Raw genomic sequence first — 57,671 nt, forward strand, 5'->3', positions numbered from 1 at the left:
CCCGTCCTGAATGATTAAATTCCTCCTTTCCACACCGGGAGGCCTGCCCGTTTCCCGGCAAACCCTAACGGCCTAAGAACCGTGAATACTTTAGGTTGGTAGGCTCGGAGCATTATTTAGTTGTTTATGCATTATAATATAATTCTCCGGAAACATAAATATTCCTCTTTAGGGAAAATATTTCATGGTGAATAATGGTATCTCATACTATTGACAGGGGATAGGGATATTCGTATGATAATAGTCAGACCTTTTATCGCGAATAGCATCATTTAAGATAGAAGGAATGGTCAAGTTCGTTTTATGGACGGAGATAAATGGAAGGTATATTGGATTTTTTTTCAAATTACGGTAGTTTAGGTCTTGGTATTCTATCCTTTATAGAATCCTTCTTTTTCCCCATACCACCGGATGTTTTGTTGATTCCGATGGCCCTTGCCAATCCGGAGCAAGCACTCTGGTTTGCTGCTATCGTATCAGTGGCTTCGGTTCTTGGTGGTATGCTTGGTTATTTAATTGGCGTATTTGCAGGTAGACCTTTATTGAAAAGATGGGTTTCACCAGAGAGTATGCTGAAGATACAAGATCTTTTTCAGCGCTACGGTGGTTGGGCCGTAGCCATAGCAGGCTTTTCACCCATTCCCTATAAAATATTTACCATTTCGGCCGGAGTTTTCCGTATTAACAAAATTACCTTTATCTTAGCCTCAATCATCAGTAGAAGTGCAAGGTTTTTTCTAGAAGCACTGTTGATTATAGCAATAGGAGAAAAGGCTATAGCCTTGCTGGAAAACTATTTTGGTTTGATTACGGTTAGTATTTGCTTTGTGCTTGTGCTTGTCGTCTGGTTATTTAAAAGAATAAGTAGATGAGATACTTACACCAATCAATCTCTGCATGATAATTGCAGAGATTTTTATATTATTTAGAGCGTTTTTTAATATTATCGGGTGGTTTTATTTGTAAAGTCATGAACTTTTTGGTATGATTAATGGTATTTGGCCCCAAAGGCTAAGTCTTGCATATTAAAGTTCCTCTTTGATCATTTTATATAAAAATAGTTTTTAAAGAAAAGGAGTGTCATTATTGTCTAGTTTTTATGATTTTAATTTAAGCAAACCTGTTAGTGAATCACTAAGGATTATGGGGTTTGAGGAAGCTACCCCCATTCAGGAAAAAGCCATTCCCTTTGCTTTACAGGGTAAGGATCTTATTGGACAGGCCCACACTGGTACAGGAAAGACCGCAGCCTTTGGCATACCAATGATTGAAAGAGTAGCACAGGAGTTTGAAAAAATTCAGGGGCTTGTCATTACTCCTACCCGGGAGTTGGCTGTTCAGGTGGCAGAGGAATTAAATCGAATAGGCCAGGTCAAGGGAATACGAACACTACCCATCTATGGCGGTCAGGATATTAACCGCCAGATTAGAGCACTTAAGAAAAAACCTCAAATCATTGTTGGAACACCTGGTCGCCTCATGGATCACATGCAGAGGAAAACGATTCGTTTGCAAGAAATTGAGATCGTGGTTTTAGATGAAGCAGATGAAATGCTGAACATGGGATTCATTGAAGATATTGAAGAAATAATGCAGCATATTCCCGCGGAACGCCAAAGTTTGCTTTTCTCTGCCACCATGTCAAAATCGATTCAAAACCTGGCCCAGCGTTTTTTAAAGAATCCTGAGTTAATTACCATCAAGGCTAAGGAAGTTACAGTTCCTAGTATTGATCAAAGTTATATTGAGGTACAGGAAAGGCAAAAATTTGAACTGTTCTGTACACTATTGGATATACAATCTCCCGAATTGGCCATTGTCTTTGGACGAACCAAGCGCCGGGTGGATGAACTTTATGAAGCCTTAAATAAGCGAGGTTATGCGGCGGAAGGTATCCATGGTGATCTTACACAGTCTAAGCGTGAGAGTGTACTGCGTCAATTTAAGGGCGGGGTTATAGACATTCTGGTGGCGACAGATGTTGCTGCCAGGGGCTTAGATATCAGCGGCGTAACCCATGTATATAACTTTGATCTTCCTCAAGACCCGGAAAGCTACGTTCACCGCATAGGGCGTACGGGTCGTGCCGGTAAAAGTGGCGAAGCCATAAGTTTTGTAACGCCCAGGGAAATAAATCTTTTAAAATTTATTGAGAATATAACCAAACACAAAATCAGCCGTAGGCCAATTCCTTCTATTAAAGAAGCCATCGAGGGGCAGCAAAGGATGGCTGTGGAAAAATTAATGCAAATTGCCGAAGAGGGCGGCTTTGAATCTTACCGAATGCTGGCCGAGGATTTGTTGACCGAACAAGATTCAGTGACCCTTGTGGCTGCCGCTCTGAAAATGATCACGAAGGAACCGGATCGAACTCCTGTGGAATTAACAGAGGAAAGGCCTATAAGATCGAAGAATGTAAAACCATTTAATCCCCGGGCAAAGAACTTTCATAAAGACACCCGGGCCAAAACGGATAATAAAAAAAGATTGGATAACCATGGCAATAGAAGGACTAGGAAAAGGTCAACCGTCTAAATTAACATCCCCTCCTTAATCTACAACTACCATTGGGGAATTTTATAAAGTATAATTGTAAAAAGTTGGACTAAGCGGCAATTAATATAGAAGGAATATAAGGGGGGTGTCATTTTGGCAAAGGATATAGAATTACAAGTAATTCCCCTAGGGGGACTAGGGGAAATTGGGAAGAACATGACAGCGATTAAATATGGTGACCATATCTTACTTATTGACTGTGGCATGGCCTTTCCGGAAGAGGAAATGATGGGCATAGACCTCGTACTGCCTGACTATACCTATCTGGTCGAAAATCAAGATAAGGTACAGGCGGTATTGCTTACCCATGGTCACGAAGATCACATTGGGGGGTTACCCTATTTTCTTAAACAAATAAAAGTGCCAGTCTATGGTTCTCCACTGGCTTTAGGCTTGGTAGAGCGCAAGTTAAAGGAACACCATCTGGAAAGGGATGCTGATCTACGGTCGGTGAGGCCTCGGGATGTGGTGGAGATTGGACCCTTTAGGGTTGAGTTTATTCGGGTCACCCACAGTATTCCTGATGCAATGGCGATTGCCATCCACACCCCCCTGGGGGTAGTGGTGCATACTGGGGATTTTAAGATCGACCATACCCCGGTGGATGATGATGTGATTGACTTGCACAAATTTGCTTCTCTGGGGGAAAAGGGTGTATTGGTACTGATGTCAGATAGTACCAATGTGGAACGAGAGGGTTATACCTTGTCAGAGCGTTTGGTTGGAAAATCCTTTGATGAGTACTTCTTGGCAGCAGAAGAGAGAATTATTATTGCTACCTTTGCTTCCAACATTCATCGATTGCAGCAGGCCATTTTATCAGCTCACAAATATGGGCGTCGGGTAGCTGTGGCCGGGCGCAGTATGGTAAATGTGTTGTCAGTGGCCGGTGAATTGGGTTATTTAAACATTCCTGAAGGAATGTTGATCGAGTTGGATCAGGTGGACAGTCTGCCAAAAAACCAGGTGGTTATCCTTACCACTGGCAGCCAGGGTGAACCAATGTCTGCCTTAAGCCGGATGGCCTTTGGTGATCATCGTCAGGTGGAAGTACTCCCAGGGGATACGGTGATTATTTCCGCAACGCCTATCCCTGGCAATGAAAAGTTAGTATCCCGGATCATCGATCATCTCTTTAAACTAAAGGCTAAGGTGATTTATGAAGGCAGCTCGGATATCCATGTATCCGGTCACCCCAGCCAAGAGGAATTAAAGCTGATGATAAACCTCCTGCGACCCAAGTATTTCATTCCGGTGCATGGAGAATATCGGATGTTAAAGAAACATGCTGAACTGGCTCAATTGCTGGGAATCCCCGAGGAAAATATTTTTGTAGGGGAAATTGGTCAGGTCTTTTCCTTTACCAGGAAGCATGGTCGATTAACGGGACGTGTTCCGGCGGGCAGGGTGCTGGTGGATGGTTTGGGAGTCGGTGACGTGGGTAATATCGTACTAAGAGATCGCCGGGATATGGCTAAGGAGGGTATACTCATTGTCGTGTTGACGATGGATAAGCATACCCACCAAGTATTGACCGGGCCGGATATCGTTTCCCGGGGCTTTGTTTATGTTAGAGAGGCGGAGGTCTTAATGGAAGAGGCTCGCTTAAAAGTGGTTGCTTCCTTAGAAAAATGCATCGCCAAGGGAAACTGCGGTTGGTCTTACATTAAACAAGAGATCAAATCTAATTTAGGCAAGTTTCTATACGAAAAAACCAGGCGTCGGCCGATGATTCTTCCCATTATTATGGAAGTGGATAAATCAAATGACTGTATAAGCAAATAAATTAGCCGCTGTTGCCGATTTCGGCCTTGAAACCACCTTTTAGCGGAGGTGGTTTTTTGTGTTATCTTTCGTAAAGTTAACTATTTATAAATCCCACCAGGAATTATAATAGGATTAATCCATCATAATGGAAGCGGGGGACAAAGCAATGAACTATCTTTATGTGGGAATGGGAGGTATCCTTGGGGCGTTGGCTAGGTTTTGTTTAGGAACTGCCATCCAGCGCATAACAGTAACAGCTTTTCCCTATGGGACCTTAACGGTTAATCTACTGGGGAGTTTTCTGCTTGGTTTTATCACCTATGGTAGTTTACTTAAGTGGCAACTGCCTCGTCCGTATGTTTTGGCCATAAATACAGGTATCATTGGTTCTTTTACCACCTTCTCAACCTTTTCCGTTGATACCATTAGCCTGCTGGAAAAGGCTCACTATACGGCGGCATGGAGCTATGTCCTGGTCAGTATCACTGGCGGGTTGGCTTTGGCCTGGCTAGGCATCGGCTTAGCCCACCGCTTGTTTATCAACGTAAAAATTAGGGGTGATAACCAATGAAATTGCCTTTGCTGGTAGCTGCCGGAGGATTCCTGGGGGCCATCTGCCGCTTTGGCCTTAACAATTTTATCCAGGCTAGACATCATAAATCCTTTCCCTTTGGTACCTTTATAATCAATGTCACTGGTTCTTTTCTTTTAGGGCTACTTTTTGCCTGCCGTCATTTGTCATCGGAAGTTTTATTCTTTTTGGGAACTGGTTTTTTAGGGGCATATACTACCTTTTCCACCTATGAATTGGAGGCGGTGGAGTTAATTCGCCGGGGGAGGACAATTATCTCGCTGATTTATTTAGTTATCAGTGTCGTTATCGGTATTATTTTTGCTTATATTGGTTATTCACTGGGTAATTATTTCTATTAAATGTTACAATACCGTTAAAATATTCTGAAATATTCGTGCAATTTGTCCCTACAATTAGTTTATTTGATATAATTAGGAAAAATTTAGGAGGGATTTTATGAAGACAAAAAAAATAAATCCTGACCTAATCGATTCGCTACTTATCATTATTGGTTTCTCACGCTTAATTCGGAAAAAAGTAATTTCTGAATTTAGTAAGGATTTGACAGCAGATATAACAATGGAGATAGAAAAACATGCCTATACGGTTCTTAGATCGCTAGAAACCGAAGAGTACAAGAAGTCAAACTTGATGTAGGGGTATTGGTTTCCTTGTTGCCAAGGGGAAGTTCAACAGTAGAATGAAAGGAATGTTCTAAGGAGAATTGGGCAAAATAATTACGCCCTAGCGGCAAAAAATATACTTTCCGTTAGAGACCCGGTAACCTATGTGCCGGGTCTTTGGCTTTTCCAAACCTTGTTAAACAAAAAACCTCGCATTTTGCGAGGTTTTAAGGTTGTTGCATATATTGGTGCCGAAGGCGGGAGTCGAACCCGCACGGTTGTTACACCGCTGGATTTTGAGTCCAGTGCGTCTGCCAGTTCCGCCACTTCGGCATAAAATTGACTGCTTTCTAATTATACGAGAACGAATCGAAACTTTCAAGTGCAAATTTATTTTTTTTAATATTATGGTGTTAATATTATATTTCTTTGTTACAAAAGGCGCACGAAGGCAGTCATATTTAGGAGTAAAGTGTTTTCTTTTTTAAAACCTGTTTAAGTAAAAGATATTATGTTCCAAGGTTGGTTTTTTTTAGCTAAAGGATTACACTGTTTAACGTAGAAGATAATTGCATATAAGCTTTTAAACCAAGTTGGTTAGTTAACTGGAAACTTTTTGTATGTTCATAAATATTCTGGAAGAGACCGACAAACCTTTCAAAAGGAGGGGGACCCTTGCCCCTGGAAGATCAATTACTTGTGGAGCGCAGCAAAAAAGGTGATAGAGAGGCCTTTGAACACCTTGTTCGTTTATATGAAAATAAGGTTTATACAATTGCTTACAGATTGATGGGGAACTATGCGGATGCCTCAGACTTGGCGCAAGATGCCTTTATTAAAATATATCAGGCACTGCCGAATTTTAGAGGCGATTCTAGTTTCAGTACCTGGATCTATCACATTACCGTAAATGTCTGTCGTGATGAATTGCGCAAAAGACAACGAAGGCCAACGGTTTCATTGGATGATAACTCGAGTGAAAACAACAATAATACATATGAGATTCGCAGTAATGACCCAGGCCCTGAAGAAATGCTGGATCGTAGTGAGACACAGGCAATGATTCAAAGCTGCTTAGATACCCTATCCGATGATTACCGTGAAATAATCGTTATGCGTGAAATTCAAGAGTTAGCCTACGAAGAAATAGCGGAAATACTTGGTTGTTCCCTTGGAACGGTCAAATCGCGCTTAAGCCGTGCCCGACAGGCATTAAAGGAAAAAATCAGTAAGAAAATGGAACTAATATCCCAACCTAAACGTCTAGCTAAGTAAAGGAGGGATGTTCCGTGCAATGTAAGGATATCTCGAGTATGCTGTCTCCTTACTTGGATGGTGTGCTTAATTCGGATGAGTGTGCTGAAGTCCGGGTTCATTTGGCTTGCTGTCCCAAATGTAAGGCAGAGTTAGAAGAACTCCAGGCTGTCATGCTTTTACTGCAGGAACTTCCCGAAATGACTCCACCAGTTGATTTTCGGGAAAAACTGCTGGCGAAAATCGATGATATAGAGGTTACAAAACAAAAAGAACAACAAAAGAGCTGGCTAACTCGGGTTACAGCTATCACCAGGAGTACCTGGTATCGTTCTGTTGCAGTAGCAGCGGTAATGATGATGACACTGGGAATTACTTCCTTATGGCAACAGGAGGATAATTCGCTTTTGCCTGTTCCAACCAAGGAAAAACAAATAATAAACACAGCCCAACAGCCTAACGTACCGAATCCAAACCCAACGAGTCCAAACCAAGCCCAGACGAATAACCCTGAAGTGGTAAAAAATCAAGAACCGAATACAAGTACGGCTTCCCCACTTAACGAAAATACAAACGAACCGGGGAAAGAAGCTCCTGCTGCCAGTAATCAGACTACCATAGCTACGCCTGCTAAGCCGATAACCAAGGATAAACAGGTGGAGAGCTTTATTCCCAAGCCCAGTGAAGGCTTGGTTGCAAGCAGTACTACTTTGAAATTAGATGTTGACCAAGTGGCAGATGTCTTAAAAGATATCAACCGGATTGCCCAAAATAATGGAGCAGTGATCAATACTCCTTACTCCGGAACCAATGAAAGCGGTACCTTGGAAATTAGGGTGACAAAAAGTTCCTATGGTACGATTATTCATTCTTTACAAGGGCTAGGCGCCGTTGTAAGTTTTTTACCTGTGGAAAAGGATTTAAGTATTCAACATAAAGGAGCTGCCGAAAGATTAGCAGGTTTAAAACAACAACAAACTGAATTGGAACAGCAATATTCTGAAGAACCGGCGAATCTGCTGGCACAACAACTGGAGCAGGTTAATCATGACATGGCTGAACAAGTTAAAGTGATTAAACAAATAGAAGAACGCAGTAACTATAGTTTGATTACAGTTACCATTATGTAAGTTTTATACAAAATTAGGAGTCATTAGCAGTGGAAAGTGGATAACGGGGAGTGTCTGCCCTCTTAATAGTAGTTTGGCGACACTCCCCTTTAATCTTTAATGAATTGGAAATAATAACAAATATTTCTTGTAAAAGTACATTGAAATAGATTACAATATTTTTGTGATGAATACATCCTAATATGGACAAATAACTAGGAAGGGGATCAAAGGAATGAAAGAGCAAGTGAAAGTGGCATTAGAACAAGTACGTCCTTTTCTGCAAAGAGATGGTGGCGACGTTGAGTTTGTAGATTGCGACGAAAATGGTGTTGTAAAAGTTAAGTTAAAAGGTGCCTGCGGAAATTGTCCTGGGGCTTTATATACTCTGAAAAACGGTATTGAACGTGTTTTAAAACAACAAGTTCCCGGTGTAACTGAAGTAGTAAGAGTTGACTAGTTAACGACGCTAAGGCTTGGTTACTCCAGATCTTAGCGTTTTTATTATGTTCCGTCATCCTTTGCTACAGCCCAGGATGACAAGCATACCTTATAAATTAAATCATAAAGAACAGACAATATGGGGATATTTAAAATACGTCTTGCAAATAAGGGGGTGAAACAGATATGCGTGAAAAGGTTCAAGAGGCCCTTGAAAAAGTACGTCCTTTTCTGCAAAGAGACGGCGGTGATGTTGAGCTGGTAGATGTTAATGAAGCTACTGGCGTTGTAAGTGTAAAGCTAAAAGGTGCCTGTGGTGGTTGACCCGGCGCAACCTATACCCTGAAAAATGGGATTGAGCGGTCGCTCAAGCAAGTGGTTCCCGAAGTAACAGAAGTTATATCTGTATAAAACAATAATCCCCTTGCCAGATTAGGCAGGGGGATTTTGTTTTAAAGCATATTTAATAAAAGTTTCTACCATTGGGCTTTTATTTTTGCGTCGGGGATAGGCCAGGAAAAGATCGCGCTGCATAGGTAAATCTTTAATTTTAATCGCTTTGATCTTATTGAGGGCCAGTTCCTTAAGGATGGCCCAACGTGACACCACGGAAATACCTGCACCAGCTTCAACTGCTGTTACAATGGCACCCGTGCTGCCGAGCTCCAGGGCAATATCTAATTTATCAGCAGAGAGGCCACCCTTGGCTAAAAAAGACTCCACCACGGATCGGGTGCCAGAACCTAGTTCCCGCCACACCAGCGGTTCTTTGGCCAGTCGATCAATAGACACTTCCACCGATTCAGCCAAGGGGTGATCGATAGGAACGATAACCATCAGTTCATCGGAAAAGAATTTAACCCCTTCAATTCGTTTGTTATTGGGTAACATTCCCACAGCGGCCAAATGGGCAGACTCTTCCAATAATTTGCGGATAGCATCTTTGGAATCGCCAATTTGCAACACCGTTTGCACAAGGGGATATTCCTTTTTAAAAGTACCTATGATGGGGGGCAAAATGTAGTGTCCGGGTATCGTGCTGGCACAGATAATCATACGGCCACGAATTTCCCCGGACATCTGGCGAATTTCTATCTCAGCCTTGTTCATCAGTTCTAACATTTCCCTGGCATGCCGGTAAAAAACTTCACCGGCTGGAGTGAGGCTGACACCCCTTCCTTTTCTCTCAACTAAGGTAGTATCAAAATGCGATTCTAATACACTGAGTTGTTTGCTGATGGCTGGTTGGGTTATATGAATTTCCTGAGCAGCCAGAGACAGGTTCTTTTTTTCAGCTACAACAATAAAGGTTTGTAGGATTGAGTAGTTCATCTTTAATCACCCAGAACATTATACCATGTAAATCAATGATTATATTTAGTATTAACTTTTTTCATATTTATTTATTTCATTTTTATAATCCTGTTAATCACTGCAGCAAATTCACCCCAGGTTACTGGTTTATCCGCTGGGTGATGATTGGCTAAAATACCTGCATCAATTAACTGCTGTACTTCCCCCTGAGGGTCCCAGATGGTAGGGGGCTGGGGGGGCTTGGTTGGTGTCACCTGTACTAAATTAAGCCCTTTTACCAGTCCAAGGGTTATGGCGTCAGATAGGTCATTCATGAAATCAATGTTTTTTAATAGTGCTGTATCCTTGATAGAGTCGATAAAAAGATTTTCGATTAAAGCTGCCGGCATAATTGTTTCCCGAATCACAGCAAAATTAGCCTTTTTCTTGCCTCGGTCCACAACATTATGATTTTGTAAGAAGCTTACCAAGGTGTCGTGTATCTCTGAACGGATGTTAATGGTGGCAGAACTTACTCCGCCATTATAAATAAAACTTTCAAAGCCAGTGCCACCCCCGGCATTGACATGAATGGATAAAAAATAATCGGCTTTCAGGTTGTTGGCAAAGGCAGTCCTTTGAGTTAATGAGATATACGTGTCATTTTCTCTGGTTAACCTTACTGTAACGTCATAGTTAGCTAGCCTTTGGGCAACTTTTTTACCAAGTTCCAGCGTTATTTCCTTTTCCAGTAGGCCATTGCCCACAGCACCTGGGTCCTGCCCACCGTGACCCGGGTCTAAAACAAGAATTTTCCTTGGCATTCTGTACACCTCGCCTTGAATATGCCAATGCTATTTATTTTCAAAATATACCTGTTCCCGGCGGTGTTTTAGTAAGGGCAATTGTTGTCGTATTTGATTCAGATAACTCAAGTCTATGTCGGCGGTTAGAAGAGCGGTTTTTTCAGCCGTTTGCACCAAAATTTCCCCCCAGGGGGTGGTCACTAAAGAGTGGCCAAAGGCCACGTAACCAGCACTTTCATCCCTCGCTGGTGAGATGGCAGCTACGTAAATTTGGTTATCCAAGGCCCTAGCCCGCAGGGTTAATTCCCAGTGGGCTGGACCTGTGGTCATGTTGAAGGCCGCTGGTAACAACAGCAACTGGGCTCCTTTGAGGGCCATTAAACGAGCTAGTTCCGGAAAACGGATATCATAACAGATAGCTACACCGGCTCTGCAAAAGGGTGTGTCAAAAACCGTTATGCTGTCACCGGGGGAAAGGGTATCCGATTCCTTAAAGGTGACCCCACCCGGTATATTGATATCAAAGAGATGTATCTTTCGATGGCGGGCTAGTAAATTGCCCTTGGGATCAAAAACAAAACAAGTATTATATAAGTTACCTGCATCCCGTTCTGGGATGGAGCCGCCCACCAGATATATGTTATGCTCTTTCGCTAATGAGGAGAGTGTCTGGATGGTTGCACCGCCGGGAAATTGCTCTGCGTAAGATGGAAAGAAATCATTACCGTAGGGACAGTTAAACATTTCCGGCAGTGCAACTATTTGGCATCCCTGCAAGGCTGCCTCTTTGACAGCTTTTTGTGCTAGCATTAAGTTTTTTTCTTTGATTGTATCAACTTTAATTTGACAAAGGCCTAGACGAAAGATTTCGGTCATTTTGGCATAACCTCGCATTTTTTAGTTTTTATAAGAAACCAGCTACTCAATCCTATTTTTTCCCTTTTCCTTTGCAGTGTAGAGGGCCTCGTCGGCATAGGCTAATAAATCTTTCTCTTTGCGTCCATCCTTAGGCCACTCCGCTATACCCATAGAAATGGTAAAGGGAGGGTTCGCTACCTCTGCCAAATGTGTTCGAATTTTATTTCCTACAACATTAGCCCCTGCCCTTGGTGTATTGGGAAGCAACAGCATAAACTCGTCACCGCCGAAACGGGCCACAGAGTCTGTGGGTCGAGTAACATGCTGGGCAGCCTTGACAAAGGTTTTGAGACATTCGTCCCCGATGGCATGGCCGAAGGTATCATTAATCTTTTTAAAGGAGTCAAAGTCAAGGGCAATGACGGAATGAATGGAGCCTTCTTTTTCTGGTAGCTTATTAAAACGGTTGGTAAACTCCATGCGGTTGATGGCACCGGTAAGATAATCATGGGTGGCTGCCTTGGCTAATCGTTCGTTGGCTTCCTGCAATTCGCGGGTCCTTTCCTGAACCTTTTCCTCCAGGGAGTTCTTAGCATGCTCCAAAGCAATCCGGGTGGCAACTAATTGCTGATAGGGTCTTTTGACATTATTTAAGAAGATGGCTACGTAAATAAGCACATAGGAGGCAAAACGAAAAACGTGTCCTAAAAGATTTAAGGTATCATATACACTTTCATATTTAATAAAACACAATTCACTAAAGATGGAAATGGTCAATGTGCTGATGATTAGTTGAAAATAAACATCCATATGTTTTCGGTATAATAGTGAATAGCCTATTATGGAGGCAGCAAATAGCGCAATGATGATGTATTCACAGTATATCTTAGCTTGTGTAAAGCTGCCATCGGGTAAGTGCATGGCAGGATATAAAGGGGAGTCAATTGAAACGGTGAATAGTATGAAAATCACCAAAGCGATTGTGGCAGCAAAAAAATAAAATCTGTAATGGCGTCTAACGGAACAAAATTCTTTACCATATAAAAATACACTGACTAAAAAGGTTAGGGACATTAGAAATCTAGCAATGACATGATAAAGCGTTGCACGATTCGTACAGGCACTGGCAAAAATATGAGGCATTCCTTCGCAGGAATAAAGATGAAGTAAATCAATTAGTCCCACGGCTAATAGTCCAAGGCCTATAAAATAGCTATAGATAGAACAGTTGTTTAGGTAAGAATACCATGTCGCAGTAAAGGTGCAAAGGGCCACAAAAACGCAGAAGAATTCAATATTGGTATGAAGTGGTAGGAAAAAATGAGAGGAATAAGTTTGGTTAAGGCCCAGCATGGTCACACCAAAGTATAAGGAAAAACAGACCAAAGATATTAGAATAATCTTTAATCTTAAATTAACCATACGCAGATTATCTAATGTTTTGTTGTTTAAACCCATTGGATCACCCCTCTTAACATTGTTTTTCCATTTTATGTAATAAAAAGAGGGATGTTACTTTTAGTTTGAGATACCTGTGTTATTATATTTTGCTATTTATTGTGATGTTCCTTCTAAAAGGAAAATTGTTAGTTGGAGAACTGTTCGTAAACGATGCAAATGTTCAATAAAGAAACAAGAGTGATGTATTTATTTCGAACACTAACTAATTATCCAAATTATAAAAGCCATTGTGAATTTTTTAAATTTTTTGCTAAATAAGGGAAAATGATGCAAATGATTGACCCAAGCTAGGTATTTCAGACGATACAGTAAAGGGAAAAAAGACCCAATTTAATCTATAGTCTGAAAATTTGTTCAATACTGAATTATTTGGCATACGAATTGCTATATAAATAGTCAGTCAAATAGAAAAGGGGAGATTACCCCTAGCATAAATTTAAGGAGGAGTCACAATTATGGCAGTTGGAGAACAAGTATTTGGTTATTTTATTCCTACGGTTAACCTCATGGGTGTAGGAGCACACAAAGAGATTCCTGATCAAGTAAAGGTAATGGGCGGCTCTAATATTTTGATTGTTACGGATGCTTTTCTAGGGCGTCCTGGTGGTATGGCCGATGATATCAGAGCTATGTTAGAAGCCCAAGGTAATAAAGTAACTATTTATGCCGGTGCAGAACCAAATCCCACCGATGTAAATGTACACGATGGCTTGAAAGTCTACCAAGACTGTGGTGCTGACATGATCCTGTCTTTGGGTGGTGGCAGCTCCCACGACTGTGCTAAAGGTATTGGTATCGTTGCTACGAACGGTGGCCACATCCGTGACTATGAAGGTATCAACAAGAGCACGAAAGCAATGCCCCCCTTTATCGCAGTAAACACCACCGCTGGTACCGCTTCTGAAATGACTCGTTTTTGCATTATTACGAATACCAGTAACCACGTGAAAATGGCTATTGTTGACTGGCGCTGCACCCCGAACGTTGCTATCAACGATCCCTTATTAATGGTAGGTATGCCCCCTGCATTGACAGCTGCCACTGGTATGGATGCTCTGACCCATGCCGTTGAAGCGTATGTTTCCACCGCAGCCACTCCTGTAACCGACTCTGCTGCTTTAATGGCTATCAAACTTATTTCACAAAACCTGCGTGCTGCCGTTGCTAACGGTGAAAATATGGAAGCCCGCGACAAAATGGCTTACGCTGAATTCCTCGGTGGGATGGCCTTTAACAACGCTTCTTTGGGTTATGTACATGCCATGGCTCACCAATTGGGTGGTTTCTATAACCTGCCCCACGGTGTATGCAACGCGATCCTGCTGCCCCATGTAGAAGCCTTCAATCTGATTGCTGCTCCTGAGCGCTTTGTTGATATCGCTGTTGCCATGGGTGAAAAGGTTGAAGGTCTGTCCGTTCGTGATGCTGCCGACAAAGCCCTTGCTGCAATCAAGAAGCTGTCTGTCGATGTAGGCATTCCGGCTGGCTTGACCGAGCTGGGTGTTAAGGAAGAAGATCTCAAGATTATGGCTGAAAATGCGATGAAGGATGCTTGCAGTTTTACGAACCCAAGAAAAGCTACTTTAAATGATATTATTGGAATTTTCAAGTCCGCCCTGTAGTTTGAGCGAATGCCTAGAATATAATCCACACCCCACATAAATATATTATGTAGTAGCAGGTGGACCGAGTCCACCTGATTTTTTGTTTGCAGGGATAGTATTGTTTATGTACAATAGAGTTAGCTTTTAGCCTTTAGCTTTTAACCATTAGCACAAAACCCAAAAGCTAAAGGCTAAAAGCTAAAATGGCTAAAGATAATTCGGGAGGTGTTTTGCCCATGTTGAAAAAGAGTTTGCTTCAAATAAGTAAATTTGTGGCTCCGGAAATTATTTTTGGCCAAGGGGCTTTAAGTCAAGTGGGCGAAAGTGCTGCCCGTTTAGGGATTAAAAAGGCCTTTTTGGTTAGTGATCAAGGCATTTTAGGAGTTGGCTGGGTTGATCGGGCCTTAGATTTTTTAAAAGATGTTGGTATTGGTGCAGTTGTCTGGAGCGATGTGTCTACCAACCCCAAGGACTCTGAAGTTGCCAGAGGAACCGAGTATTATTTAGCCAACCAATGTGATGGTATCGTTGCTGTGGGTGGAGGTAGTCCCATCGATGTGGCCAAGGCCATTGCCATTTTGGTTACCAATGGTGGCCAAATAAAGGATTATGAAGGGGTCAATAAGATAACCTGTCCCCTACCGCCAATGGTTATTGTTGCCACCACGGCTGGAGCCGGTTCGGAGGTTTCACAATTTTCCATGATTGTAGAGCGGGAAAGACAGGCTAAAATGTCAATCATCTCAAAATCCTTGGTGCCGGATATTGCCATTGTGGATCCGGTAATACTGCAAACGAAAGGGCCTAGACTCACTGCGGCTACTGGTGTAGATGCCCTAAGCCATGCTATAGAGGCCTATGTTTCCTTGGCCGCCACTCCCCTCACGGATGTGCATGCACTGGCTGCGATTCATTTAATCTCCGAAAATCTTAGGGAATCCGTTGCCTGTAAAGCAAACCTCGAAGCAAAGTCGGCCATGGCCATGGCCAGTCTGCAAGCAGGCTTGGCTTTTTCCAATGCTATTTTAGGTGCCACTCATGCCATGACCCACCAGATAGATGGCTTACTGGACTTGCACCATGGAGAAACAAATGGCATCCTTTTGCCCTACGTAATGGAATTCAATATGATTTCCAATGGGGAAAAGTTTGCAAAAATAGCCAGGTCTATGGGTGTACAGACTGAGGGATTGGGTAAATGGAAAGCTGCAGAAAAGGGCATTTGTGCTGTTCGAAAATTATTTCAAGATATAGGGATACCCGAAAAATTGGCTCAGGTGGGTATGAAAGAAGAAGATATACCAAAACTAAGTGCAAATGCCCTAAAGGATACCTGTATGGTAACCAATCCGAGGGATTGTTGTGCAGAACAAATAGAAGCATTATACCGCAGAGCCCTTTAAGGGGGGTAACTATGTGTGATGATAAATTAACCATTATACAAAATTTAACAGGAGTGAATTCTTCTAAGTTAAATTATTATCTAGAGGTGCAACGATCAAATGAACAAATTAAAATCCAGATTAATCGATTAGAAATCTTACACCAGCTGATTAAAGATATTAACATTGACATGTCTTTATCCGATATACTTGAGCGGGTTTATAGCAAACTGCCCCAGGCAGTTCCCTGCTGCTATTTAGGGTTGGGACTTGCTCACAATAATAAACTGATTATGACTGCTGCCACCCCGGTTAACGACTGTGTTGGGCAAGCTGTTCCAGTCACTTCAGCACTCTGGCAATCCTATAATAGATGTGAACGTCTTCTGATAAATATGGACAGCAACCCGGAGCAATTTAGCCCCGTGATAAATTGGGATGATCCTGTGGGGAGATTGGGGCTTGATGCTGTGGCCATTGTGCCTTTGCTGGTAAGAAATCAAGTGATTGGGGTTCTTATTGTTGGGGATAGTCAGGTATCGGCCTACGGTACTTCTGAGTTAAAATTTATTGAGCAGATGGCGGACCAGTTGGCTATCTGTATTGAGAATGCTCGTTTGTACAAGGAGATTTCCAAGGGAAAGCAAGAGTGGGAGGCTACCTTTAAGGCAGTAACAGATCCCATCTTTCTGATAGATAAAAATTATCAAGTTTTAAGGCATAATTTGCGCGATGGTAAGATTCCCTTAGAGGACGATGGCGAGGAACAGAAATGTTATCAGGTTATTTGGCATAGGGATACTCCCTGTAAAAACTGCCCCATGGAGGAAGTTTATCAATTGGGCCGGGGAACTTATCGTCAAATTCAAAATGAAGGAGCCATTTTTGATTCTTTTTACTACCCAATGGTTGGACCAGATGGAGAAACCTATTCTGTAATTTTGCTGGTAAAAGATGTAACAGAAAAGGAAAAAATGGAAGCTCAACTCATGCAATCGGCAAAATTAGCAGCCATTGGGGAAATGGCCGCTGGTGTTGCCCACGAATTAAACAGCCCCATGACGGTGGTCATCGGTACTGCACAAATGATGCAAAGGGATATGAATAAAGAGCATCCCCATTCGGAATGGTTAGATGATATAATTAATTGTGGGATGCGTTGCAAAAAAATTATTCAAAATCTACTATCCTACTCCAGACAAGGACATTTTGCCTTAACAGAAACAGATATCAACCAACAGGTGGAAAAGGTATTAAGCTTAATTCATTATCAAATTGATCGCAATAACATCAGTATTATTGAGAACTTGGATCAGCATGTTCCTCATATCATGTCCAATGGTCATCAATTGCAGCAGGTTTTGATTAACCTGCTTCTTAATGCCAGGGACGCCTTGGAAGATAATATAGGCGAAAAGTGTATTTGGATATCGACAGCAGTGGAAGTAGATCAGGATAAGGAATGGGTTGTGCTTACAGTAAGTGATAATGGTCGCGGTATTAGCCCGGAGGGGTTAACCAAAATATTCAACCCCTTTTATACCAGTAAAGAGGCAACCAAGGGAACTGGACTGGGGCTTTCTGTAAGTTTTGGCATTGCTCAGTCCCACGGCGGAACGATTAAGGTCGAGAGTAAGCAATGGGTAGGTAGTACCTTTAAATTAATGTTGCCGATAAGGCAAACAGGAGGTGAGGCCTAATGGTAAATGGTCCGGGTATCCTAATTATCGATGACGAACAATCGGTCGGTACATTCTTTAGCCGTCTCCTAAGATCAAAGGGTTACCGAATTGGCGTTGCGTCTTCCGGTGACCAGGCTCACCAACTTATAGCAAAGGAAAATTTCGACGTAGCAATGGTAGATTTAAAGCTGCCGGATGCCGATGGCCTTAGTCTTCTCCAACATATTAAGAATGTACAACCCCAATGTGAAGTTATTATAATGACCGGTTATAGTACCACTCGCACTGCAGTAAAAGCAATTCAATATGGTGCCTTTGATTATATAGAAAAACCCTTCGATGATATCGCTTTGGTAGAGAAATTAATTGAAAGGGCTATACATTTTGGCAAAACAGTTGGGCAGCAAGGCAAAGATTCTTATAGCTGGAGCCAAATGGCAGAAAATATTGGTTTTCAGGTAGGCAGAACACCCCAAATGATAAAATTAGTATCCATTGCAGAACGGATTGCTGCAAAGGATATTAATGTCTTAATTCATGGTGAAACGGGTACTGGTAAGGAAGTTTTGGCTAGTTTTGTACATGCTGCAAGTCAGCGCAGTGATAAACCCTTTCTGGCTGTCAACTGCGGTGCACTGCCGGAAAATTTGCTGGAAAGCGAACTTTTTGGTCACGAGAGGGGTTCCTTCACCGGAGCCAGCGTGCAGCGTAAGGGGATTTTTGAGCTTGCCAACAACGGAACACTTTTTTAGATGAAATTGGAGAAGCTAGTTTGGCCATTCAGGTTAAATTATTACGGGTTTTGGAAACGGGTGAATTTCTTAGAGTAGGCGGGGAAAAACCTGTCAAGACCAATGTAAGAATTATTGCAGCTACCAACGTAGATTTGGAAGAGGCTGTGAGCCAAAGGCAATTCAGAGAAGATTTGTTTTACCGTTTGGATGTGGTTCGTCTGGTTCTTCCTCCACTACGGGAACGTAAGGAAGATATCCCTCAATTTGTCGATCATTTTGTAAATCGTTTTTGGGAAAAGAACGATGGGCCTGTGCCAACCTTTTCGGCCTCCTGTATAGAAGCGATGATGAATTACCACTGGCCCGGAAATATCCGGGAGTTAGCTAATTCTGTTGAACAGGCCTTGGCTTTATGTGATAGTCAAGTTGTTCTGCCAGAGCATTTATCGGGAAAAATAAATGGCAAACTATTAAATGAAAACCGCAATGTAAAAATGGATTTACCGAAACAAGAGTATAATGTAATTACCAATATATTAAATACCAAGCATGAAGATTTAGATCAACTGGATGAGGAAACGTTATTGGATCTTTATTATAAGATTGATGATCTTTATCGGGCAATTCATAGGACCATGGGGAAAAGGGGTATCACCTCTGTGTTTCCTTTGTCTATTAGCGAAATAGAGGCCAGAGCCATTGAAGAAACCTTGGATTTTTTTAATGGTAATGTCAGTATGAGTGCCAGGGCCCTGGGCATTGGACGCAACACACTGTATCGTAAGGCCAAGGAATATAATATAAATATCATTAGCTAAACAAAAATGCCATAGGGGGAAAGTTCGCCCTGTGGTATTTTTTACGATAGCAAAACCCGTTAAGTTGTTTCATTACGATACGAATGATCGTAACCGAAACAATTACATGTTTCGGTTTAGAACAATCAGTCTGACTAAAAGTGGATAAATCATTGGCATGTGTTTTGCATTGATTTGGAAGTAAGAATAGTTGGTCTAGTGTTTATATTTAAAAAAGTTTAATATCTAAGCAGGAATCGGAGTTTTAGTGACGAAATATGAAATATTTAGACAAACTATTAGACAGACTATTATTTAAAGTAAATTCAGACTTAATTTAAAATTGAATATGTAGTTCTACGCTTCCGATTTACTAATCTCCTACCGGGAATTAGTAAACGGGGTACGACAAGTAATTGTTGTGCCTGCCATTGCGCAAAGGAAGGGGTGCCCTAGGGCATCCCTTTTTATATTGCAATTTAATGCCAAAAAAATCCAGTAGGGGGTATATAAACATGACTAAACTTTTCCGTGTGAACATGACCACCAAAACAGCCAACGTAGAAGAACTTCCTCAGAAGTATATCGGCCTGGCTGGCCGCGCTCTGACCTCAAGTTTCGTACTGGATGAAGTAGACCCTAAGTGCCATCCCCTGGGACCCAATAACAAACTAATTTTTGCTCCTGGCTTATTAGGCGGAACGAACTGTGCAAACTCTGGACGTCTGTCCGTGGGAAGTAAGAGCCCATTAACTGGCGGTATTAAAGAAAGTAACTCCGGTGGGACTGCAGCTCAAAAGTTAGCTAAGATGGGTATTGCTGGTGTAATTGTTGAGGGCATGCCCGAAGATGATAAGTTTTATGTCATTAAAGTTACGGTGGACGGTGCTGTTGTAGAAGAAGCCCCGGCTGAAGTTATTGGCAAAGGCAACTATGAAGCGATCCGTGTTTTAAGTGAAAAATATGGTGCTAAAGTTGGTGTAATGATTGTTGGTCCTGCCGGTGAAATGAGACTAACTTCTGCTAACATTTCTGTAAAAGACCCAGAAGGCAATATCCGTAGTGCCGGCCGTGGCGGTTTAGGTGCGGTTATGGGTTCTAAGAGGGTAAAGGCCATTGTTGTTGATGATACCGGTGCCAAGGGTGTGCCCATTGCCGATTCTGAAGCCTTTAGGGCCGCTGCCAAGCGTTTTGCTAAAGGACTGCTGGATCACCCGGTAACAGGGCAAGGTCTACCTGGCTTTGGTACCAACGTACTGGTTAATATTCTGAACGAAGCGGGCGGCCTACCCACCAAAAACTTCCGTACCGGCCGCAATGAATGGGCCAACAATATCGGTGGTGAGACCATGAGTGCCACCATTGAAGCCCGTGGCGGTAAAGTTTCCCACGGCTGCCATGCCGGTTGTGTTATTCGCTGCTCCCAGCATTACCATGACAAAGAAGGCAAATACCTCACCAGCGGCTTTGAATATGAGACCATCTGGGCCCTTGGTGCCAACGCTTGCATTGATAACTTGGATGCCATTGCGGAATGCGATCGCCTGATGGATGATATCGGTATCGACAGTATTGAAACTTCCGTAACAGTTGGTGTAGCGATGGAAGCAGGCATTATTCCTTGGGGTGATGCTGTCGGTGCGATTGATTTGATCAAACAAATTGGTGAAGGTACTGCCTTGGGCCGTATTATTGGTAACGGTGCTGCCTTTACCGGCCAAGCCTTTGGCGTAGCCCGGGTGCCTGTTGTTAAGAAACAAGCAATTCCTGCCTATGACCCCCGCGCGGTTAAGGGTGTTGGCTTAACCTACGCCACCACTCCCATGGGAGCTGACCATACCGCTGGTTACGCCGTTGCTACGAACATTCTTAAAGTCGGTGGCTTTGTGGATCCCCTTGGCAAAGGCGGTCAAGTTGAGCTTTCCCGCAACCTGCAAATCGCCACTGCTGCTGTTGACAGCACCGGTCTCTGCCTGTTTGTAGCCTTCTGTATCCTGGATAATGCAGATGCCTTCCAGGCCATCATTGATATGCTGAACGCTCAATATAGCTTGTCCTTGACGGCAGATGATGTTACGGAGCTAGGTAAAACGGTATTACGGGCTGAACGTAAATTTAATGAATTGGCCGGCTTTACCAAAGCCGATGACCGTTTACCCGAATTCTTTAAAGAAGAGTGTCCACCGCATAACACCACCTGGGACTTCACGGAAGAAGAAGTTAATGAGGTATTTAACTTCTAAATCTACCGAAATTCCCAAAAGGAGCTGGGTTAACACCGGCTCCTTTTATATTAGGATCGAACACTATAAATATTTTTATTGTTGATTAATCCCATATATAATAAGTTTAGGGGGGAGTGTAAAGTGGGGACAATTGAATTAAGGGCCTTTGGTGCTCTGCAAAAGATATTGTCTGAAGAAGGTTATTCCTTTCCGACTAAAATAGAAATCGAAGCTAATACGACTGGCTATGACCTTATTGACAGGCTGAAAATTGATAAAAAACAGGTTGAGGCAGTTTTTATTAACGGTTTGGTAGAAGGTTTATCCCATCCCATTGCTCCTGGGGATCGAGTAGCACTATTACCTCCGGGAACCCCGGGACCCTATAGGGTGTTTTTGGGCATTATTCAAAAGAAAGAAACCTAATTGACAATGAGCTTTGGCTTTACTTTGCTTTAATTTTGCAATAATTATTGTTATAATCACATAAGAGGTGACGGTGCATGCAGATTGAAGTAAGGGTTTATACCGGACTGGAAAAATACACAGGTACACGCTATGGGGAAAAAATTCTTATTAATATGGAAGAGAACAGTACCACACGGGATATCGTTAAGCAACTTAATATTCCTGAGGAAGAAGTTTTCAGCACACTAATTAATGGCTTGCACAAAACCCTTGATACTGTTTTGCAGGAAGGTGACCGGGTGGCATTTTTCCCACCAGTGGGTGGGGGCTAATCGTTATTTTATGCAGGGTAGGAGCAGTTCCTACCCTAAAACGAAGACTCGTTATGTATAAAAAAACATAATGGTGGTGGATATTGCTTGGAAGTGTTTTCACAAGGGTTAATCATGGCCGTTAAATTATTACTGGCAGGAGATCCGGAAATTATTGAAATAGCCTTGCTAACCCTAAGGGTGTCTTGCACAGCCACCTTGATTGCTGTGCTAATTGGGGTGCCCTTGGGTTTTTTGCTGGCCCTAAAAAGTTTCTCAGGTCGCAACATACTAATTAGTTTAATAAATTACGGCATGGGTTTACCCCCTGTGGTGGTGGGGTTAGTAGTCTGGCTATTGTTAAGTAGATATGGACCATTAGGAATGCTTAATATGTTGTATAGCCCTGGGGCCATGATCACAGCCCAGGGTGTCATTGCTTTTCCCATTGTGGCTGGTTTTACCCTAGCGGCCTTTCAGCAGCTTCACCCCAAACTAAAGCTGCAAATACTATCCTTAGGTGCCACTAAACTACAACTGCTGTGGCTAATGGCTAGGGAGGCCAGACTGGGACTGCTGGCAGCGGTTATAGCAGGTTTTGGTGGTGCTGTTTCTGAGGTGGGGGCCTCCATGATGGTGGGAGGCAACTTAGTTGGTTATACCCGCACCCTAACCACAGCAACTGTTCTTGCGGTAAATAAGGGACAGCAGGAAATGGGTATGGCTCTCAGCCTTATTTTGTTAATCATTGCTTTTTCCATAACGGTGGTCTTAACGATGGCACAGCAAAGAGGGAGGTGCCCTTAGCATGCATGTTCTGGAAGGAAAGGGCATTCAATACATCAAGGGAAGTAAGACCATTTTAGATATCGATTATTTTTCCCTGGAGGAAGGGAAGGTTAACTCCCTCATAGGAGTAAACGGGGCCGGTAAAACCTCTTTTATGCATATTCTGGCCTTACTTCAGGAACCCACCGCGGGGCAGATTTATTTTAAAGGCGAAACGGTAACTAAAAAAAACTTGTTAAAATTACGCCATCGGATGGCTTTTGTTTTTCAACAACCCCTTTTGTTAGATATGACGGTTCGGGAGAATGTTGAAACGGGTTTGCGTTTACGAAAGTTTCCGAAAGAAGAGATCAAGCAGCGGACCGATAAATGGTTGGAGAAATTGGGAATTTCCCATTTAGCCAACGGCGGTGTTCGATTTCTTTCCGGTGGTGAAGCCCAGCGGGTTAGTATTGCCCGGGCTTTGGCCCTGGACCCAGAGGTTCTCTTTTTAGATGAACCCTTCACTGGATTGGATAGTCCTACCAGGGGGCAACTGCTATTAGATATGGCGAAACTGTTGCATGGTACAAAAATTGCCACATTATTTGTTACCCATGACTATGCAGAGATTCCCTATCTGGCCCATTGGTTAACCGTTATCGATCAAGGAAAAATTATTCAGTCAGGGACCCCGGAAGAAATCTATGAGAATCCAAAGGATCAATCGGTGGTTCGATTGTTGCAATGGCTACCCCTTGGTACGAAGTGAATCAAAGGTTCCCAGCGAATAAGCTAAAAGCAATTTGAATTAGCTGCAGTATGAAATAGAGGTACAAGCCGGACGAATAGGGGCTGACAAAATGATTGATAATTACCAAAGAAACATAAACTATCTACGCATATCTGTCACAGATCGTTGTAATTTGCGCTGCGTTTATTGTATGCCTCCAGAAGGTGTGGAAAACACCCCTCACCGGGAAATACTAAGCTTAGAAGAAATTGCTCGGGTGGTGGATGCTGCCTCTGATATTGGCATAAGCAAAATTCGTATTACGGGTGGGGAACCCTTGGTAAGAAAAAATATTGTGGACTTATTTGAAAGTATTTCGGCCAATCCGCAGATTAAGGATATTTCAATAACCACCAATGGCGTACTCTTTGCAGACATGGCAGAGGATTTAAAAAGGGCGGGTTTAAATCGTGTAAACTTTAGTTTAGATAGCCTAAATCCGGATATTTTCCGGGATATCACCCGTCGAGGCAAATTTGATGATGTATGGCGCGGTATTCAGAAAGCCTTGGAGTTGGAACTCCATCCGGTAAAATTAAATGTAGTGGCGGTACGAGGTGTCAATGATCATGAGTTTGCTGATTTTGCTCGGCTTACCAGGGAATTGCCGCTGCACGTACGTTTCATTGAATTAATGCCCATTGGAGAATGCAACCCCTGGGCGGTTGAAAATTTTATTGCTGCGGAAGAAATATTGATGAAACTTCAGCAGGGATTTGGCCCTTTGAATACAGAGGTTAAGGTAACTGGCGGTGGTCCGGCTAAATATTTTAGCCTACCTGGTGCCAAGGGGACCATTGGTTTTATTACTGCCATTAGTCAACATTTTTGTGCTGCCTGTAACCGACTGAGACTTACAGCCAATGGCCAGCTTCGTCCATGTCTTTACGGCCAGCAAGAATTTGATTTAAAAACTCCCCTGAGGGAAGGTGCCGATAGGCAGGAATTGGCTATACTTATTGCCAAGGCAATTCGATATAAACCAAGTCAACACCATATGGAAGAGGGTTGGACAGACCGTCGAGTGATGAGCCAGATTGGGGGATAAGGCATAGTGTCAGAATTAACTCATTTTGATGCCAGTGGTAATGCCCGGATGGTTGATATAACAGAAAAAGCCGAAACCCATCGGGTGGCCGAAGTAAGAGGGGAAGTGGTCATGGCACCGGCCACTCTTAAACTAATTCAAGAGGGCGGTATGGCCAAGGGGGATGTTCTTGGCGTAGCCAGAGTAGCGGGAATTATGGCTGCCAAAGGCACACCAAACCTAATTCCCATGGCTCACCCGATCATGATTACCGGAGTTAATATCGATTTTAAAATTGTACCACCGGAACGGGTGGAAATTAGGGGTATTGTGAAGACTGGCGGCAAAACAGGTGTAGAAATGGAAGCACTCACAGCGGTCAGCCTAGCGGCACTGACCATCTATGATATGTGCAAGGCGGTGGATAAAGGAATGATGATTCAAAACATCCGCCTGGTCAGCAAAAGTGGTGGCAAAAGCGGCGACTTCATCCGGGAAGGAGAACAACAATGGGAAAAATAGTAGCTGTTTGCACCAGTCCTAAGAAAGGCATGAGAAAGAAAAACGTTGGGGAAGCGATGTTGTTGGTTGAGCATGGCATCGAAGGGGATGCCCATGTTGGGGAATGGCACCGTCAGGTTAGTTTATTGGCCCAGGAAAGCATAGAAAAGATGCGTCAGATGGGTTTAAAGGTAGGTCCTGGGGATTTTGCTGAAAATTTAACCACGGAGGGAATCGACTTAGTTTCCTTGCCCATTGGAGCTAAATTAAAAATTGGTGAAGCTGCTCTGGGTGAGGTGACGCAAATTGGCAAGGAATGTCATACCCGTTGTGCCATCTATTATCAGGCGGGGGATTGTGTTATGCCCAAGGAGGGTATCTTCATTCGAGTACTCCAAGGAGGTACAGTGAAGGTAGGGGATAACATTGAAATTCAGCCACAATAAAGAGCTGCCGCCGGTTATTTCCCTGGTGGGTCGTTCAAACTCTGGAAAAACTACTTTTCTGGTAAAACTTCTTCAACAATTAAATTCACGAGGCTACCGTATAGGTACTGTAAAGCATCATCGGGGCACCTTTGAGCTAGATATAGAGGGAAAAGACACCTGGCGGCATAGACAGGCCGGGGCTGAAATTGTTGCTTTGGCTACACCCAGTGGATTTGGCCTCGCAAAGAAAATAGACCAGGAAATGCCATTAGAAGAAATACTGCAGTATTTTTCTGGCCTGGATCTAGTTATTGTGGAAGGTTTTAAACAGGGTTCCCAACCAAAGATAGAATTGGTGCGGGCAGCAGTTGCCAACGAAACGGTATTACCCACTGGGGAATTGTTAGCTGTAGTCAGTGATTTACCCTTACAGATCGATATACCTCTCTTTGATTTAGATGATAGTGAGAGTGTGGCTAATCTGATAGAAAACACTTTATTACAACCCCAAAATAGGGTGGCACCAACCACGCTATCCGACCAACAGAGGGAACGCTACAATCGCAATATAATGCTGCCAGGGGTGGGAGAAGAGGGACAGCTTAAACTACTAAACTCTTCGATACTGGTGGTAGGTACCGGTGGTTTAGGCTCTCCGGTGAGCTACTATTTAACGGCTGCTGGCATTGGCAGACTTGGTTTGGCTGATGCTGACGTGGTGGATTATTCTAATTTGCAAAGGCAAATTGTCCACTCAACCCCAGATATAGGGCGTTTAAAGGTGGAATCCGCCAGGGAGAAATTAGCTCGGATCAATCCAGAGACAGAGATCATCACCTATCCCTGCCGCATGAATGAGCAAAATATTTTGGAACTGCTGGATGACTATGATATCGTGGTGGATGCCACAGATAATTTGGAAACCCGCTATGTTCTTAACAAAGCCTGCATTGCTAAGGAAAAACCCTTTATATATGGTGGGGTTCTGTCCATGGTAGGACAGGCCATGACGATATTACCAGGCAAAGGACCTTGTTTCCGCTGTATTTTCCGGGATAAGCCTACCAACCACGCAGTTAAGGGCACCACAGAAGTAGGAATTCTCGGATCTGTAGCGGGTATCATTGGGACCATTCAAGCCACCGAGGCAGTGAAGTACCTGCTGGGCAAGGGAGATCTATTAGTGGGGAGAATCCTTACGATGGATGCGCTATCGATGTCCTTTATGGATGTAGAGGTTAAAAGGGATTTACGATGTCCGGATTGTGGCCATTTAAATAAGGAATGATTTTAAAAACCTGGTTTAGACCAGGTTCTTCTTTTGGCCTAAAGAGAAATCGAAATTTGACGAATAATGTAGTATGAAGACAATTTGACGTTTGTTAGGGGGACGTAAAGTAATGAGGATAACAGTAAAGAAGAGGCTTTTTCTTGCCAATGGTGTATTAATCGGTCTTATTATCTGTCTTGGTTTGTATGCAAGTTTTACAGTGGGTAAAATTAATGATAAGTTAACGGAGATTTCCAATGTTTGGTTAGCTGGAATTCAGTATGCTGAAGAAATTAACACCTTGATTTCCGATACTCGTACGCGGGAATACAGGCATATTGTTGCTAATGATAGTAAGGAAATGAAAGAAATGGAAGAATCCATAGAGCAAAATAAGGTGAAAATAAATAAAAACTTAGCTAGTTATGAAAAATCCATTGACAGTGTTCAAGATCGTAATTACCACACGGTATTAAAATCCGAGTGGAATAACTACATAGCTACGAATGAAAGACTATTGGAATTAAGCCGTACTGGTCAGAAAGATGAAGCACATAAGGTTATAAAAGGTGAATCTTTGACCCTATATGATGCTGCTGTGGCTGCCTCCAATGAAATTGTTAAATATAATCAGGAACAAAGTAAAATATCCAGTGCCGAAGGGGACAAGCTCCAACAACAATCTGTTTTTATGTTGAGCATAGCCATTCTGCTGGCAGTTGGTCTAGGTATTGCTGCGGCCCATTTCGTTGGTCGTAGTATTAATTTACCACTGAAGGAGATTGAAGAAAGTGCGAATAAATTAGCCCAGGGAGATATAACCATAGAGGATCTAAACATTCGCAGTGGAGATGAAATAGGACATCTTGCCCAGGTTTTTAATATCATGAAGAATAACTTTAAAAGCACGCTAGATCAACTAATCGAAACAGCTAATCATTTAGCGGATGTGGCAGGGGGGCTAAATGAACAGGCCCGGCAAACAGCCACTGGTGCAACAGAAACCGCCACCACCATGAATGAAATCGCAGCAACGGTGGAACAGGTAAGCAGCAATGTACAGGAAGTTGCAACGGTTTCTGATACCGCCGCTAAACATGCCCATGCAGGAAATGACGGGCTAATTAAGGTAAATTCACAAATTCAAACCATTACCCATTCGACGAACGAGGTGGCCCAGGTTATTCAGCGGTTAAATCAAAATTCTTTGGAAATTGGTAAAATTGTCAATATGATAACTGGCATTGCTGATCAAACGAATCTCTTGGCCTTAAATGCGGCCATCGAGGCTGCCAGGGCCGGAGAACAGGGAAGAGGTTTTGCGGTGGTGGCAGAAGAGGTAAGAAAGTTGGCAGAGCAGTCTGCCACAGCTTCCAAGGAGATAGCACGACTTATCCAGGATATGCAAAAAGAAACCCAACTGGCAGTGCAAAAGATTGAGCAGGATAACCGGGAAGTGGCGGCAGGTGGTGCGGTGATTCAGGATGTAAGCCATACTTTCCAAAAAATTATTACTTCTGTGCAAGGCTTAACCTCTCAAATTCAGCAAATAGCCTCAGCTACCCAGCAAATGTCGGCAGGAATTCAAAATGTTGCTGCCTCCACGGAGGAACAAACAGCTGCTATGGAGGAAGTCACCAGCACCGCTGAGTCCTTAGACAAAGTATCGGATGATCTAAAGGTTTTGGTGGGTCAATTTAAAATTTAGCACAGTAAAAGGGGAGTATCGCTTAAGCAGTCCTCCAATAAGGATGTTTACGAAAATCATAGTTGTTTAGCACATAGCCAAACGATTATCGATAAATTGTAAATAATCTTTATTGGAGGATTTTCTTTATGGCAAACTTTGAATTTGAATATTATTCCTTTAATTAATGTCACAAAGAAATGCTTTGAATTGTTATAAGGGTACAGCTAGCTGATAAATAAGGGAGAAGGAACACATGATTGAAATAGATTTAGGGCGGCGTTTTGTCACCGGCGGAGAAGATGAATTGGAAGAGGTAATATGAGCGAGCCAAAAAGAAGATGGCAGATTACCTGGCCGCAGAGCATAAAAGAAAGGGGTCAATGCATGAGTGCATTTGATAAGAACGAAAAAACGATACACGATGCGCTTTCCCAAATTACCGTTGATGCAAGCCAAATTAAGAGCAAGGTTCAGAGCAGGTTGCATGAAGAAACATTCTGTGGTGCCGATCCTCGACGGGTGCGATGGGCAAACTCTATGGTGGCAGTTATAGCGTTGTCGGCAATGTTGGTTGTCACTGCGGCTGCGGCTGCGGCGGCGCTGGGGGGCTTTGATTGGTTTATCCAGAAATTCAATCCCTCTTTCAGTGAAGTTGTTGAACCAGTAGAAATTTCTTCTGAGGATCAGGGCATCCGTATGGAGGTCATCGGTGCCCAGAAATATGGGAACAAGGCTGTCGTTTACCTGTCTCTTCAGGATATCAGCGGCCAAAACCGCCTGACCGAGCAGACCGATTTCCGGGACGGCTTCCGTGTGGCCATGGACCCGCCGGATAGAGGCACAGGACAAGCGGATGAGGTTACCGCCAGTTTCTCGTGGAAACAAAACCTATTGTTTTTTGATGAGGAAACCAATACCCTCTATTATGAATTCAATATTACAGCTGATGTGGATTCACCACTTTCCGATCCGCTGGAACTGGGCACCTCCCGTATTTATTTCAGCAAAAGGGAGTATGAAGAACCAGTTTCCGTATCTCTGGGTGGCCTTGATGGCGCGCAGGTTACACCCATTGTAAAAAACCAGATCTGGGGCGGCAGGGATGTGCCGGACGACCTCAGCGGGATCACGGCTGCTCTGACGCCGGGTCATTACGCCGCCCTGGCACACGGGGAAGATGACCAATGGATTTCCAATATCGGTATCGTGGACGGCAAACTGCACGTGCAGATCGGCAAGATTTTTGGCAAAGAGTTTGGCAACATCGACGCCACGCTCGTTTTGAGAACTCCGGACGGCCAATTTATCACACCCGACTATGAATTGACCCTCTTCGGTGACGAAGATCGCCGCTTGCTTGATTCAGGAACAGCCAGCTACTCCGAAGCGGCATACAAATACAATGAAGCCATTTTTTCTATCAACACCGATGAACTGGACGATTGCACCCTCTACTACAACTCCGCGGTTTATTCCGGTGTGGAAGGACGCTGGAAGGTGGCAGCCAATCTAAGCGACACCAGTCGGCAGACGCGTATGTGGACAAACGACGTCCTCGTTGAAGGCCATCTTTTCGAATATTTGACGCTCAGCCCGCTCGGGCTTGAGATCCGGGGCAGCTACGAAGGAGAAGAATGCCTGGCAAGTGAAATGACTTTAGAGATTGAGACGATGGATGGCATTATTCCGCTAGAAGGCGGCGGCGGAAGCCTTAATTATCAAGAACAGACCTTTAATTTACATTGGGATACAGAAAGCCCAGTTGATGTTACAACCGTTACTGCTGTCATGATAAACGGTACGCGTATTCCTGTTAAAGGCAGATGACCCCAGCGTATAGCCGCCATGATATCAAATATTATTCTGTATGGTGCGACTTGTGTATCATGGCTTATGCTCTAAAATGATTTCTGAGAAATACGAAGCAAAAGTGTTCTTTGATTTGGCTCAAACAGCCTTTTCAAAGGGCATTTTTGTTTTTCAAACCGATGCATACTTTGTTTTGTAAAGTTGACTCAAGACGGCATTTTATGCAGTCTATTATAGCTATATTCTTTATTCCTTGAGGGAAAGGGGGAAATGCATGTAATTTGTCAAGCTGGAGCAGGAAATCAGCAAGGAACAGGATAAGATGCTGAACGCCGACCGCTTTATGACTGTTGTGGCCAGGTACACCTATTCATGAGCTAACCCCTGAAATTGTGCGGGAGTTCATTGAAAGGATTGTGGTGCATGAGCGCAGCGAGCCGTGGAAGAAGAAAAACAAAAAACCCAGGGGCTATTGCCTGGGTACAGAGAATTGGATCGTTTAGTAGAAACGATCCAGGATACCTTGGAAAATTTATCACGGAATTACTTCTTAATATTAATCAGTTTTTTAGGTTCTTCTTTGCTGGGTTTAATATCGCGAATCTTTTGTAAAAAGATCAGGTCATATAACCGAAAAAGGCCGTTAGCACTTTTTTTCACTTTCCCGGACATAATACCACCTCCGATTATTTACCGATAGGTAAAGGTTAACATAGCTGGGTAATTGTCGCAAGGCCGACAGTTAAAGAGCCATTATTAAAAATAGGCTGACAATTTTAAATAATCTATTTACAGCATATGGATGTTGGCCAAGGGCCATTCCTAGCTTTTCTACTCTGATCATCGCGTTCTATTATCATTGTTTGGATGGTGCCGGCCAGCGGCATGAGAGTCTTATACTATCATCCTTAATATCTTATACTTTACGATGGTATAAAAAATAAACCCCGGCGGGGGTTTATGAAAGATTTATTCATGGAAGGGCTGCTTATTAATGGTAATAAATGGACCACCGTCCCTCGCGGGTAACACCTTAGGCAGGGAGGGTAGGGGAGGGTTCTTTTTCCTGCGAGGAGATACCGGCGGGGGATGGGGTTCCGGTTGGGATGGAATAACAGGTGGCTGAGATGCCCCCGGTTGATTTGGCCCCGGTTCAACCGGGACCCCTGGCGGAGAGGGTTGACCTCCAGAGGTCAGTGGCTCCAACGTAGGATCTTCTGGCGATTCCAGTTGAGAGGCAGAGTTGTTGAAGCCACCTGGCCACACGGGGAAAGTTCCTTTATGAGGGATGGGGCCCTTGGGGTTTTCTAATGGGTGTCTTGGAGCGTGCACGACTGTGATGCTGTTATAAATACGTTCGTCTTCACTGACCAGCTGGCCATTATCATAGGTCCGGTGTCGAATTTCAACCCGAGGAATATAAGCAGATACCTCCGCGGGAACACTAAGACTGGAGAGACGACATAAACGAATGCCAGCTCCTTCAACTACCAGATCAACATGGTCATTCTGGTAGCAATGGCAAGGATCCGGTAGCTGTAGTTGACGATTTTTTCTTAGCACTTTATACTGAGCCATAGTAGTCACCCCAAAGGGAAATTATTCCTTTACTCATATATATGTTAATTGGTAGAAAACGGTTACATAATAAATAAGAGGTGTAGAATTTTGCAAAGTATCTTATCCATCGGAGATAAAGTTGATATAGAAATTAATGGGCTCGGTCATTCGGGTGAAGGAGTAGGCAGATATCAAAACATAGCCGTATTTGTGCCTGGTGCCCTAAGCGGCGAAAGGGTTCGCGTACGCATAAAGCAAGTCAAAAAATCCTTTGCCAGAGGAGAACTAGTTGAGATTTTAAAAAACTCAACAGCCCGCCTAGAGCCCACTTGTAAATACTACCAACATTGCGGTGGTTGCCAACTGCAGCATTTAGATTATCAAGCACAACTGGCACACAAAAGAACCGTTGTGCAGAGTGCCCTGCAAAAGATTGGCGGCTTACCAGACGTTACGGTTTTGCCAACACTGGGCATGAAAGACCCCTGGCACTACCGCAATAAAATACACTTACAAGTAAAAGAGCAAAAAGGCAGGATAAAACTGGGCTACTATGCGGAAGGCAGCTACGAATTGGTTGCAGGATTAGCAGGGCAAACCTGTCTGTTAGTCCAGCAAGAGATCAATCAGGTTATTGTAACATTGGAAGAGTTAATTAATGAATATAAATTAACACCCTATCACTGGGGGAAAAAAGAAGGTCTGTTACGCCATGTTATGATTCGCCGGGGATCTCACACCGGGCAGTGTATGGTTGTACTTATCACCTCCCCAGAAAAATGGCCCACGGCGAAAGCATTTTCCCAGACCTTAATTGCCCGACATCCAAAAATCACCTCCGTAATTCGTAACATCAACAACAACCCCGGTCGTGTTGTGTTAGGGCGGGAAAACCAAGTTTTGTCTGGCAAAGAATACATAGAAGATGAATTAGGCGGATTGAAATTCAACATCTCTGCCAGTTCTTTTTACCAGATTAACCCCCTACAGACCGAAGTATTATACCGTAAAGCAATGGAGTATGCTCAACTAACCGGAAAGGAACGAGTCATTGATGCCTACTGCGGCATCGGCACCATCGCCCTTTATTTGGCCCGCTATGCCGCAGAGGTGCTTGGCATGGAAATTGTGCCCGCAGCGGTAGCGGATGCTAAAAAGAATGCCCGATTAAACGGGCTGACCAATGTAAAATTCCTTCAAGGTGCCGTGGAAAAATTATTACCTTCTATGGCGAAGGAACTAAAACCAGATGTGGTGATATTAGACCCACCTAGAAAGGGTTGTGAAAAGGAAGTATTAACCGCCATTGCCCAGGCAAAGGTACCCAAAGTCGTCTACGTTTCCTGCGACCCAGCCACCCTAGCCCGGGATTTAGGCGTGCTGGATAAGCTGGGATATCAAACTCTGCAGGTACAACCAGTGGATATGTTTCCCTGGACGGGGCATACAGAATGCTGCGTTAAGATTGAGAGGGTAAAAGGCTGATAAATCAAGACTTTCGAGATTGTAATGCTGTAACGATGATAGGTTACCCTTGCGTATATAAAAAAGATGACATAGAGCGTAAATGCATATATTTCAATTCATATACATATTAGATCAGATGACTGATATGGTCGTTATGGCTACTCAAGTTTATTTACCTTGTGGATATTATCTCCAAATATATATTTGACATTTATGTTTTTATTGTGGACATGGATTAATTCAGTATGAGCAGAAAGGTCATTGTTAACCAAAAATAATTTATTGGTTGACAATGACCTTTCTTTTTGCTACTTTTATACTAAACCGTATCAAAATTTAAGGAAGATTATGAACAACAAGAAACTTTCAGTACAAAACATGATTATGTGTGCTTTATTTGCGGCACTTATTGCCGTGGGAGCGTATATAAAAATACCCATTCCTGTTGTGCCGTTTACACTGCAGTTTTTATTTACTATGCTGGCGGGACTTTTACTTGGAGGAAAATTGGGAGCAGTCAGTGTTTTGGTTTATATTGTGTTAGGCTTAATCGGTTTACCTGTCTTTGCAGAAGGCGGTGGGCCTGGATACATTCTAAAACCGAGCTTTGGATATATTATAGGATTTTGCATTGCAAGCTTTGTCACAGGCACTATTGCAAACAAGGTATCTGCGCCATCATATAAAAGATTGCTTGCCACAAATTTTACGGGACTTGTAATAGTTTATCTATGTGGAATGGCTTATTATTATGTTATTTGTAATTATGTTATCAATACTCCGATAGCACTATGGCCACTTATTTTATATTGTTTTATCCTGGCAATTCCGGGAGATATTGTCCTTTGCATATTAAGTGCCATTTTAGCAAAACGTTTACTGCCCATTCAAAATATAATACGAGGAGGATTTGCATATGGAAATGCTGCAAACCATAAAAAATGACTTTTTAGCCGGAAAGCTAATTGATAAAGATCAGGCACTTGCATTAGTGACTGCACCTCTGGATGAATTATGTATGGCTGCAAACGAGATAAGGTTTTTTTTTGCAGTAATTATTTCGACATTTGCACTATAATAAACGGAAAAAGTGGAAGGTGCTCTGAGAACTGTAAATACTGTGCTCAGTCATCTTTTCACCAAACCAAAGTTGACGAATACCCATTGATTGATACAAGTGAGATTGTTGCACAAGCAAAATACAATGATGAACGCGGGGTATTACGCTATTCAATTGTAACCTCCGGCAAAAGTCTTAACGATCATGAGATTGATAAGGTTTGCGAAAGTATAAAAGCAATTAAAGCACAGACAAGCATTTCGGTATGTGTTTCCTTTGGCCTATTAAACGAAGCCCAATTTAAAAAACTAAAATCTGTTGGAGTAGAGGGAATACATAATAACTTAGAAACCTCCCGGAATTATTTCCCGAATGTATGTACTACCCATACCTACGATGATAAAATATCGGCAATAAAGGCTGCACAAAGAGCAGGGCTCAGCGTATGCAGCGGTGGGATTATGGGGCTTGGCGAAAGCATGGAGGACAGAATAGATATGGCATTAACACTACGTGAGCTTGGAGTTCATTCTATACCTGTTAATATGTTAAATCCTATTCTAGGTACACCATACGAAAAAAACAAAATCCTTACTAACGATGAAATATGCAGGATTGTTGCGATTTTCCGCTTTATCCTGCCAAAGGCTTTCATCCGTCTGGCGGGAGGCAGGGGGCTTCTTACCGATAAAGGCAGGAAATGCTTTCTTTCAGGAGCAAATGCGGCGATCTCAGGAGATATGCTGACGACAGAAGGTGTTTCCATACAAAATGATATGAAAATGATTGAAGAACTTGGTTATAAGGTGGCCTTGAGAAATGGGTAAAGGAATTTTTATTACTGCAACGGGAACAGATGTAGGAAAAACCTATGTGACGGCTTTAATTGTAAAAAAGCTGCGTGAGGCAGGGTATAATGCAGGTTACTATAAATCTGCACTCAGCGGCACAGAAAGGACAGAAAACGGACTGCATATAGGCGATGCTTACCATGTGAAAACAATAGCAAAACTTAATTGCGGCTGTACCGATATGGTTTCTTATGTTTATGAAACCGCAGTTTCACCACATTTGGCTGCGAAGCTGGAGGGCAATCCCGCAACATTGGGAAAAATAGCGGTTGACTATGAAAAGCAATGTTCAAAGTATGACTACATAACCGTTGAAGGCAGCGGCGGAATTATCTGTCCCATTCGTTATGATAACGAACAGCAGATTTTTTTAGAGGATATCGTTAAGGAGCTGAAACTTGCTGTGATCGTAGTAGCGGATGCCGGCCTTGGCACAATTAACTCCACAGCGCTTACTGTGTGGTATTTGCAAAGTAAAAATATTAAAGTAAAGGGTATTATCCTTAATCATTATCACGGAGGCGTCATGGAGGATGATAATATTAAGATGATCGAGGCAATCACCGATATACCTGTCATTGCACTTATCAGGAATGGTGACTCCAATATAGAAATTGATATTCATATGCTTGAAGCATTGTACGGAAAGGATGGCAATTAAAGTGGATTGGGTGGAAAAGGATTTAAAATATATATGGCATCCTTGCTCTCAAATGAAAGATTATCAGGAACTGCCGCCTATAATAATAGACCATGGCAAGGGCGTATATCTTTACGATAAGAACGGCAAGGGGTACATTGATGTTGTCAGCTCCTGGTGGTGCAACCTTTTAGGGCATTGCAACCCTAAAATAAATGAAGCAATCAAAGCACAGCTTGACAAATTGGAGCATGTCATATTTGCTAATTTCTCTCATGAGCCTGCTATTAAACTTTGTGAGGAATTGAGCAAGCTTGTTCCGAAGGGATTAACGAAGTTCAACTTTTCCGATAATGGTTCTGCCTCAGTTGAATGCGCACTGAAAATGAGCTTTCAGTACCAATATCAGACAGGTAATGCTAGAAAGACAAGATTCATGTGCCTTACAGAGGGATATCACGGTGAAACCATCGGAGCATTGTCGCTTGGCAGCATTGATTTGTATGCAAAAATTTATAAACCAATGCTGATGGATGCTATCCATATTGAAGCCCCCGGCTGTTACCGCTGCTCATACAGAAAAAGCAGGGATTACTGCAATACTGAATGCTTTGAGCATGCTGAAAAAGTATTTGAGCAGTATGCTGACCAAACTTGTGCGATAATTGTTGAACCCCTTCTGCAGGGCAGCGCAGGTATGAGGATTTACCCCGCACTTTACTTGAAAAAACTTAGAGAGCTATGTGATAAACATAATGTTTTGCTCATCGCCGATGAAATTGCCACAGGCTTTGGCAGGACGGGCAAAATGTTCGCATTTGACTATGCAGGGGTAAGTCCGGATATTATGTGCATTTCAAAAGGACTTACTGGCGGATATATGCCGATGGCTATTACCATTACTACCGATGAAATTTATGGTGCCTTTTATGCTGATTATAACGAGGGCAAAGCATTTATGCACTCTCACACTTACAGCGGCAATCCCCTTGGTTGTTCTGCCGCACTTGCTGTTTTAAATATATTGCGTGAAGATGCTATTTTGGAAAATGCTGCAAAACTAGCACAGCATCTGAGTAGAAAGCTAAACGAAGCATTACTTGACCACAAAAATATAGGTGAAATCAGGCATATCGGTTTAATCAATGCAATGGAGCTTGTGAAAGATAAAAAAGATAAAATAGATTTTGAACCCAAACTTCGGATTGGGTATCAGATTTATAAAAAGGCTTTGGAAAAAGGACTTATACTAAGACCCCTTGGGAATGTACTGTATTTTAATCCCCCGCTTATTATAAACGAAGCAGAGATTGATAAGGCGGTAGGAATTTGTGAAGAGGCGATTTGTAGTGTTATCGGTGGATGAGTTTTAAAACCTTTAGGAAGCAAGGGGACGGTTCTGTTGCTTCCCCTTGCTTTTTATTTGGTATAATATAGAAAAATGAATTAGAGCTGGTGATAATATGCTTCGCCGTGCCAGGGAAAAAAGTGAAACTGGAATTTACCATATAATGGTAAGAGGTGCCAATAGACAGGAGATTTTCCATGATGACGAAGATCGGTTAAGATTTTTGGAAACCCTTGATAGGATTAAAATTACTTCCGAAATGAAAGTTTATGGTTGGTGCCTTATGAATAACCATGTTCATTTACTGTTAGAAGAAGCAAACGAAGACATTTCAATAACGATGAAACGTTTAGGTGTAAGTTTTTTCGATAAAATATTATGAAATAAAATTACAACAGAAAAACAGATAGAGCCGGAGAATGGGAGTGCATTTTTAGCACCCTGATTTTCCGGTTTTATCTGTTTTTGGAAAGGAGCCTAAGACGGAATCGCGTGTTCATGGACTGTTTCCGAACTGCCGAATACGCTTGTCTTTTCCAATCGTTGAACGGGCTCAGCTTAACCTATAAAAATGTAATTTTTTAAAATTAACAAACTAATACTTGCGTTTTCAAAATCGATCTCATAGAATATAAATATTGAGAAAGGTTAATTTTAGAAAGGCACGGATTTATATGAAAAGATTAGAGAATGTGGTTGAGTTCGTAAGCGGTTCGCCGCAATTTAGGATTAAAGAAGCGTTTGATGATAAAGCGCCACTTTACACCTATTATGGACAACCAGATATTGAGGATGATTTGGTTGGCATTGATTCTAATCGCAGTGACCGCAAACAAGTGCGAACCTTTGATAAGGTGAATACGCTATGTCAAGGTGATGTGGTTTTTAGTTTGATATCGGGGAAGTCTACTCTAGTTGGTGCGAATCATCGGGGGTATCTATACACGCAAAACTACGTTAAGTTAGTAACTGATGAAAAGGTTGATTCAAAATATCTGGTTTACTTACTTAATGAAGATAAATCCGTTAAGAAACAGTTTCAAATGGGATTGCAGGGTTCTCAAGTTCTAAAATACACTCTGAAACAAGTGAGAGAACTTGAATTACCGGATTTGCCAATCATAGAAAAACAGCGGATTATCGGTGAACTTTATTTCAACCAATTACGGCTGGAAGCATTAAAAAATAGAGCAGCAAATTCAGAAACGACCATAGTATTAGAAAAGCTTAGGGAGGCAAGTAAGAAATGAACGAGAATCAATTCGAAACAGAACTAATTCAATACATTACCAGTGGCACAATTACCAAACCAGAGCATCTGGAAGGCATCGGCGACTTTGTTGCCAAAGAATCAAAGGTTGATTATGTAGTGAAAACGAAACTGTGGAAATATGAACCAAATATTAAAACGACGGAACAACTCTGGGATAACTTTAAGGCGATCTTGGAACAACACAATCAAAACACGCTTGACCGTCCTTTAAGTGCTGTGGAATTTAATCAAGTTAAGAGAATCATCTCCGACATTCAGACACCTTACGAAGCAGGGCAGTTCTTGTATGGCTTAAATGGTGTGTCGCAAATCGAGATTGATTTAGACGATGGACGTCATGTATTCCTTACTGTTTTTGATCAAAAACAAATAGGGGCTGGAGATACCGTTTATCAAGTGGTCAACCAAATTGAACGACCAGCGCTTATCACAGGAAAACAAAATCGTCGTTTTGACACGACTCTTTTAATTAACGGTCTGCCAATCATTCAAATTGAGGAAAAGCATGACACGCGTGATGTCAATGAAGCTCTCAATCAAATGCATCAATATGCTGATGAAAATCAATATCGTGATATTTTCTCGACTTTGCAAATTTTGGTGGCCATCACACCAAACAACGTGAAGTATATGGCAAATACTACGTCAGATAAATTTAATAAGGACTTCGCTTTTAACTGGCAACGCAAGAGTGACAATGCCATCGTGCGCAACTGGAAGGAATTTGCAGATTCAATGCTTTCAATTCCAATGGCGCATCAAATGGCTACCAACTACATGATTTTGGACGGAACAAAGAATAAACAAATGTTGAAAGTTATGCGCCCTTATCAAGTGTATGCGACACAAAATGTTATCGAGAGCTTGAAACGCGCTGATTTTGAACTTGGCATGAATAAAATTGGTTATATCTGGCACACAACTGGATCCGGTAAAACCATTACAAGTTTCAAAACTGCATGGCTTGCCAGCCGTATGCCTAAAGTGGACAAGGTGGTCTTTGTGGTGGATAGAATTGCCTTAACCAAGCAAACCAATGAAAACTACAAAGCCTATGACCCGGATGCGACAGAAGACACATTAGGCAGCATTCGAAACACAAACAATACGACTGATTTGAGCCGTAAGCTTAAAAGTAAAGACAATAGCATTGTTGTGACTTCCGTTCAAAAACTGGATACTTTGGTGAAACGTAAGACCTTTAAAGCACCGGATAAGAATATCGTATTTATCGTGGATGAAGCACACCGTTCAACAGGCGGTGACTCATTCGAGAACATTCAAAAAGCCTTTAAGAAATCTGCTTGGGTTGGTTATACCGGAACACCTATGTTTGATGAAACAACCACTGGGCTTCGAACAGAGGATATTTTTGGTCCACTATTACATGCTTATACCATTCGTGAAGCGATTGCTGACCGTAACGTTTTAGGCTTCAAGGTCGATTTTGAGACAACAATTGACGAAAAACAAATGAAAGAAAAATATCTTCCTGCCTTTTACCGTAAACACTATCCCAAATGGACTGAAGAACAAATTCAAGAGAAAATCAACAATCTCTCTCAAGAAGATATGGATGATGCGATTGAACCAAGTTTTTACGATGAAAATCCAGATCACATCAAACTGGTAGTGGAAGACATTTTCAAAAATTGGCGCAACCGTTCTAATGAAGGTAAGTATAATGCTTTGTTTACAACTCACGTGGGCGGCGGTAAAGCAAGTACGCCAATGGCGATGATGTATTTTAATGAGTTTCAACGCGTCAACGAAGAAAATAAGAAGAGCGGCGGACAGACTTTAAAGGTTGCCGTTACTTTCAGTCAAAATTCATCAAATAGTGATGGAATGCTTGCCACAAATCAAGGTTTGCACGAGGCCATTAAAGCTTATAATGCTGAATTTGGCACATCTTTTGGGATGGATGATGTTTCGGGCTATACGCAAGACGTGACTTCGCGCTTGAATAAATCTGCCACAGATAGTAACTTCCTTGATATGGTTATCGTGGTGGATCAATTATTAACCGGATTTGATGCGCCTGAACTGAACACCCTTTATGTGGATAGAACTTTGAAAGGTGCCGGGTTAATTCAAGCTTATTCAAGAACGAATCGTATTGCGGAGATGCAAGAGAAACCATGGGGACGCGTGGTCAATTACCGGTGGCCTGCGCAAAATGAGAAGTTGATGAATAAAGCGCTTGCTGTTTATGCAAATAAAGACTCAGCCATTTTATCCGAAGATGAACAACGCGAGGTGAATCAAAAAGGTGGTATCATTGCGAAACCATTTGAAGATGTGTTTAACGAAGTGAAACAAATTGTTGGGAAATTAGGTGACTTAACGACTGAATTTAAACAGTTGCCACCTTCTGAAAAACAAAAGGATCATATGCTTGATTTGCTCCGTGAATATAACAGGGGAATGGCAAAATTAAAACAATATGATCCTGATGAAGTTGATGGTGAAAAAGTCGGATTTAACTATGACAATCCAGATGAGTTAATAGAAAAGTTAGGGATGACTTCAGAGCAAGAAGTAATGTTGACAACAATCTTAACCAATGAACTTAAGTCACATATTGCTAAGGAGAAAAAAATCCCTCTTTATCAGATCGAACTGCGGATGACGCACGTGAAGGACGTTAAGATAGACTATGATTATCTTACTGAACTGGTGGAACAATTATTGAACCAAGTTCATGAAGGTAAAAATGAAGAAGCCAAAGAGACGCAAGAGAAAATTAACCATTTTGCCAATGGGTTGGATGATCGTAATTATGCGACGAAGATTATGAATGCGGCTGTCGCAATCATCAAAGGTCATTTCCCGCCGGCGGATTTTGACTTTAAGTATCCTGTGAGATTAAGCGACAGTGAACAAATTATCCAACAGGCGAACAATGTTAGTCTTGATAGAATGTTTCTTGACTTCCGAGTGAAGTGGGGAATAACGGATATTATCACAAGTGCTCAAATGCGTGAGTTGTTTAGTCGTCATCGCTACGGCTTGCAAGACTTAGATGATACCGGCCAAATCCGTGACATCATTGCTCAAGCAAGTTCTGACTATAAGACACTTGCTCATGATGAAGAAGTACAGTCATTGTCTAAAATTAAATATCGGAACGGTTTGCGTGAAGCAATTTACGAATTAGCGGATGAATTGGCGGAAAGTTAAACTTATAGAGCAAAATAGAATTGTTTTGAAATTACATAGGAGCATTCCTGTAAGGAAATAAAATGGTCTTTGAAAAAAAGAAGCACCTCCTGTAATATACTGGGTGTCGAGTTGTTCAGGCGACCCACCCCTAATTTAATCACACAGGAGGTACTTCAAAATGAATTATAAACAAAAACAACGAATTGAGCAACTCACAGAATCAACTTTGATTATTGGTGCTGATATTGCTAAATCAAAGCACATGGCACGTGTCCAGGATTTTAGGGGTATTGAGCTGGGTAATTTGCTATTAATTAAAATTAATTCCTAAATACCTGGTTTAGATATACTTGAAATTGTGAGAATGAGTGAGTAAATGCATGAAAAACTTATTTCATTGAGGGAGGATATAATGAACGAAATACAATTTTTAGTGTATGATGCCGATGAAAAGGTGGAAGTTCTTGTTCAAGATGAAACGATTTGGGCAACACAAAAAACAATCGCAGAATTGTTCGGTGTCGATAGAACATCAATTTCTCGTCATTTGAAAAATATCTTTGAGACCGGTGAACTCGATGAAAAAGTGGTTAGTGCAGAAATTGCACATACCACTCAACACGGTGCAATTGAAGGGAAAACACAGACAAAGCCAGTAAAATATTACAACTTGGATGCGATTATCTCAATTGGCTATCGTGTAAATTCGCAAAAGGCGACGAAGTTCCGTATATGGGCAACTGATGTCTTAAAAGAATACATCCAAAAAGGTTTTAAAATTGATGTTGAACGTATGAAACAAGGTGAGAACGTTTTTGGTAAGGATTACTTCCGTGAGTTGCTTGAAACCGTTCGTTCAATTCGAGCAAGTGAACGACGTATATGGCAACAAATAACAGATGTCTTTGCGGAAATTTCATACGATTATGATCAGAACTCAGATATCACCAAGAAGTTTTATGCGACAGTTCAAAACAAGTTTCATTATGCGATTACAGGGAAAACTGCTGCTGAAATTGTTTATGACAGTGCCGATAAAGACAAAGAGCATATGGGACTTACTTCTTGGAAAAATTCACCTGATGGACGAATCTTACAGTCAGATGTTGTGGTTGCAAAGAATTACCTTTCCGAAAAAGAAATTCGCAGTCTAGAACGTAACGTATCCGCTTACTTTGACTATGTAGAGCGTTTGCTTGAAGATGAAACTTTATTGGGAATGCAAGACTTTGCGACAAGTATTGATAAATTCTTAAAATTCAATCGCTATGAAATTTTGAAAGGACATGGGCATATTTCTCATAGTGCAGCTAAGAAAAAGGCGATTGGCGAATATAAAGAATTCAACAAGCATCAAAAAATAGTTTCTGATTTCGATAAAGAAATTAAGAAAATACAGGGAGAGCAGAAATGAACGAAAACAAAGAAAATGTGCCCAAAATAAGGTTCCCCGGATTCACTGATGCTTGGGAGCAACGGAGGCTCGGGGAACTCGCGGAATTCTTGAAAGGAAACGGTTATACAAAGAATGATTTAACTGAGAGTGGCTCACCAATTGTTTTATACGGTCGTCTTTATACTAAGTACGAAACTGTCATAAACGATGTTGATACATTTGTAGAGATGAAAGACAAATCTGTAATCAGTGAAGGAAATGAAGTTGTTGTCCCTGCATCTGGCGAAACAGCAGAAGATATTTCAAGAGCGTCAGTTATTGGTAAGCCTGGAATTATACTTGGGGGAGACTTAAATATCATTAAACCCAATCAAGAAATTGATCCTATATTTTTGGCTTTGATAATTTCAAACGGCACACAACAAAAAGAAATGTCAAAATGTGCTAAAGGGAAATCTGTTGTTCATTTGCATAATTCTGATTTAAAACAAATAAACTTGCTCTATCCTAAATTGGAAGAACAACAGCGAATTGGGAAGTTCTTTGTTGAAATTGACCACCTCATCATCCTTCATCAGCGTAAGTTAAATAACGTGCAAAATTTGAAGGCCGGGTTGCTTCAAAAAATGTTTCCGAAAAATGGCGAAGATTTTCCGGAAGTTCGTTTTCCAGGGTTCACTGACGCTTGGGAACAGCGTAGGCTAGAGGAAATAACCTTAAAGATTGGAAGTGGAAAGACCCCAAAAGGTGGAGGATATTCTTACGTTTTAGAAGGTATTCCTCTGATTAGATCTCAAAATATCCATGATGATTTAGTTGACTTGAGTGATGTAGCATATATCACTCCTCAGACCGATGAAGAAATGAAAAACAGTCGAGTAGTTAAGAATGATGTACTGCTTAATATTACAGGTGCTTCGATTGGTAGAAGTGCAGTATATCGCCTTTCTAGCGACTCTAACGTTAATCAGCACGTTTGTATCATTAGACCAATCGAAGGTTATAGTTCAGACTTTATTCAATTGAATTTGGCATCTCCTAAAGGTCAACAGCAGATTAATAATAATCAAGCAGGTAGCGGACGAGAAGGATTGAACTTCCAACAGATTGGCCAAATATGCTTTGTGTTTTCATCCATCGAAGAACAAGTCAAAATCAGCTCATTTTTCCGTAACCTTGATACCCTCATCACCCTTCATCAGCGTAAGTTGGAACACCTGCGAGAACAGAAGAAATCATTACTGCAACAAATGTTTGTCTAGGAGGAAAATAACAACATGAGTAATAATCTACAAACCATTACAGCAAAACTGTGGGCGATGGCAAATGAGCTTCGTGGAAACATGGATGCCGCAGAATACAAGAACTACATTTTAGCCTTTATGTTTTATCGTTATCTGTCCGAACATCAAGAACAGTATTTAGTTGAAAATAATGTTATTGATATTGCCGTTGGCGAATCGATTAATAAAGCCTATTTAGAACAAGCGAACGGGGACGATTTGAATGACTACTTAGAGGATATTTCTTCAAGTCTAGGCTATGCCATTGCACCGCTTGATACTTGGAAATCTTTAGTTCAAAAGATTGACAATAGCATGGTGATTCCAAGTGATTATCAAACGATTTTTGATAACTTCAATAAGAATGCTGAATTAAACAAAGAAGCCGCGAAAGATTTTCGTGGCGTATTTAATGATATCAACCTTGGAGACTCTCGTCTTGGTTCTTCTACAAATGAACGTGCGAAATCACTTAACCGTATTGTAAAGCTTGTTGATGGTATTGATTACAAAGGTGAAGATGGCAAAGATATTCTTGGCACAATCTATGAATATCTAATCGGTCAATTTGCAGCAAGTGCGGGTAAAAAAGGGGGAGAGTTCTACACACCTCATGAAGTTTCTAAAATTTTGGCTAAAATTGTAACGGATGGTGTAGAAGAATCGGATAATACTTTTTCGGTATATGACCCGGCTTGTGGATCTGGGTCATTGCTGTTAACCGTTCAAGCTGAGTTGCCTGGTGGAGATAAGCCGGGGGCGATTAAATTCTTTGGTCAAGAAAAGAATACGACAACATACAACTTAGCTCGTATGAACCTGATGATGCATGGTGTTTCATTTAACAACATGACTCTGTCTAATGCGGACACGCTTGAAAGAGATTGGCCTGATGGACCAGATGCAAAAGGAATTGACCGCCCGCGCTCTTTTGATGCCGTGGTTGCGAATCCTCCTTATTCTGCTCATTGGGACAATAGCGAAACGAAACTAAAAGACCCGCGTTTTAGCGAATATGGTAAACTTGCTCCTAAAACGAAGGCGGATTATGCATTCATTTTACACAGTTTGTATCATCTGAATGATACGGGAACAATGGCCATTGTATTACCGCACGGTGTCTTGTTCCGTGGTGCAGCAGAAGGTACGATTCGTCAAACCATAATTGAGAAAAACTACCTTGATACAGTTATAGGTCTACCTGCTAACTTGTTTTATGGTGTATCCATCCCAACTACGATCTTAGTATTCAGGAAAAACCGCAAAACAAAAGACATCTTGTTTATCGATGCAAGCAACGAGTTTGAAAAAGGTAAGAATCAAAATAAACTTACGGATGAAAACATTAATAAAATTATTGAAACTTACCGAAATCGTGTGGATGTTGATAAATATGCACACGTGGCATCACTTGAAGAAATCAAAGAAAACGAGTTTAACTTAAATATTCCTCGTTACGTGGATACTTTTGAAGAAGAACAGGTCATTGACCTTGATGAAGTAAATAAGCTATTACAACAGGATAAACGAGAAATCGCCGAGCTGGAGGCTAAGATCAATGAACAGTTGAAAATATTGGGTATTAATGTGTAGGAATTGATGGAAAAAGGGTCAAGGGTATTGTTGCTTGACTCTTTTTCGGCTTTCGCTTGGGAACAGCGTAGGCTCAGAGAGCTATGCGATGAGTTTCGCAGTGGAGAGTTTATTAGGGCGTCGGATATATTTCTGTCTGGTGACTATCCGGTGTATGGCGGCAATGGCCTTCGGGGATATGCAAAGGTCTATAATCACGACGGAGAATATGCCCTTATTGGTCGCCAAGGAGCCTTGTGTGGGAACGTGCGATTTTCCTCTGGAAAGGCTTATTTTACTGAACATGCAGTTGCTGTAAGGGCAAATGAGAAGAACGAAACCCGCTTCTTATATCATCTATTTGAAACAATGAATTTGGGGCAATATTCTGGTCAATCCGCTCAGCCCGGATTGGCAGTTGGCAACCTAACTGAACTGAAAGCATTGGTACCAATTAGGGCTGAACAGACTAGAATATCAGCACTTTTCACTTGCCTTGATACCCTCATCACCCTTCATCAGCGTGAGCCGTAAGCCGATGGTGATGATTAGCTTAACCCGGATAATGAGCGCATTACCAGATCAACATCTTGATTTTCAAGTTCCTGAATGATGTGGAGATACGTTTTCTGAGTCGTGGTCATACTCGCATGTCCGAGTCGTCGGGCAACACTGGCAATGGAAACACCTGCAAACAATAAAAGTGATGCATGTGTATGCCGCAAGCCGTGAATTGAAATAATTGGTACATTTGCCTTCTTGCATAAGCTCGTTAACACGGAATTTACAGTTGAATTATAGATTTTTCCTTTAGTGCGAATAAAAATCGGTTTATCTTCTTTCAGCCCTTTTAGTAATTGAGAAAATTGAATAATGGTTTGCCAGTCAAGTTGAATTTTACGCACCGATGATTGGTTCTTGGTTGGCAAGAATCCACCATCGCCTTTGTAATTCCAAGTTTTACTGATAGACAACATTTGATGTGCAAAGTCAAAATCTTTAGGTGTTAACGCTAATGCTTCTGAAAATCGCATACCCGTTTTTGCAACCAGAAGAATGAACCAGTCCCAGTTGATTTCTTGCTTCAAATTCAATTTTGTTAGCATGGTATGAAGCTCAAACTGATTCAAGTATTTTGGTTTCTTTTCACGAGGCGTTTTACCCTTGATGATTGCTTTACGTGTTGGATCGCGTTCAATCAAACCTTCATCAACGGCGTCAATGATTGCACCTTTAAGTTGATGGTGAAAATCCATAGTTGTTTGACGTTCATGTTCTGCAGCATAATCATTTAGTAATTGTTGATAAAAAATGCGTGTCAACTCACAAAGTTTCAAGTTAGGGACTAATTTGATCAACCACTGATGCGTCATCAAATATTTAGCCATTGTAACTGACCGTATAGCGCCTTCTTTGTAAACAGTAATCCAGCGTTTGTAGTACACGTGAAAAAGTTCGTTTTTGCTGGTTTCTTCTAACATAATAGTGTCCTCCCTGTGATTTATATAATTACGGCTCACGCTGATGAAGGGTGATGGATCCGTTGTAAGTGGCATAATAAAAGGGACACTTTTTTCCAGTCTAGCATCAATTCTCCTTCGTTAACAAGAGCCGAATGAAGGGAGACCTTCACGTTCGGTTCTGTGAGAGACTGGGGGTGAAACTCCCTCGGTCTACTCGACCGGATATTGTAACAAGGGTGGTAAGAAAAGACAACACCATTCTATTCAAGGGCAACCGCTATCCTTTACCGGTGGGGACAGAAGAAGCGCAGGGACGGTTCTGTTGCTTCCTTGCTTTTTATTTGGTATAATATAGAAAAATAAATTAGAGCTGGTGATAATATGCCTCGCCGTGCCAGGGAAAAAAGTGAAACTGGAATTTACCATATAATGATAAGAGGTGCCAATAGACAGGAGATTTTCCATGATGACGAAGATCGGTTAAGATTTTTGGAAACCCTTGGTAGGATTAAAATTACTTCCGAAGTGAAAGTTTATGGTTGGTGCCTTATGAATAACCATGTTCATTTACTGTTAGAAGAAGCAAACGAAGACATTTCAATAACGATGAAACGTTTAGGGGTAAGTTTTGTATGGTACTATAACCAGAAGTATAAGACAACAGGACATCTTTTTCAGGATAGATTTAAAAGTGAAAATGTAGAATCAGATAAATACTTACTAACAATAATAAGATATATACACCAGAACCCGGTAAAAGCGCACTTGGTAAAAAGAGTTGAACAGTGGCGGTGGAGCAGTTGTCCTGGGTATTATGGTGGTAAGGTTTACCCGGAAAACCTTTTAGATAATGACGTAATATTAAAAATGTTTTCAAAAGATGCAAACGAAGCCAGAGAAAAATTTAAGCAATTTAATGAACAAGAAAGTAATGACAGTTGTCTAGACGATATTATTAATGAAAAAGTAAAATTGTCCGATGAAGAGGCAAGACTGGAAATTTTGAAAGTAATCGATGGAATTGAAATAGCTCAAGTAAAAAGTTTTCCGAAAAAAGAAAGGGATCGAGTATTACAAAAGATAAAAGGGATAGAAAAAATAACACAAAGACAGGCAGCGAGGATTTTAGGGGTTTCCCCTAACCTTATATTTAAAGCCTAGCAAGGAAGCGGCAGAACCGTCCCTGTGCTTCTGAACAAAAATAAAGGAATAAAAAACTCAAAGGGGGATAAAAAATGATGGGTTGGCTTAATGTTGGCAGTCTATTGCTTGGACTTATTGCCTGGACACTTCCTGTTGTTAATCTCATGCAATATAAAAAGCGTGAGTTTAGGAATTGGAGTACTCTTTCCATTATGAGCATTATTGCCTGTTCTATTTCGTTATATTTTCAGATAATCTATACTAATTATTTAGTAAAGATTGAGGATTGGTCTGCTCTTATGGATACTAGTGGTGTTTTGGTGTTTGTAGGATCAGTTCTTCTCATCGTTACACTCTTATTAAATGTAATTACTCTAATTGTATATAATGGTAGAAAAATCAAGTAATCGTTTGAAAGTTTTCTGAAAGAAGCCAAAAGCTGGTTGATATGTTCCCGTCTGCCGATAATGTAAAAAACATTGTGGATATGTTTTCGAGAACGAATGGTTTGAAAGACATTCATTCTGTCCTTTCGAGCCACGTTGAGAGCGTGATTCTGATGCAGCGTTTTGTAACCCCGAAATAAACATGTGTCAAAAAGCCTGAACCAAGGAATTGAGCTATAAAAAATACTCCTGCATTCCAATAAAAAAGCTTGATAAAATACATGGCAATAAGAGAGTAAAAGCAAGGAAAAAGGAAAGAGAAAACAGGAGGGAAAAGCGGGGAAAAAATCTGAATTTCCCTTATCCATAACCCTAATTACCTGCATGACTTTATTTTAAATGGTGAAATTTTGTAAGTTTTGGGAACGCGGGTTTGAGGGGTGTTAGTTGGCAAGGGTTTATTTATACAGGACAGTTGTGGTTTGGAAAGCAAAAAGTGACCACAATATGTTGTAGTTTGAAAGCTAAAAAAAGGGGCTAGAATCAGAGCGAAAAACGCTCGATTTCAGCCCCTTTTTTTAGCAAAAAATACAGATGCATAATCAGATTTTTTAGATACAGTCGCCAAATGATACCAGAATCAAAGCAATAGGGTCTATCTTCCCACGGTACCTGCATACAAAAGCATTTGATTTCTGACCATTTCTGCAAGTGAAGGGGAAACTTGTTCTAAATGCCATAAGACGATGCACTGCGTATTATGTTGGGCATTTACAAGTCCTGACGCAATATTATTTACAAGGTTCTTTTTCGCTGCTGCAGAAAAGGATTCATACTTCTGAGTCGCTTGTGTGAAATTGTCTGGATTCGGGATTTCGGCACGCATAATTTCACCGGCGATATATCTGCCGTTTCCACTGGATACCATAGATGCAGGGGACCAGTTTGGCTGTTTGTTGACGGGGATATTACGAAAATCAGGGCCCAGTCTGTGACGCTGTGCATCCGAATAAATAAATGTACGTCCCTGTAGCACCTTGTCATCTGAAAATTCCAGACCAGGAAGTAAATTCGCCGGAGCAAAGGCCAATTTTTCTACCTGCTCAGCATAATTGTCCGGATTGTGGTTTAAAACCATACGCCCAACGGGGCAAAGGGGATATTGGGTTTCATCCCATACCTTGGTATCATCCAAAGGATCAAACGGAAGTATCTTTGCATCTTCAGGATTCATCAACTGTACACAAAGTTTGTATTCGACGGCCTTTCCTTTTGCTATACTATCATACAGGTCACGTCCGGCAATGTCAGGGTCTTGGCATGCCAGCCACTGAGCCTCCTGTTGGTTAATGTACTCCGCCCCCGCCATGGGGAGCCAGTGGTATTTCACATAGTGGCGAACACCCTGTGCATTTCGCCAGACATAGGTGCTCACACTATACCCTGGGATATGGCGAAAGCTTTTGACCGTTCCCAAATCTGAAAAAAACCATATCAGCATATTCGTTGCCTCGGGATACTTGGCAAACAGACTCCAAAGCCGTTCCGGATCAGTCAGGTTATTCACGGGCGAAGGCGAAAGATGGCTGATTACATCTGGTACACGAATTGCATCGCGTACAAAAAAGACAGGGAGATGATTGCAGAGCAGATCAAACATTCCCTCATTGGTATAAAACCTGGTGCTGAATCCCCGCACATTTCTGGAAGTGTCCGGCGTTCCCTGATTGCTTGCAGCAAGAGAGAAACGTACCGCCACCGGCACCTGTTGATTGGGCATTTGCAAAAATCCGGCTTTGGTATATTTCTTCATTGAGTGAGTGGTGCAAAAATACCCAAAAGCGCCATATCCTTTTGTATGTATGCGCCGTGGCAGCGTAGTGGAAAATACAAAAGTTTCCAAGGTTTCATGTAGAACGGTGTCCTGCACAAGGACAGGGCCTCGAACACCCACCGTCTGGGAATGGGATACATCCGAGTTCTTTGTTTTTGCAGGCTTTACGTTTGCGGCAGCCATCGGTTTACTGTTCTTATCAGCATCCGGAAGAGGCGATTGAGATTGATTGTGATTGATCGGTTCGCTTTGCCTGCCTGTCGTACACTGGGTATTTTCTTTCTCTGATTGAAACTCTTTGTTATTATTGTTCATTTATAAGCCCTCCAAAGCGTGTCAAAAATACGAAAATAATATAATACAGTGTATTCACAAACTGGCACATCCGATGTCTGCCATTTATTGCCTGAAAGCAAGAAGACCGCAAGGCCAGGTCATTTTCCGTGAAAATTCGATTGTTGATGTAAGATAATGATAAACAGAAATTTGATGAAAGGAAATATCATGAAGTATCTAACAAAGGAATGGTATGAGTTGTGTCAACGGACAGGACTCCATTTTGGTATGAAGGTGCATAAAGGTGCTAATGTTTATGACGAAGCACTCTATTTGCGGCTTTATAAAAGAAAAGAGAAGGAATTTGTAAAATTACAGCATGAGATTTACCACGTTGACCCCCGTTTTATGTTGGAACAAGATGGATGTACGCTTGTACCTCTTGATAAATTTGCAAATGGGGGAGAGATAAACGAAGGGGATAAAGTGGTTTATCGTATGTCGTCCGAAGAAAAAGATCGCATTCAGAAGTTGATAGCGGAGTACGATGTTCGTCCGCCGTTCGATGAGAAAAAATGCAGAGCAGAATTTCGCTCTATTCAGGAAACGGTAAAAAAAGAAACGGTCGATAAACTGCCTCATGAACTTTATCAACAAATTGCAGATGTGCGCGTTTTCTCCCTGGGTTACTGTACCAAGGAAATTCTGAGTCAGCTGAAAAGTCTCAGCAAAGAGAACGAAAAGAAAATGAACCGGATTTTAAACGAGTATTCCAAAGCACAGCAAGGGGAGCGCATTCCTCAAATGATCAGAGAAAGATTTGGTTTTCACGATTGCGAGGTGATAGAGTTTACAGTTCGTAAAAAAGATGTTGTCATGCGGCTCGATACACGGGGAGGATTCACCAATTTTAATATGATTACTTTTGCTGCGTCTGAAATTATAAAACAGGAAGACTACATTGTGGGGAGTACTTGGCTTTATGAGGAGCTATATCGCACGGAAAACGGTTATGAGGCCCATATACTTTTTGCAGGTGAAGGAATGCCCGAGCTTGTTATTCGTTGTAAGGATATAATTGTCAACGAAAAATAAAGGGGTTTTAGCTGAAAAAGCCATTACTAAATTCCAATTTAACGGTGAATTGATTACCTTACTCAGTGGGTTGGGTGGATTAAAACACCCCTCCTGATGGAGGAATAAGGATATAATTTTTTAGTTGTAGCTTTGGCGGTGTTACCCCCTAACCGATGGTCAGGGGGATTTTTATTTAGGGGGCCTGACAACACACAAATAACCAATATGCGAAAAAAGGAATTTTGTGATATAGTTGTAAATTGTATTAAGAACATTTGAAAGGTTCGCCTACTCTAAGAAATGCTAGTGAAAATCAAACCGATAACAAGCAAGATAAGGAGTTACCCATATGGAACAACAACCCAAAAACAATTGCTATTATTTGGGGAAACTTTATCCTGTATATATAAAACTAGATCCTTCAATTAAAAAGATAACTGTACAATGGGATGGCAAAGCATTTATATGCACCAGCCCACAAGAGGGAGATAGAGGTCTGACAGATGCTCTTCAGGCCTTTTATACAAGAGAAAGTCGGAAATTAATTGAAAAAAGATTAAGATTATACCAACCAAGCTTTAAAGTAAAATACAAATCCTTCTCCATAGAAAATCACCCAAACAAATGGGGAAGCTGCAGTTCAAATAGACATTTAACCTTCCATTGGAGATTAATCCTGTTTCCCCTCGATGCAATTGATTATGTTGTTATTCATGAGCTCTGCCATCTAATACATATGAATCATGACCGTTCCTTTTGGCGATTGGTAGGCAAAATTTGTCCAAATTACAAAGAAGCGATGGCTATTTTGGGGACGGAAAAAACGAGAGAGGTGTAGGAGAGATAAAATAAGGTAGCTTCATAACGGATAAGATAGAATAAACGTCTTAAGGGAAAGAGTGAATAAAGGATGAAAGCAAGTTTTAGTAATTATCAATTGAGTAGTGAGTTATTAAAGGCCATTAGGATGTTGAATTATAATAGCCCCACCAGGGTTCAACAAGAAGTTATACCAGCTGTCCTAGAGAAAAAAGATATCATTGTAAAATCCCAAACAGGAAGTGGCAAGACGGCAGCCTTTGCTATTCCAATTTGTGAATTGGTGGATTGGGAAGAAAATAAACCGCAAGCATTGGTGATTGTACCAACAAGAGAACTTGCTATCCAAGTTAAGGAAGATATTTTTAATATCGGTAGATTTAAAAGGGTCAAAGTACCTGCGATTTTCGGGAAAACACCCTTCTATCTGCAAGAAAAGGAACTTAAACAAAAAAGCCATGTGGTGGTTGGCACACCGGGGCGTATTATCGATCATATTGGAAGAGGAACCTTTGATACATCAAAAATTAAATACCTTGTAATCGATGAAGCCGATGAAATGCTTAATATGGGTTTTATAGAGGATTTGGAAATAATAATTAGAAGCATACCGACAGAGCGTGTGACGATGTTATTATCAGCTACCATGCCGAAAGATATAGAAACCTTGTGTGAACAATATATGAAAAATCCGATACACGTTGAAATAGAAGAAAAAAATTCATCGATCGATAGGATTTATCAGGCAAGATATATCATTGAAGAAATAGAGAAGATAGACCTTTTAAAAGATGTAACAATAATCGAAAACCCCGATAGTTGTATTATCTTTTGCAATACAAGGCAAACAGTAGATGCGGTTTATGATGAACTATCAAATCTGAAGTATAACTGTCAGAAGATTCATGGTGGAATGGAACAGCAGGATAGATTGCGGATAATGAAGAATTTTAAGCAAGGTTATTTTAGATATCTGGTAGCAACCGATGTTGCCGCTAGAGGATTAGACATAGATAATATTTTCCTGATCATTAATTACGATATTTCCCAAGACAGTGAAAGCTATGTGCATAGAATCGGTAGAACGGGACGTATAAGCAGAGAGGGTAGAGCAATTACTTTTGTAACAAGAGATGAAAGTAAATTTTTAGCAGATATACAACGATATATTGGAAAAGAAATTCCTTTGAAAGAAAGACCAGAAAAAGAAACGATAGATCGGTTCAAACAGGAATTTAATAAAAAAATGAATACTAGGCCCAAATTTAAAGAAGAAAAAGGTGCACCCTTAGGCAAAGAGATTATGAAGTTACATATAAACGCAGGTAAGAAAACGAAGATGCGGCCAGTGGACATTGTGGGTACCCTTTGCAATATCGAGGGTATGACAGCGGAAGACATAGGAATAATCAACATCCTTGATATATCTACCTTTGTTGAAATATTAAATGGTAAAGGAGAATTTGTTTTCCAAAAATTACAAAACATGAATATCAAGGGAAGACCTCGCAAAGTCAGTAAAGCGGAGAGGTAGCCATCCTGTGCATGAGCGAACCCTACCAGGGTGAGTAAATTCAAAACGAATAGAAGGTTTTAAAAGTAAGCAGTAGCTATTTGGAGGTTTATGATGATAAAAGCTTATTTAGTAGGAATATCAACTTCATATGAGAATGAGGATATACAAATTCTTTACCGCATCTATAAAGATGAAGAACGAATATCTGAAAAAAAGATCCTCAAAGGATATCAGAAGCCATCGGTGGTAAGTCACGTTGCCTTACTAACACTTTTGAAGGAATTAAAAAAACATATAAAAGATGAGATAATCATTGTCATTAATGATGCAGCATTAAATGAGCAAATTAGGGGGACAACCACAACAAAAAAAGCGGAAGTCTTAAAAATGGCAAACAAAGTTAGAGAAGAACTAAAAAAATTTAATCATTCCGTTACGGTTAAAGATGTTAGTGGAAATCATGCAGAGTTAATGAAATGGCATGATGAGTTGAATTTTGGATTTTGAGAAAGTGTGTGTTGCGTTGCGCAGTCTTATTAAGTTTATTTGACGATGGCAGAAGAAATCCGGTATATACTAACCCTTATTTGAAGGTAACATTGAAACAAATGTCATGCTCGTAGAGAGACTGACTCGGTTGGCGGAGGAAAAGCAGGTAACGGTGTCTCAGCTTGCTTACGCATGGATGCTATCAAAAGGACAGGATATCATCCCCTTAATCGGTGCCAGCAAGGTAGCTCATTTTCAGGAAGCGGTAGAGTCCTTAAAGATCAATCTCAGCGAAGCAGACATCAATCGTATAGAGAACGCGATACCGGAAGCTGAAATTGCGGGAGCCAGTTTTCCGAATATGCAATTCAAGAATGGGCGCGTGGTTCGGAAGTGAGATGTTAAACGGATAGAGGAATGTGGTGTTGCTGTCAAGGCAAGACGGCGGCTGAAAGGCTGATTTATTAGGGTTTAGGGATATAGCAAAACGGCATGGTTAGTTGAAAAACTAGTTTGGCCGTTTTATTTTTGTTGCATGGAGCCTATCCACGGGTGAAAAATATAGTCAATTTAAGGTTATGCTGGGTTAGGAGGGTCATCGACACAGACACGGGGAGATTATCTGCAAGAGGGATCGTCTAAATAGATTTATTTTATACCTTTATCTTTATTCTTTCCATCATAGAATTATAGAAAAAGGGTACGAGGGGAGTTTAGCTTTGAGTGAGGTAATCGCTTTAGAAATAAAATTTAATTTTAATGGCAGTGAGAATATTATTTATCCGGTCATTTTGAGTGATGAATCGGAAGTTATTTTAATCGATTGTGGATATCCAAATTTTTTGCCTTTAATAAAAAAAGCTGCACAAGAAAAGGGAATTGATAGTAGTAATTTAAAAACAATAATGATTACTCACCATGATTTTGACCATATGGGAGCTTTGGCAGATTTCAAAAGAGAATATCCACATATTAAAGTTTGTGCATCAATCGATGATGAGCCGTATATAAGTGGTGCGAAAAAGTCATTACGGTTACAGCAAGCGGAAGCTATCTATGAACTACTTCCAGAAGACCAGAAGGAAGGTGCCAAGTGTTTTCACCGGCTTCTCGAATCAATAGAAAATGTTAAGGTAGATCTTTGTGTAAAGGATAAAGATTTTTTTCCCTGGGCCGGAGGCATCGAGGTAATCGCTACCCCGGGTCATATGCCAGGACACATCTCGATTTATGTAAAAGAAAGTAAAACGTTGATTTCCGGAGATGCATTAGTCGTAGAGGATGGGAAACTTCTGATTGCCAATCCACAATATACCCTGGATATTGTGGAGGCAAAAAAATCAATAAAGAAATTATTGAATTATCAAATCGATAAAATTGTTTGCTACCACGGTGGTGTATATACCAAAGATATCAAGGAGTCACTACAAAGTATCTTATAATGTCAAGTATACAGTGAGAATAGAAAGAAGGTAGGGGCGGGATTGATATTTCCCACTGGTAAGGGGAGGTCAGGGTATGCTTATTCGCCGAGATGTAAAAGTAACGGAAGAAGATGCGTGGTGTTTTGGAAATGCTTCAGGTTTAAGGTTAAGGGACAGTTTGCCGATAGGGTCGACTGTCCCTTAATTTCTCTCAGAGAATTTATTGCTTAAAATCTTTACGATTGACGAAATTGATCTTTATATTTGTGTGTAAAAGACTATCGATATTCAGAAAATCTTAAGATTTTCATAAGTAAAAAGCTACAAGATGGATTTTTGCTTCGCGGTATAATAATTATGGGGATATATACTTAAAAGAAAGAAGATGACGCTTTTGGCTGCAAATATTTTAATCGTTGATGATGAACAAGCTATTGCCGATTTGGTTGAAGTTTATTTGAAAAATGAGAACTATCATATCTTTAAATTTTATAACGGCAAGGATGCCCTTAACTGTATTGAAAATGAAAAACTAGACCTTGCCATTTTGGATGTCATGCTCCCCGATGTAGACGGGTTTTCAATCTGTCAGCAAATACGGGAAAAGCATAATTTTCCGGTTATCATGCTGACAGCCAAGGAAGAAGAAATCGATAAGATTACCGGGCTGACATTAGGTGCAGACGACTATATCACTAAGCCGTTCCGCCCTTTGGAACTTATTGCCCGTGTCAAGGCGCAGCTCCGAAGATTTACCAAATATAATTCTGCGGAGCCAAACCAGGAAGAACACTTGATTGCCTTTTCCGGCTTGGTATTGGACATGAAGACCCATGAATGTACGTTGAATGAAAAAAAGCTATCCCTCACTCCTACAGAATTTTCCATTCTTTGGGTCCTTTGTTCCAATCGCGGACGGGTGGTCAGTTCGGAAGAATTGTTCCATGAGGTATGGGGAGACAAGTATTTCAGCAATAGCAATAATACAGTAATGGTTCATATCAGGCATTTAAGGGAAAAAATGCACGACAGCGCGGAACATCCTAAATATATCAAAACGGTATGGGGGATTGGCTATAAAATTGAAAAGTAAGAGAGGTAAAAGAAGGAACGATTATACAAAATTAAAAAGCAAAGTATTTTTTCGAATGCTCCTGATTACAGTTGCCGCCGCTGTGACTGTTTATCTATTGCGCTATATCCTGCATGGACAGATCGGAAATCGTATCGTTCGATTTTTAGTCAAGGCTTTTCATTTTAACAATTCGGACGCACAGACAATCTACCAGTTGGTGATTCGCAACAATATGGACATAATCCTTTTTGTTGTAATCCTAATATTTTTTGTGATATTGCTTAGATTTTCACTTTCTTGGTTTACGAAATATTTCGATGAAGTCAGTGCTGGAATGGATAAACTTGCTGAGGAATCCGATGCTGAAATTACATTATCACCGG

General features: G+C 41.4%; 55 protein-coding genes, 1 tRNA gene, 2 pseudogenes and 1 riboswitch (1 of these 59 only partly in view). Of the genes and pseudogenes, 49 read left to right on the plus strand and 9 right to left on the minus strand.

Going from position 1 to position 57,671, the window contains the following annotated elements; all coding sequences use genetic code 11:
• Nucleotides 1-6 precede the first annotated feature (6 nt).
• A riboswitch (molybdenum cofactor riboswitch) is annotated at nt 7-122 on the minus strand.
• A gap of 195 nt (nt 123-317) precedes the next feature.
• The 6 genes from V6C11_RS05940 to V6C11_RS05965 all read left to right on the plus strand — a co-directional run bounded on the left by V6C11_RS05940 (nt 318) and on the right by V6C11_RS05965 (nt 5,554).
• Nucleotides 318-872, plus strand: a complete 555-nt coding sequence (locus tag V6C11_RS05940) for a YqaA family protein (RefSeq protein WP_333530187.1) — start codon at nt 318-320, stop codon at nt 870-872.
• A gap of 214 nt (nt 873-1,086) precedes the next feature.
• On the plus strand, nt 1,087-2,535 hold the full coding sequence (locus V6C11_RS05945; protein ID WP_333530188.1) for a DEAD/DEAH box helicase: 1,449 nt from the start codon (nt 1,087-1,089) through the stop codon (nt 2,533-2,535).
• Between the two features lie 114 nt (nt 2,536-2,649).
• Nucleotides 2,650-4,341 carry a ribonuclease J gene (locus V6C11_RS05950; RefSeq protein WP_333530189.1) on the plus strand — a complete coding sequence of 564 codons (1,692 nt, stop codon included), beginning with the start codon at nt 2,650-2,652 and terminating at the stop codon, nt 4,339-4,341.
• Nucleotides 4,342-4,489: 148 nt separating this feature from the next.
• Complete coding sequence (gene crcB / locus V6C11_RS05955; protein WP_333530191.1) at nt 4,490-4,894, plus strand: fluoride efflux transporter CrcB; 405 nt, start codon at nt 4,490-4,492, stop codon at nt 4,892-4,894.
• Complete coding sequence (gene crcB / locus V6C11_RS05960; RefSeq protein ID WP_333530192.1) at nt 4,891-5,256, plus strand: fluoride efflux transporter CrcB; 366 nt, start codon at nt 4,891-4,893, stop codon at nt 5,254-5,256. Before crcB (V6C11_RS05955) ends, crcB (V6C11_RS05960) begins: the two co-directional genes overlap by 4 nt.
• Nucleotides 5,257-5,353: 97 nt before the next feature.
• A complete protein-coding gene (locus V6C11_RS05965) occupies nt 5,354-5,554 on the plus strand; it encodes a hypothetical protein (protein ID WP_333530193.1) in 201 nt (66 codons plus the stop codon).
• 212 nt (nt 5,555-5,766) lie between these two features.
• Here V6C11_RS05965 and V6C11_RS05970 read toward each other — a convergent pair.
• Nucleotides 5,767-5,853: transfer RNA gene (locus V6C11_RS05970), tRNA-Leu, on the minus strand.
• A gap of 342 nt (nt 5,854-6,195) precedes the next feature.
• Here V6C11_RS05970 and V6C11_RS05975 point away from each other — a divergent pair.
• From V6C11_RS05975 to V6C11_RS05990, 4 genes are all read left to right on the plus strand, one after another.
• On the plus strand, nt 6,196-6,795 hold the full coding sequence (locus V6C11_RS05975; RefSeq protein WP_333530194.1) for a sigma-70 family RNA polymerase sigma factor: 600 nt from the start codon (nt 6,196-6,198) through the stop codon (nt 6,793-6,795).
• 14 nt (nt 6,796-6,809) lie between these two features.
• Nucleotides 6,810-7,904, plus strand: coding sequence for a zf-HC2 domain-containing protein (locus V6C11_RS05980; RefSeq protein WP_333530195.1), 1,095 nt, complete (start codon nt 6,810-6,812; stop codon nt 7,902-7,904).
• Nucleotides 7,905-8,118: 214 nt separating this feature from the next.
• Nucleotides 8,119-8,343: a NifU family protein gene (locus V6C11_RS05985; protein WP_333530196.1), complete on the plus strand. Its 225-nt coding sequence runs from the start codon at nt 8,119-8,121 to the stop codon at nt 8,341-8,343.
• 167 nt (nt 8,344-8,510) lie between these two features.
• Entirely contained in the window at nt 8,511-8,735 is a 225-nt protein-coding gene (locus V6C11_RS05990; protein WP_333530197.1) for a NifU family protein, read from the plus strand.
• A gap of 21 nt (nt 8,736-8,756) precedes the next feature.
• Here V6C11_RS05990 and V6C11_RS05995 read toward each other — a convergent pair whose 3' ends face one another.
• From V6C11_RS05995 to V6C11_RS06010, 4 genes are all read right to left on the minus strand, one after another.
• Entirely contained in the window at nt 8,757-9,656 is a 900-nt protein-coding gene (locus V6C11_RS05995; RefSeq protein ID WP_333530199.1) for a selenium metabolism-associated LysR family transcriptional regulator, read from the minus strand.
• Nucleotides 9,657-9,727: 71 nt separating this feature from the next.
• Nucleotides 9,728-10,441, minus strand: a complete 714-nt coding sequence (locus V6C11_RS06000) for an N-acetylmuramoyl-L-alanine amidase family protein (protein ID WP_333530200.1) — start codon at nt 10,439-10,441, stop codon at nt 9,728-9,730.
• 30 nt (nt 10,442-10,471) lie between these two features.
• Nucleotides 10,472-11,299, minus strand: a complete 828-nt coding sequence (locus V6C11_RS06005) for a carbon-nitrogen hydrolase family protein (RefSeq protein WP_333530201.1) — start codon at nt 11,297-11,299, stop codon at nt 10,472-10,474.
• Between the two features lie 42 nt (nt 11,300-11,341).
• Nucleotides 11,342-12,739, minus strand: a complete 1,398-nt coding sequence (locus tag V6C11_RS06010; protein ID WP_333530202.1) for a sensor domain-containing diguanylate cyclase — start codon at nt 12,737-12,739, stop codon at nt 11,342-11,344.
• A gap of 458 nt (nt 12,740-13,197) precedes the next feature.
• Between V6C11_RS06010 and V6C11_RS06015 the strand changes: the two genes are divergently transcribed.
• The 16 genes and pseudogenes from V6C11_RS06015 to V6C11_RS06090 all read left to right on the plus strand — a co-directional run bounded on the left by V6C11_RS06015 (nt 13,198) and on the right by V6C11_RS06090 (nt 30,674).
• Complete coding sequence (locus V6C11_RS06015) at nt 13,198-14,364, plus strand: iron-containing alcohol dehydrogenase (RefSeq protein ID WP_333530203.1); 1,167 nt, start codon at nt 13,198-13,200, stop codon at nt 14,362-14,364.
• 218 nt (nt 14,365-14,582) lie between these two features.
• On the plus strand, nt 14,583-15,749 hold the full coding sequence (locus tag V6C11_RS06020) for an iron-containing alcohol dehydrogenase (RefSeq protein ID WP_333530204.1): 1,167 nt from the start codon (nt 14,583-14,585) through the stop codon (nt 15,747-15,749).
• Nucleotides 15,750-15,760: 11 nt separating this feature from the next.
• Complete coding sequence (locus V6C11_RS06025) at nt 15,761-17,428, plus strand: GAF domain-containing sensor histidine kinase (protein WP_333530205.1); 1,668 nt, start codon at nt 15,761-15,763, stop codon at nt 17,426-17,428.
• Nucleotides 17,428-18,962, plus strand: a pseudogene (locus tag V6C11_RS06030) (sigma-54-dependent transcriptional regulator). The gene V6C11_RS06025 and the pseudogene V6C11_RS06030 overlap by 1 nt, the downstream one beginning before the upstream one ends.
• Before the next feature lie 494 nt (nt 18,963-19,456).
• A complete protein-coding gene (locus tag V6C11_RS06035) occupies nt 19,457-21,184 on the plus strand; it encodes an aldehyde ferredoxin oxidoreductase family protein (protein ID WP_333530206.1) in 1,728 nt (575 codons plus the stop codon).
• A gap of 123 nt (nt 21,185-21,307) precedes the next feature.
• Nucleotides 21,308-21,592 (plus strand): MoaD/ThiS family protein, encoded by a 285-nt coding sequence (locus V6C11_RS06040; RefSeq protein WP_333530207.1) that lies wholly within the window; start codon nt 21,308-21,310, stop codon nt 21,590-21,592.
• A 77-nt stretch (nt 21,593-21,669) separates the two neighbouring features.
• The gene (locus tag V6C11_RS06045) at nt 21,670-21,906 is read left to right on the plus strand and encodes a MoaD/ThiS family protein (protein WP_333530209.1); all 237 of its coding nucleotides are present in this window, start codon (nt 21,670-21,672) and stop codon (nt 21,904-21,906) included.
• An 87-nt stretch (nt 21,907-21,993) separates the two neighbouring features.
• Complete coding sequence (locus V6C11_RS06050) at nt 21,994-22,692, plus strand: ABC transporter permease (RefSeq protein ID WP_333530210.1); 699 nt, start codon at nt 21,994-21,996, stop codon at nt 22,690-22,692.
• Between the two features lies 1 nt (nt 22,693).
• Nucleotides 22,694-23,425 carry an ABC transporter ATP-binding protein gene (locus V6C11_RS06055; RefSeq protein WP_333530212.1) on the plus strand — a complete coding sequence of 244 codons (732 nt, stop codon included), beginning with the start codon at nt 22,694-22,696 and terminating at the stop codon, nt 23,423-23,425.
• Between the two features lie 91 nt (nt 23,426-23,516).
• Nucleotides 23,517-24,494 carry a GTP 3',8-cyclase MoaA gene (gene moaA, locus V6C11_RS06060; protein WP_333530214.1) on the plus strand — a complete coding sequence of 326 codons (978 nt, stop codon included), beginning with the start codon at nt 23,517-23,519 and terminating at the stop codon, nt 24,492-24,494.
• A 6-nt stretch (nt 24,495-24,500) separates the two neighbouring features.
• Complete coding sequence (gene moaC, locus V6C11_RS06065) at nt 24,501-24,995, plus strand: cyclic pyranopterin monophosphate synthase MoaC (protein WP_333530217.1); 495 nt, start codon at nt 24,501-24,503, stop codon at nt 24,993-24,995.
• Nucleotides 24,983-25,420 carry an MOSC domain-containing protein gene (locus tag V6C11_RS06070; RefSeq protein ID WP_333530219.1) on the plus strand — a complete coding sequence of 146 codons (438 nt, stop codon included), beginning with the start codon at nt 24,983-24,985 and terminating at the stop codon, nt 25,418-25,420. Before moaC ends, V6C11_RS06070 begins: the two co-directional genes overlap by 13 nt.
• Entirely contained in the window at nt 25,401-26,690 is a 1,290-nt protein-coding gene (gene mobB / locus V6C11_RS06075) for a molybdopterin-guanine dinucleotide biosynthesis protein B (protein WP_333530221.1), read from the plus strand. Before V6C11_RS06070 ends, mobB begins: the two co-directional genes overlap by 20 nt.
• Before the next feature lie 112 nt (nt 26,691-26,802).
• Entirely contained in the window at nt 26,803-28,380 is a 1,578-nt protein-coding gene (locus tag V6C11_RS06080; RefSeq protein WP_333530224.1) for a methyl-accepting chemotaxis protein, read from the plus strand.
• A 366-nt stretch (nt 28,381-28,746) separates the two neighbouring features.
• A complete protein-coding gene (locus tag V6C11_RS06085) occupies nt 28,747-30,189 on the plus strand; it encodes a hypothetical protein (RefSeq protein WP_333530226.1) in 1,443 nt (480 codons plus the stop codon).
• 374 nt (nt 30,190-30,563) lie between these two features.
• Nucleotides 30,564-30,674, plus strand: a complete 111-nt coding sequence (locus tag V6C11_RS06090; RefSeq protein WP_333530229.1) for a hypothetical protein — start codon at nt 30,564-30,566, stop codon at nt 30,672-30,674.
• A gap of 40 nt (nt 30,675-30,714) precedes the next feature.
• Here the strand turns inward: V6C11_RS06090 and V6C11_RS06095 are convergent, their stop codons facing one another.
• Together V6C11_RS06095 and V6C11_RS06100 are read right to left on the minus strand one after the other, a co-directional pair.
• Complete coding sequence (locus tag V6C11_RS06095) at nt 30,715-30,843, minus strand: hypothetical protein (protein WP_333530231.1); 129 nt, start codon at nt 30,841-30,843, stop codon at nt 30,715-30,717.
• A gap of 297 nt (nt 30,844-31,140) precedes the next feature.
• Nucleotides 31,141-31,749, minus strand: coding sequence for a hypothetical protein (locus V6C11_RS06100; protein WP_333530233.1), 609 nt, complete (start codon nt 31,747-31,749; stop codon nt 31,141-31,143).
• Between the two features lie 90 nt (nt 31,750-31,839).
• On the opposite strand from V6C11_RS06100, the gene rlmD reads away from it, so the two are divergent.
• From rlmD to V6C11_RS06165, 13 genes and pseudogenes are all read left to right on the plus strand, one after another.
• Nucleotides 31,840-33,216 (plus strand): 23S rRNA (uracil(1939)-C(5))-methyltransferase RlmD, encoded by a 1,377-nt coding sequence (gene rlmD, locus V6C11_RS06105; RefSeq protein ID WP_333530234.1) that lies wholly within the window; start codon nt 31,840-31,842, stop codon nt 33,214-33,216.
• Nucleotides 33,217-33,546: 330 nt separating this feature from the next.
• Entirely contained in the window at nt 33,547-34,143 is a 597-nt protein-coding gene (locus V6C11_RS06110) for a biotin transporter BioY (RefSeq protein WP_333530280.1), read from the plus strand.
• Nucleotides 34,115-35,085: pseudogene (gene bioB / locus V6C11_RS06115) on the plus strand (biotin synthase BioB). The gene V6C11_RS06110 and the pseudogene bioB overlap by 29 nt, the downstream one beginning before the upstream one ends.
• Nucleotides 35,078-35,770 carry a dethiobiotin synthase gene (gene bioD / locus V6C11_RS06120; protein ID WP_333530236.1) on the plus strand — a complete coding sequence of 231 codons (693 nt, stop codon included), beginning with the start codon at nt 35,078-35,080 and terminating at the stop codon, nt 35,768-35,770. The pseudogene bioB and the gene bioD overlap by 8 nt, the downstream one beginning before the upstream one ends.
• A 1-nt stretch (nt 35,771) precedes the next feature.
• Nucleotides 35,772-37,115, plus strand: a complete 1,344-nt coding sequence (gene bioA, locus V6C11_RS06125) for an adenosylmethionine--8-amino-7-oxononanoate transaminase (protein ID WP_333530238.1) — start codon at nt 35,772-35,774, stop codon at nt 37,113-37,115.
• A gap of 97 nt (nt 37,116-37,212) precedes the next feature.
• On the plus strand, nt 37,213-37,479 hold the full coding sequence (locus V6C11_RS06130; RefSeq protein ID WP_333530240.1) for a transposase: 267 nt from the start codon (nt 37,213-37,215) through the stop codon (nt 37,477-37,479).
• A 292-nt stretch (nt 37,480-37,771) separates the two neighbouring features.
• A complete protein-coding gene (locus V6C11_RS06135; protein WP_333530281.1) occupies nt 37,772-38,347 on the plus strand; it encodes a restriction endonuclease subunit S in 576 nt (191 codons plus the stop codon).
• Nucleotides 38,344-41,553 (plus strand): type I restriction endonuclease subunit R, encoded by a 3,210-nt coding sequence (locus tag V6C11_RS06140; protein WP_333530242.1) that lies wholly within the window; start codon nt 38,344-38,346, stop codon nt 41,551-41,553. The genes V6C11_RS06135 and V6C11_RS06140 overlap by 4 nt, the downstream gene beginning before the upstream one ends.
• Nucleotides 41,554-41,713: 160 nt before the next feature.
• Nucleotides 41,714-41,866, plus strand: coding sequence for a hypothetical protein (locus V6C11_RS06145; protein ID WP_333530243.1), 153 nt, complete (start codon nt 41,714-41,716; stop codon nt 41,864-41,866).
• Between the two features lie 81 nt (nt 41,867-41,947).
• Complete coding sequence (locus V6C11_RS06150; RefSeq protein ID WP_333530245.1) at nt 41,948-42,949, plus strand: virulence RhuM family protein; 1,002 nt, start codon at nt 41,948-41,950, stop codon at nt 42,947-42,949.
• Complete coding sequence (locus tag V6C11_RS06155) at nt 42,946-44,193, plus strand: restriction endonuclease subunit S (RefSeq protein WP_333530246.1); 1,248 nt, start codon at nt 42,946-42,948, stop codon at nt 44,191-44,193. The genes V6C11_RS06150 and V6C11_RS06155 overlap by 4 nt, the downstream gene beginning before the upstream one ends.
• A 15-nt stretch (nt 44,194-44,208) precedes the next feature.
• Nucleotides 44,209-45,807 carry a type I restriction-modification system subunit M gene (locus tag V6C11_RS06160; RefSeq protein WP_333530247.1) on the plus strand — a complete coding sequence of 533 codons (1,599 nt, stop codon included), beginning with the start codon at nt 44,209-44,211 and terminating at the stop codon, nt 45,805-45,807.
• A 6-nt stretch (nt 45,808-45,813) separates the two neighbouring features.
• Nucleotides 45,814-46,320: a restriction endonuclease subunit S gene (locus V6C11_RS06165; protein ID WP_333530248.1), complete on the plus strand. Its 507-nt coding sequence runs from the start codon at nt 45,814-45,816 to the stop codon at nt 46,318-46,320.
• A gap of 14 nt (nt 46,321-46,334) precedes the next feature.
• Here V6C11_RS06165 and V6C11_RS06170 read toward each other — a convergent pair whose 3' ends face one another.
• Nucleotides 46,335-47,267, minus strand: a complete 933-nt coding sequence (locus V6C11_RS06170; protein ID WP_333530249.1) for a site-specific integrase — start codon at nt 47,265-47,267, stop codon at nt 46,335-46,337.
• Nucleotides 47,268-47,630: 363 nt separating this feature from the next.
• Between V6C11_RS06170 and V6C11_RS06175 the strand changes: the two genes are divergently transcribed.
• Entirely contained in the window at nt 47,631-48,410 is a 780-nt protein-coding gene (locus tag V6C11_RS06175; protein WP_333530250.1) for an REP-associated tyrosine transposase, read from the plus strand.
• A gap of 74 nt (nt 48,411-48,484) precedes the next feature.
• Nucleotides 48,485-48,799 carry a hypothetical protein gene (locus V6C11_RS06180; protein WP_333530251.1) on the plus strand — a complete coding sequence of 105 codons (315 nt, stop codon included), beginning with the start codon at nt 48,485-48,487 and terminating at the stop codon, nt 48,797-48,799.
• Between the two features lie 634 nt (nt 48,800-49,433).
• Here V6C11_RS06180 and V6C11_RS06185 read toward each other — a convergent pair.
• Entirely contained in the window at nt 49,434-50,927 is a 1,494-nt protein-coding gene (locus V6C11_RS06185; protein ID WP_333530252.1) for a catalase, read from the minus strand.
• A 189-nt stretch (nt 50,928-51,116) separates the two neighbouring features.
• Here V6C11_RS06185 and V6C11_RS06190 point away from each other — a divergent pair, with 189 nt between their 5' ends.
• The 8 genes from V6C11_RS06190 to vanS form a co-directional block, all read left to right on the plus strand.
• Nucleotides 51,117-51,983 carry a DUF4085 family protein gene (locus tag V6C11_RS06190; protein ID WP_333530253.1) on the plus strand — a complete coding sequence of 289 codons (867 nt, stop codon included), beginning with the start codon at nt 51,117-51,119 and terminating at the stop codon, nt 51,981-51,983.
• Between the two features lie 331 nt (nt 51,984-52,314).
• On the plus strand, nt 52,315-52,803 hold the full coding sequence (locus V6C11_RS06195) for a M48 family metallopeptidase (RefSeq protein ID WP_333530254.1): 489 nt from the start codon (nt 52,315-52,317) through the stop codon (nt 52,801-52,803).
• A gap of 72 nt (nt 52,804-52,875) precedes the next feature.
• Nucleotides 52,876-54,318, plus strand: coding sequence for a DEAD/DEAH box helicase (locus V6C11_RS06200; protein WP_333530255.1), 1,443 nt, complete (start codon nt 52,876-52,878; stop codon nt 54,316-54,318).
• Nucleotides 54,319-54,411: 93 nt separating this feature from the next.
• Nucleotides 54,412-54,807, plus strand: a complete 396-nt coding sequence (locus V6C11_RS06205) for a hypothetical protein (protein ID WP_333530256.1) — start codon at nt 54,412-54,414, stop codon at nt 54,805-54,807.
• Nucleotides 54,808-54,913: 106 nt separating this feature from the next.
• On the plus strand, nt 54,914-55,186 hold the full coding sequence (locus V6C11_RS06210) for an aldo/keto reductase (RefSeq protein WP_333530257.1): 273 nt from the start codon (nt 54,914-54,916) through the stop codon (nt 55,184-55,186).
• A 322-nt stretch (nt 55,187-55,508) separates the two neighbouring features.
• A complete protein-coding gene (locus V6C11_RS06215) occupies nt 55,509-56,231 on the plus strand; it encodes an MBL fold metallo-hydrolase (protein ID WP_333530258.1) in 723 nt (240 codons plus the stop codon).
• Between the two features lie 367 nt (nt 56,232-56,598).
• Nucleotides 56,599-57,306 (plus strand): VanR-ABDEGLN family response regulator transcription factor, encoded by a 708-nt coding sequence (gene vanR, locus V6C11_RS06220; RefSeq protein WP_442886043.1) that lies wholly within the window; start codon nt 56,599-56,601, stop codon nt 57,304-57,306.
• Nucleotides 57,284-57,671 carry the 5' portion of a vancomycin resistance histidine kinase VanS gene (gene vanS, locus V6C11_RS06225; RefSeq protein ID WP_442886044.1) on the plus strand. Its footprint extends 752 nt past the window's final position, so only the first 388 of its 1,140 coding nucleotides appear in the window; the start codon lies at nt 57,284-57,286; its stop codon lies off the right edge, out of view. The genes vanR and vanS overlap by 23 nt, the downstream gene beginning before the upstream one ends.

This window comes from Desulfotomaculum sp. 1211_IL3151, assembly GCF_036763075.1.
Classification (GTDB): domain Bacteria; phylum Bacillota; class Desulfotomaculia; order Desulfotomaculales; family Desulfotomaculaceae; genus Desulfotomaculum.

Excerpts from the sequence above, each read along its gene's own strand:
- V6C11_RS05940 (WP_333530187.1), top strand. The coding sequence starts at position 318 with ATGGAAGGTATATTGGATTTTTTTTCAAATTACGGTAGTTTAGGTCTT.
- crcB (WP_333530191.1), top strand. The coding sequence starts at position 4,490 with ATGAACTATCTTTATGTGGGAATGGGAGGTATCCTTGGGGCGTTGGCT.
- crcB (WP_333530192.1), top strand. The coding sequence starts at position 4,891 with ATGAAATTGCCTTTGCTGGTAGCTGCCGGAGGATTCCTGGGGGCCATC.
- V6C11_RS05965 (WP_333530193.1), top strand. The coding sequence starts at position 5,354 with ATGAAGACAAAAAAAATAAATCCTGACCTAATCGATTCGCTACTTATC.
- V6C11_RS05985 (WP_333530196.1), top strand. The coding sequence starts at position 8,119 with ATGAAAGAGCAAGTGAAAGTGGCATTAGAACAAGTACGTCCTTTTCTG.
- V6C11_RS05995 (WP_333530199.1), bottom strand. The coding sequence starts at position 9,656 with ATGAACTACTCAATCCTACAAACCTTTATTGTTGTAGCTGAAAAAAAG.
- V6C11_RS06000 (WP_333530200.1), bottom strand. The coding sequence starts at position 10,441 with ATGCCAAGGAAAATTCTTGTTTTAGACCCGGGTCACGGTGGGCAGGAC.
- V6C11_RS06005 (WP_333530201.1), bottom strand. The coding sequence starts at position 11,299 with ATGACCGAAATCTTTCGTCTAGGCCTTTGTCAAATTAAAGTTGATACA.
- V6C11_RS06010 (WP_333530202.1), bottom strand. The coding sequence starts at position 12,739 with ATGGGTTTAAACAACAAAACATTAGATAATCTGCGTATGGTTAATTTA.
- V6C11_RS06015 (WP_333530203.1), top strand. The coding sequence starts at position 13,198 with ATGGCAGTTGGAGAACAAGTATTTGGTTATTTTATTCCTACGGTTAAC.
- V6C11_RS06020 (WP_333530204.1), top strand. The coding sequence starts at position 14,583 with ATGTTGAAAAAGAGTTTGCTTCAAATAAGTAAATTTGTGGCTCCGGAA.
- V6C11_RS06025 (WP_333530205.1), top strand. The coding sequence starts at position 15,761 with ATGTGTGATGATAAATTAACCATTATACAAAATTTAACAGGAGTGAAT.
- V6C11_RS06035 (WP_333530206.1), top strand. The coding sequence starts at position 19,457 with ATGACTAAACTTTTCCGTGTGAACATGACCACCAAAACAGCCAACGTA.
- V6C11_RS06045 (WP_333530209.1), top strand. The coding sequence starts at position 21,670 with ATGCAGATTGAAGTAAGGGTTTATACCGGACTGGAAAAATACACAGGT.
- V6C11_RS06055 (WP_333530212.1), top strand. The coding sequence starts at position 22,694 with ATGCATGTTCTGGAAGGAAAGGGCATTCAATACATCAAGGGAAGTAAG.
- moaA (WP_333530214.1), top strand. The coding sequence starts at position 23,517 with ATGATTGATAATTACCAAAGAAACATAAACTATCTACGCATATCTGTC.
- V6C11_RS06070 (WP_333530219.1), top strand. The coding sequence starts at position 24,983 with ATGGGAAAAATAGTAGCTGTTTGCACCAGTCCTAAGAAAGGCATGAGA.
- V6C11_RS06080 (WP_333530224.1), top strand. The coding sequence starts at position 26,803 with ATGAGGATAACAGTAAAGAAGAGGCTTTTTCTTGCCAATGGTGTATTA.
- V6C11_RS06085 (WP_333530226.1), top strand. The coding sequence starts at position 28,747 with ATGAGTGCATTTGATAAGAACGAAAAAACGATACACGATGCGCTTTCC.
- V6C11_RS06095 (WP_333530231.1), bottom strand. The coding sequence starts at position 30,843 with ATGTCCGGGAAAGTGAAAAAAAGTGCTAACGGCCTTTTTCGGTTATAT.
- V6C11_RS06100 (WP_333530233.1), bottom strand. The coding sequence starts at position 31,749 with ATGGCTCAGTATAAAGTGCTAAGAAAAAATCGTCAACTACAGCTACCG.
- V6C11_RS06110 (WP_333530280.1), top strand. The coding sequence starts at position 33,547 with ATGAACAACAAGAAACTTTCAGTACAAAACATGATTATGTGTGCTTTA.
- bioD (WP_333530236.1), top strand. The coding sequence starts at position 35,078 with ATGGGTAAAGGAATTTTTATTACTGCAACGGGAACAGATGTAGGAAAA.
- V6C11_RS06130 (WP_333530240.1), top strand. The coding sequence starts at position 37,213 with ATGCTTCGCCGTGCCAGGGAAAAAAGTGAAACTGGAATTTACCATATA.
- V6C11_RS06135 (WP_333530281.1), top strand. The coding sequence starts at position 37,772 with ATGAAAAGATTAGAGAATGTGGTTGAGTTCGTAAGCGGTTCGCCGCAA.
- V6C11_RS06140 (WP_333530242.1), top strand. The coding sequence starts at position 38,344 with ATGAACGAGAATCAATTCGAAACAGAACTAATTCAATACATTACCAGT.
- V6C11_RS06145 (WP_333530243.1), top strand. The coding sequence starts at position 41,714 with ATGAATTATAAACAAAAACAACGAATTGAGCAACTCACAGAATCAACT.
- V6C11_RS06150 (WP_333530245.1), top strand. The coding sequence starts at position 41,948 with ATGAACGAAATACAATTTTTAGTGTATGATGCCGATGAAAAGGTGGAA.
- V6C11_RS06155 (WP_333530246.1), top strand. The coding sequence starts at position 42,946 with ATGAACGAAAACAAAGAAAATGTGCCCAAAATAAGGTTCCCCGGATTC.
- V6C11_RS06160 (WP_333530247.1), top strand. The coding sequence starts at position 44,209 with ATGAGTAATAATCTACAAACCATTACAGCAAAACTGTGGGCGATGGCA.
- V6C11_RS06165 (WP_333530248.1), top strand. The coding sequence starts at position 45,814 with ATGGAAAAAGGGTCAAGGGTATTGTTGCTTGACTCTTTTTCGGCTTTC.
- V6C11_RS06170 (WP_333530249.1), bottom strand. The coding sequence starts at position 47,267 with ATGTTAGAAGAAACCAGCAAAAACGAACTTTTTCACGTGTACTACAAA.
- V6C11_RS06175 (WP_333530250.1), top strand. The coding sequence starts at position 47,631 with ATGCCTCGCCGTGCCAGGGAAAAAAGTGAAACTGGAATTTACCATATA.
- V6C11_RS06180 (WP_333530251.1), top strand. The coding sequence starts at position 48,485 with ATGATGGGTTGGCTTAATGTTGGCAGTCTATTGCTTGGACTTATTGCC.
- V6C11_RS06185 (WP_333530252.1), bottom strand. The coding sequence starts at position 50,927 with ATGAACAATAATAACAAAGAGTTTCAATCAGAGAAAGAAAATACCCAG.
- V6C11_RS06190 (WP_333530253.1), top strand. The coding sequence starts at position 51,117 with ATGAAGTATCTAACAAAGGAATGGTATGAGTTGTGTCAACGGACAGGA.
- V6C11_RS06195 (WP_333530254.1), top strand. The coding sequence starts at position 52,315 with ATGGAACAACAACCCAAAAACAATTGCTATTATTTGGGGAAACTTTAT.
- V6C11_RS06200 (WP_333530255.1), top strand. The coding sequence starts at position 52,876 with ATGAAAGCAAGTTTTAGTAATTATCAATTGAGTAGTGAGTTATTAAAG.
- V6C11_RS06205 (WP_333530256.1), top strand. The coding sequence starts at position 54,412 with ATGATAAAAGCTTATTTAGTAGGAATATCAACTTCATATGAGAATGAG.
- V6C11_RS06210 (WP_333530257.1), top strand. The coding sequence starts at position 54,914 with ATGCTCGTAGAGAGACTGACTCGGTTGGCGGAGGAAAAGCAGGTAACG.
- vanR (WP_442886043.1), top strand. The coding sequence starts at position 56,599 with ATGACGCTTTTGGCTGCAAATATTTTAATCGTTGATGATGAACAAGCT.